The sequence below is a fragment of the Enterobacter sp. ENT03 genome (assembly GCF_019218745.1).
Lineage (GTDB): Bacteria > Pseudomonadota > Gammaproteobacteria > Enterobacterales > Enterobacteriaceae > Enterobacter_D.
Genome location: NZ_JAHUXA010000022.1, coordinates 1 through 56,322 on the forward strand (window position 1 = coordinate 1; position 56,322 = coordinate 56,322).

The 56,322-nt window shown below is 54.4% G+C and carries 54 protein-coding genes, 1 tRNA gene, 1 pseudogene and 1 riboswitch (1 of these 57 only partly in view); of the genes and pseudogenes, 28 read left to right on the plus strand and 28 right to left on the minus strand.

Annotated features, from left to right (window positions below; all coding sequences use genetic code 11):
- Positions 1–193, plus strand: a 193-nt coding sequence (locus KW828_RS22160; protein WP_218337864.1) for a hypothetical protein, incomplete at its 5' end; no start/stop codon positions are given.
- Positions 194–465: 272 nt separating this feature from the next.
- Here KW828_RS22160 and ygjG read toward each other — a convergent pair.
- Positions 466–1,845, minus strand: coding sequence for a putrescine aminotransferase (gene ygjG, locus KW828_RS19225; RefSeq protein WP_218337865.1), 1,380 nt, complete (start codon positions 1,843–1,845; stop codon positions 466–468).
- Between the two features lie 435 nt (positions 1,846–2,280).
- Between ygjG and KW828_RS19230 the strand changes: the two genes are divergently transcribed.
- Both KW828_RS19230 and KW828_RS19235 read left to right on the plus strand, forming a co-directional pair.
- Entirely contained in the window at positions 2,281–3,801 is a 1,521-nt protein-coding gene (locus tag KW828_RS19230; protein WP_218337866.1) for a PAS domain-containing methyl-accepting chemotaxis protein, read from the plus strand.
- Between the two features lie 311 nt (positions 3,802–4,112).
- The gene (locus KW828_RS19235) at positions 4,113–5,672 is read left to right on the plus strand and encodes a methyl-accepting chemotaxis protein (RefSeq protein ID WP_218337867.1); all 1,560 of its coding nucleotides are present in this window, start codon (positions 4,113–4,115) and stop codon (positions 5,670–5,672) included.
- Here the strand turns inward: KW828_RS19235 and KW828_RS19240 are convergent.
- The gene (locus tag KW828_RS19240) at positions 5,669–6,187 is read right to left on the minus strand and encodes a PadR family transcriptional regulator (RefSeq protein ID WP_218337868.1); all 519 of its coding nucleotides are present in this window, start codon (positions 6,185–6,187) and stop codon (positions 5,669–5,671) included. The genes KW828_RS19235 and KW828_RS19240 overlap by 4 nt on opposite strands.
- 118 nt (positions 6,188–6,305) lie before the next feature.
- Here KW828_RS19240 and KW828_RS19245 point away from each other — a divergent pair, with 118 nt between their 5' ends.
- Positions 6,306–7,076 carry a siderophore-interacting protein gene (locus KW828_RS19245; protein WP_218337869.1) on the plus strand — a complete coding sequence of 257 codons (771 nt, stop codon included), beginning with the start codon at positions 6,306–6,308 and terminating at the stop codon, positions 7,074–7,076.
- Here the strand turns inward: KW828_RS19245 and KW828_RS19250 are convergent, their stop codons facing one another.
- The 3 genes from KW828_RS19250 to KW828_RS19260 form a co-directional block, all read right to left on the minus strand.
- Positions 7,077–8,246, minus strand: coding sequence for a DNA repair protein (locus tag KW828_RS19250; protein ID WP_218337870.1), 1,170 nt, complete (start codon positions 8,244–8,246; stop codon positions 7,077–7,079).
- A gap of 188 nt (positions 8,247–8,434) precedes the next feature.
- On the minus strand, positions 8,435–8,878 hold the full coding sequence (lysM, locus tag KW828_RS19255; RefSeq protein WP_218337871.1) for a peptidoglycan-binding protein LysM: 444 nt from the start codon (positions 8,876–8,878) through the stop codon (positions 8,435–8,437).
- 220 nt (positions 8,879–9,098) lie between these two features.
- Positions 9,099–9,278: a YlcI/YnfO family protein gene (locus KW828_RS19260; protein WP_218337872.1), complete on the minus strand. Its 180-nt coding sequence runs from the start codon at positions 9,276–9,278 to the stop codon at positions 9,099–9,101.
- A gap of 288 nt (positions 9,279–9,566) precedes the next feature.
- Between KW828_RS19260 and KW828_RS19265 the strand changes: the two genes are divergently transcribed.
- The 4 genes and pseudogenes from KW828_RS19265 to KW828_RS19285 all read left to right on the plus strand — a co-directional run bounded on the left by KW828_RS19265 (position 9,567) and on the right by KW828_RS19285 (position 12,183).
- The gene (locus tag KW828_RS19265; protein WP_218337873.1) at positions 9,567–10,025 is read left to right on the plus strand and encodes a hypothetical protein; all 459 of its coding nucleotides are present in this window, start codon (positions 9,567–9,569) and stop codon (positions 10,023–10,025) included.
- The gene (locus KW828_RS19270; protein WP_218337874.1) at positions 10,013–10,246 is read left to right on the plus strand and encodes a hypothetical protein; all 234 of its coding nucleotides are present in this window, start codon (positions 10,013–10,015) and stop codon (positions 10,244–10,246) included. The genes KW828_RS19265 and KW828_RS19270 overlap by 13 nt, the downstream gene beginning before the upstream one ends.
- 422 nt (positions 10,247–10,668) lie before the next feature.
- Positions 10,669–11,917: pseudogene (locus KW828_RS19280) on the plus strand (terminase TerL endonuclease subunit); the annotation flags it as partial.
- 62 nt (positions 11,918–11,979) lie between these two features.
- A complete protein-coding gene (locus tag KW828_RS19285; protein WP_218337875.1) occupies positions 11,980–12,183 on the plus strand; it encodes a hypothetical protein in 204 nt (67 codons plus the stop codon).
- 111 nt (positions 12,184–12,294) lie between these two features.
- Here KW828_RS19285 and KW828_RS19290 read toward each other — a convergent pair whose 3' ends face one another.
- The 3 genes from KW828_RS19290 to KW828_RS19300 all read right to left on the minus strand — a co-directional run bounded on the left by KW828_RS19290 (position 12,295) and on the right by KW828_RS19300 (position 13,577).
- A complete protein-coding gene (locus tag KW828_RS19290) occupies positions 12,295–13,083 on the minus strand; it encodes a hypothetical protein (protein ID WP_218337876.1) in 789 nt (262 codons plus the stop codon).
- An 82-nt stretch (positions 13,084–13,165) separates the two neighbouring features.
- Entirely contained in the window at positions 13,166–13,312 is a 147-nt protein-coding gene (locus tag KW828_RS19295) for a hypothetical protein (protein ID WP_000381860.1), read from the minus strand.
- Between the two features lie 189 nt (positions 13,313–13,501).
- Positions 13,502–13,577, minus strand: a tRNA-Ile gene (locus tag KW828_RS19300).
- Positions 13,578–13,702: 125 nt separating this feature from the next.
- Here KW828_RS19300 and mug point away from each other — a divergent pair.
- Positions 13,703–14,209, plus strand: a complete 507-nt coding sequence (gene mug, locus KW828_RS19305) for a G/U mismatch-specific DNA glycosylase (RefSeq protein WP_218337877.1) — start codon at positions 13,703–13,705, stop codon at positions 14,207–14,209.
- Between the two features lie 54 nt (positions 14,210–14,263).
- Here mug and rpoD read toward each other — a convergent pair whose 3' ends face one another.
- From rpoD to rpsU, 3 genes are all read right to left on the minus strand, one after another.
- Positions 14,264–16,105, minus strand: coding sequence for an RNA polymerase sigma factor RpoD (rpoD, locus tag KW828_RS19310; RefSeq protein WP_218337878.1), 1,842 nt, complete (start codon positions 16,103–16,105; stop codon positions 14,264–14,266).
- A gap of 158 nt (positions 16,106–16,263) precedes the next feature.
- Positions 16,264–18,009 carry a DNA primase gene (dnaG, locus tag KW828_RS19315; RefSeq protein ID WP_218337879.1) on the minus strand — a complete coding sequence of 582 codons (1,746 nt, stop codon included), beginning with the start codon at positions 18,007–18,009 and terminating at the stop codon, positions 16,264–16,266.
- A 135-nt stretch (positions 18,010–18,144) separates the two neighbouring features.
- Positions 18,145–18,360: a 30S ribosomal protein S21 gene (gene rpsU / locus KW828_RS19320; protein WP_001144069.1), complete on the minus strand. Its 216-nt coding sequence runs from the start codon at positions 18,358–18,360 to the stop codon at positions 18,145–18,147.
- A gap of 238 nt (positions 18,361–18,598) precedes the next feature.
- On the opposite strand from rpsU, the gene tsaD reads away from it, so the two are divergent.
- Entirely contained in the window at positions 18,599–19,612 is a 1,014-nt protein-coding gene (gene tsaD, locus KW828_RS19325) for a tRNA (adenosine(37)-N6)-threonylcarbamoyltransferase complex transferase subunit TsaD (protein ID WP_218337880.1), read from the plus strand.
- Between the two features lie 35 nt (positions 19,613–19,647).
- Here tsaD and plsY read toward each other — a convergent pair whose 3' ends face one another.
- Positions 19,648–20,271 carry a glycerol-3-phosphate 1-O-acyltransferase PlsY gene (gene plsY, locus KW828_RS19330; RefSeq protein WP_218337881.1) on the minus strand — a complete coding sequence of 208 codons (624 nt, stop codon included), beginning with the start codon at positions 20,269–20,271 and terminating at the stop codon, positions 19,648–19,650.
- Between the two features lie 107 nt (positions 20,272–20,378).
- Here plsY and folB point away from each other — a divergent pair, with 107 nt between their 5' ends.
- Complete coding sequence (folB, locus tag KW828_RS19335; RefSeq protein ID WP_218337882.1) at positions 20,379–20,747, plus strand: bifunctional dihydroneopterin aldolase/7,8-dihydroneopterin epimerase; 369 nt, start codon at positions 20,379–20,381, stop codon at positions 20,745–20,747.
- 106 nt (positions 20,748–20,853) lie between these two features.
- Positions 20,854–21,672: an undecaprenyl-diphosphate phosphatase gene (bacA, locus tag KW828_RS19340; RefSeq protein ID WP_218337883.1), complete on the plus strand. Its 819-nt coding sequence runs from the start codon at positions 20,854–20,856 to the stop codon at positions 21,670–21,672.
- Between the two features lie 11 nt (positions 21,673–21,683).
- Here the strand turns inward: bacA and KW828_RS19345 are convergent, their stop codons facing one another.
- Complete coding sequence (locus KW828_RS19345) at positions 21,684–22,925, minus strand: multifunctional CCA addition/repair protein (protein ID WP_218337884.1); 1,242 nt, start codon at positions 22,923–22,925, stop codon at positions 21,684–21,686.
- Positions 22,926–22,990: 65 nt separating this feature from the next.
- Positions 22,991–23,611 carry a TIGR04211 family SH3 domain-containing protein gene (locus KW828_RS19350; RefSeq protein ID WP_218337885.1) on the minus strand — a complete coding sequence of 207 codons (621 nt, stop codon included), beginning with the start codon at positions 23,609–23,611 and terminating at the stop codon, positions 22,991–22,993.
- 239 nt (positions 23,612–23,850) lie between these two features.
- Between KW828_RS19350 and KW828_RS19355 the strand changes: the two genes are divergently transcribed.
- From KW828_RS19355 to hldE, 3 genes are read left to right on the plus strand one after another with little or no spacing between them, the layout of a single operon-like run.
- Positions 23,851–25,152 carry an inorganic triphosphatase gene (locus tag KW828_RS19355; RefSeq protein ID WP_218337886.1) on the plus strand — a complete coding sequence of 434 codons (1,302 nt, stop codon included), beginning with the start codon at positions 23,851–23,853 and terminating at the stop codon, positions 25,150–25,152.
- Between the two features lie 23 nt (positions 25,153–25,175).
- Positions 25,176–28,010, plus strand: coding sequence for a bifunctional [glutamate--ammonia ligase]-adenylyl-L-tyrosine phosphorylase/[glutamate--ammonia-ligase] adenylyltransferase (gene glnE / locus KW828_RS19360; protein ID WP_218337887.1), 2,835 nt, complete (start codon positions 25,176–25,178; stop codon positions 28,008–28,010).
- A gap of 53 nt (positions 28,011–28,063) precedes the next feature.
- The gene (gene hldE, locus KW828_RS19365) at positions 28,064–29,494 is read left to right on the plus strand and encodes a bifunctional D-glycero-beta-D-manno-heptose-7-phosphate kinase/D-glycero-beta-D-manno-heptose 1-phosphate adenylyltransferase HldE (RefSeq protein WP_218337888.1); all 1,431 of its coding nucleotides are present in this window, start codon (positions 28,064–28,066) and stop codon (positions 29,492–29,494) included.
- 42 nt (positions 29,495–29,536) lie between these two features.
- Here hldE and ubiK read toward each other — a convergent pair whose 3' ends face one another.
- A complete protein-coding gene (ubiK, locus tag KW828_RS19370) occupies positions 29,537–29,854 on the minus strand; it encodes a ubiquinone biosynthesis accessory factor UbiK (protein WP_218337889.1) in 318 nt (105 codons plus the stop codon).
- A gap of 120 nt (positions 29,855–29,974) precedes the next feature.
- A riboswitch (FMN riboswitch) is annotated at positions 29,975–30,135 on the plus strand.
- A gap of 104 nt (positions 30,136–30,239) precedes the next feature.
- On the opposite strand from ubiK, the gene ribB reads away from it, so the two are divergent.
- Positions 30,240–30,893, plus strand: coding sequence for a 3,4-dihydroxy-2-butanone-4-phosphate synthase (gene ribB, locus KW828_RS19375; RefSeq protein ID WP_218337890.1), 654 nt, complete (start codon positions 30,240–30,242; stop codon positions 30,891–30,893).
- A gap of 66 nt (positions 30,894–30,959) precedes the next feature.
- Here the strand turns inward: ribB and zupT are convergent, their stop codons facing one another.
- Positions 30,960–31,736 carry a zinc transporter ZupT gene (gene zupT / locus KW828_RS19380; protein WP_218337891.1) on the minus strand — a complete coding sequence of 259 codons (777 nt, stop codon included), beginning with the start codon at positions 31,734–31,736 and terminating at the stop codon, positions 30,960–30,962.
- Positions 31,737–31,932: 196 nt separating this feature from the next.
- Here zupT and ygiD point away from each other — a divergent pair, with 196 nt between their 5' ends.
- The gene (gene ygiD / locus KW828_RS19385) at positions 31,933–32,721 is read left to right on the plus strand and encodes a 4,5-DOPA dioxygenase extradiol (RefSeq protein ID WP_218337892.1); all 789 of its coding nucleotides are present in this window, start codon (positions 31,933–31,935) and stop codon (positions 32,719–32,721) included.
- A gap of 39 nt (positions 32,722–32,760) precedes the next feature.
- On the opposite strand, the gene KW828_RS19390 is transcribed toward ygiD, so the two are convergent.
- The 3 genes from KW828_RS19390 to tolC all read right to left on the minus strand — a co-directional run bounded on the left by KW828_RS19390 (position 32,761) and on the right by tolC (position 36,230).
- Positions 32,761–33,921 carry a glutathionylspermidine synthase family protein gene (locus tag KW828_RS19390; protein WP_218337893.1) on the minus strand — a complete coding sequence of 387 codons (1,161 nt, stop codon included), beginning with the start codon at positions 33,919–33,921 and terminating at the stop codon, positions 32,761–32,763.
- Positions 33,922–33,926: 5 nt separating this feature from the next.
- Positions 33,927–34,595: a DUF1190 family protein gene (locus tag KW828_RS19395; RefSeq protein WP_088221812.1), complete on the minus strand. Its 669-nt coding sequence runs from the start codon at positions 34,593–34,595 to the stop codon at positions 33,927–33,929.
- Positions 34,596–34,754: 159 nt separating this feature from the next.
- Positions 34,755–36,230 (minus strand): outer membrane channel protein TolC, encoded by a 1,476-nt coding sequence (tolC, locus tag KW828_RS19400; RefSeq protein WP_218337894.1) that lies wholly within the window; start codon positions 36,228–36,230, stop codon positions 34,755–34,757.
- 204 nt (positions 36,231–36,434) lie between these two features.
- Between tolC and nudF the strand changes: the two genes are divergently transcribed.
- The 5 genes from nudF to parE are packed head-to-tail and all read left to right on the plus strand — an operon-like array spanning position 36,435 to position 40,847.
- Positions 36,435–37,067, plus strand: coding sequence for an ADP-ribose diphosphatase (gene nudF, locus KW828_RS19405; RefSeq protein WP_218337895.1), 633 nt, complete (start codon positions 36,435–36,437; stop codon positions 37,065–37,067).
- On the plus strand, positions 37,064–37,486 hold the full coding sequence (locus KW828_RS19410) for a DUF1249 family protein (protein ID WP_072569742.1): 423 nt from the start codon (positions 37,064–37,066) through the stop codon (positions 37,484–37,486). The genes nudF and KW828_RS19410 overlap by 4 nt, the downstream gene beginning before the upstream one ends.
- 24 nt (positions 37,487–37,510) lie before the next feature.
- The gene (gene cpdA, locus KW828_RS19415; RefSeq protein WP_218337896.1) at positions 37,511–38,338 is read left to right on the plus strand and encodes a 3',5'-cyclic-AMP phosphodiesterase; all 828 of its coding nucleotides are present in this window, start codon (positions 37,511–37,513) and stop codon (positions 38,336–38,338) included.
- Positions 38,338–38,913: an esterase YqiA gene (yqiA, locus tag KW828_RS19420; RefSeq protein WP_218337897.1), complete on the plus strand. Its 576-nt coding sequence runs from the start codon at positions 38,338–38,340 to the stop codon at positions 38,911–38,913. The genes cpdA and yqiA overlap by 1 nt, the downstream gene beginning before the upstream one ends.
- A 41-nt stretch (positions 38,914–38,954) precedes the next feature.
- Positions 38,955–40,847 carry a DNA topoisomerase IV subunit B gene (gene parE / locus KW828_RS19425; RefSeq protein WP_218337898.1) on the plus strand — a complete coding sequence of 631 codons (1,893 nt, stop codon included), beginning with the start codon at positions 38,955–38,957 and terminating at the stop codon, positions 40,845–40,847.
- Positions 40,848–40,867: 20 nt separating this feature from the next.
- Here parE and KW828_RS19430 read toward each other — a convergent pair whose 3' ends face one another.
- Complete coding sequence (locus KW828_RS19430) at positions 40,868–41,743, minus strand: AraC family transcriptional regulator (RefSeq protein WP_218337899.1); 876 nt, start codon at positions 41,741–41,743, stop codon at positions 40,868–40,870.
- 166 nt (positions 41,744–41,909) lie between these two features.
- Here KW828_RS19430 and KW828_RS19435 point away from each other — a divergent pair, with 166 nt between their 5' ends.
- The 3 genes from KW828_RS19435 to KW828_RS19445 all read left to right on the plus strand — a co-directional run bounded on the left by KW828_RS19435 (position 41,910) and on the right by KW828_RS19445 (position 46,314).
- Positions 41,910–43,736: a DUF2264 domain-containing protein gene (locus KW828_RS19435; RefSeq protein ID WP_218337900.1), complete on the plus strand. Its 1,827-nt coding sequence runs from the start codon at positions 41,910–41,912 to the stop codon at positions 43,734–43,736.
- Between the two features lie 64 nt (positions 43,737–43,800).
- Positions 43,801–45,069 carry an oligosaccharide MFS transporter gene (locus tag KW828_RS19440; RefSeq protein WP_218337901.1) on the plus strand — a complete coding sequence of 423 codons (1,269 nt, stop codon included), beginning with the start codon at positions 43,801–43,803 and terminating at the stop codon, positions 45,067–45,069.
- 54 nt (positions 45,070–45,123) lie between these two features.
- A complete protein-coding gene (locus KW828_RS19445; protein ID WP_218337902.1) occupies positions 45,124–46,314 on the plus strand; it encodes a glycoside hydrolase family 88 protein in 1,191 nt (396 codons plus the stop codon).
- An 89-nt stretch (positions 46,315–46,403) separates the two neighbouring features.
- Here KW828_RS19445 and KW828_RS19450 read toward each other — a convergent pair whose 3' ends face one another.
- The 8 genes from KW828_RS19450 to KW828_RS19485 all read right to left on the minus strand — a co-directional run bounded on the left by KW828_RS19450 (position 46,404) and on the right by KW828_RS19485 (position 53,668).
- Positions 46,404–46,718, minus strand: a complete 315-nt coding sequence (locus tag KW828_RS19450; protein WP_218337903.1) for a putative quinol monooxygenase — start codon at positions 46,716–46,718, stop codon at positions 46,404–46,406.
- A 31-nt stretch (positions 46,719–46,749) separates the two neighbouring features.
- The gene (locus KW828_RS19455; RefSeq protein ID WP_218337904.1) at positions 46,750–47,331 is read right to left on the minus strand and encodes an NAD(P)H-dependent oxidoreductase; all 582 of its coding nucleotides are present in this window, start codon (positions 47,329–47,331) and stop codon (positions 46,750–46,752) included.
- A gap of 103 nt (positions 47,332–47,434) precedes the next feature.
- Positions 47,435–48,784, minus strand: coding sequence for a quorum sensing histidine kinase QseC (gene qseC / locus KW828_RS19460; protein WP_218337905.1), 1,350 nt, complete (start codon positions 48,782–48,784; stop codon positions 47,435–47,437).
- Entirely contained in the window at positions 48,781–49,440 is a 660-nt protein-coding gene (gene qseB / locus KW828_RS19465; protein WP_218337906.1) for a quorum sensing response regulator transcription factor QseB, read from the minus strand. The genes qseC and qseB overlap by 4 nt, the downstream gene beginning before the upstream one ends.
- Positions 49,441–49,458: 18 nt before the next feature.
- On the minus strand, positions 49,459–50,688 hold the full coding sequence (locus KW828_RS19470) for a NupC/NupG family nucleoside CNT transporter (RefSeq protein ID WP_218337915.1): 1,230 nt from the start codon (positions 50,686–50,688) through the stop codon (positions 49,459–49,461).
- Positions 50,689–50,691: 3 nt separating this feature from the next.
- Positions 50,692–51,654, minus strand: a complete 963-nt coding sequence (locus KW828_RS19475) for a nucleoside hydrolase (RefSeq protein WP_218337907.1) — start codon at positions 51,652–51,654, stop codon at positions 50,692–50,694.
- 14 nt (positions 51,655–51,668) lie between these two features.
- Entirely contained in the window at positions 51,669–52,415 is a 747-nt protein-coding gene (locus KW828_RS19480; RefSeq protein ID WP_218337908.1) for an outer membrane protein OmpK, read from the minus strand.
- 38 nt (positions 52,416–52,453) lie between these two features.
- Entirely contained in the window at positions 52,454–53,668 is a 1,215-nt protein-coding gene (locus KW828_RS19485; protein WP_218337909.1) for a PfkB family carbohydrate kinase, read from the minus strand.
- Between the two features lie 417 nt (positions 53,669–54,085).
- Here KW828_RS19485 and KW828_RS19490 point away from each other — a divergent pair, with 417 nt between their 5' ends.
- From KW828_RS19490 to parC, 3 genes are all read left to right on the plus strand, one after another.
- On the plus strand, positions 54,086–54,283 hold the full coding sequence (locus tag KW828_RS19490; protein WP_218337910.1) for a hypothetical protein: 198 nt from the start codon (positions 54,086–54,088) through the stop codon (positions 54,281–54,283).
- A gap of 72 nt (positions 54,284–54,355) precedes the next feature.
- Entirely contained in the window at positions 54,356–54,751 is a 396-nt protein-coding gene (locus KW828_RS19495; RefSeq protein WP_218337911.1) for a YgiW/YdeI family stress tolerance OB fold protein, read from the plus strand.
- Between the two features lie 189 nt (positions 54,752–54,940).
- Positions 54,941–56,322: the 5' portion of a DNA topoisomerase IV subunit A gene (gene parC / locus KW828_RS19500; RefSeq protein WP_218337912.1), read on the plus strand. It continues 877 nt past the right edge of the window; only the first 1,382 of its 2,259 coding nucleotides appear in the window; its start codon is at positions 54,941–54,943; its stop codon lies beyond the right edge, outside the window.

The window sequence follows — 56,322 nt, forward strand, 5'->3', positions numbered from 1 at the left end:
GCTGAATACGGGGAATATCACGATGAAGGGCTGTATTGCCAAGAGCACGGTCAACACGTTTAATTTTATTTTTGACGTGCGCCCTGCCCGGAAGGGCGCGGCCAAGGCTGGTCAGGGTGAGGCTGGCACCGTGTGTCAGAGCGACAGCCATGGAAACAAGGACATTAACGCGGAAGCTGTGAATGTCCGGTAAAGACGTGGAGAAAAATTTCTGGCAGACTGTTTGTAAAGGCACGATGAGGTCTCTTCTGTATTGTTAGCGCAACCAGTAGATCACACTTCATCGTGCTTTTCATTTTTCTGGGGAACCCTCAGCCCAAAGGGAGAGGGGGAAAACCGGCGGACTCTCTCCTCTCCATGGGCGAGGGGGAAAACCGGCGGACTCTCTCCTCTCCATGGGCGAGGGGGGAAATCAGCGGACTCTTCCCTCTCCCTGGGGAGAGGGCCAGGGTGAGGGGGTAAACCTCACACTTCCTCCACACCTACCCGCAGTGCTGCCAGCGCCGCACCGGCGGCTTTCAGCACCTGCTCACACTGCTCAATGTGCAGCGTCAGCGGCGGTTCAATACGGATGGTTTTCGAATTGTTCAGCGTTCCGGCCACCAGCACATGCTGGCGGAACATTTCGCTGGCAAAGTTATAGCCCGTCTCGTTATCGACAAACTCAATCGCCATCAGCATGCCTTTACCGCGCACATCCTGCACCAGATCCGGGTATTCACGCGCCAGCAGACGGAAGCCGTCCAGCAGCATGTCACCTTTCTGCTCTGCCTGTGCTGGTAAGTTCTCTTCCAGCAGCACGTTAATGGTCGCCAGCGCCGCGGCACAGGCCAGCGGGTTACCGCCGAAGGTGGTGGTGTGCAGGAACGGGTTATCAAACAGCACCGAGAAAACTTCTTCGGTGGCGATGGTGGCACCAATCGGCATCACGCCGCCGCCCAGCGCTTTGGCGAGGCAGAGAATGTCCGGGTGGACGTTTTCATGCTCGCAGGCAAACATTTTGCCGGTACGTCCCATGCCGGTCTGCACTTCGTCGAAGATCAGCAGCGCGCCGAACTCATCACACAGCTTACGCACCGCCGGCAGATAGCCGACCGGCGGCAGGATCACGCCCCCTTCGCCCTGGATCGGCTCAAGGATCACCGCCGCGACGTCATCGCCGGTTTTATGGCATTCCGACAGCAGCGTGCGCATGGCCTCGATGTCACCGAATGGCACGTGGCGGAAGCCCGGCAGCAGTGGCATAAAGGGTTTGCGGAAGGTTGATTTCGCCGTGGCCGACAGTGCGCCCAGCGATTTGCCGTGGAACGCGCCGCTGGTGGCGACAAAGGTAAATTTGCCGCGCGCAGACTGATACGCTTTCGCCAGTTTCAGCGCTGCCTCCACCGATTCGGTGCCGCTGTTACAGAAGAAGCTGTATTTCAGTTTTCCCGGCGCCAGCGCGGCGAGGGTTTTGGCGAGCATCGCCCGCAGTGGATCCAATAATTCCTGACTATGAAGGGGTTGTTTGGCGAGCTGATGCTGTACGGCGGAAACAACGACTGGATTACGGTGCCCCACGTTAAAAATACCAAAGCCACCCAGGCAATCTAAAAACTCCTGTCCCTGGGTGTCGACAAGCGTATTCAGACTTCCCGCTTGCCACTCTACGGCTCCGTAATCCCCGCCTGCGGTGACAGATTTTCGATACTCTAAAAACCCCGGATTAACGTGCTCTTTAAAATATTCAATCACCTCGCGATTCAGATCTTTCATTTCGTCATGAGAAAGCGTGGCCTTCTCGATAATGTTCAGGGCATGTGCGCTGCAGGCAAGAGCCGACGCGCTGGAAGGTAATCTGTTCAAAATAAGCTCCTGGGCGTGGCGTATCACGCGATACACAAAATAATTATTGCAGGGAATACGCCACTTCGGCAGGCGCGCTGAAAATCGGGATAAACACCAGGTGGAAGCGTGGTTGCGCAAAATTTAATCGTCCGGCAGCGCCATTAAGCTCTTTTCATTCGGCATTAAACGGGGAGGTTGGCTGCACTTTCGCCGATGTTGCGCCGTTTTAGTGCGCATATTGCCTCTTTATAGGGCAGCGGAAAAAAGGGGGTATAAGTAGTTTCTGATTGAAAATATTAGAAAATCAAGGACCTGGATGGCCTGAAAATTTCAGGGTTTTATTGCGATTTGCGATCTAAATCAAATTTAACATCTAAAGATAAACTCATTAGCGCCGAAATAACAATTGCCAGAAAAATTAACAGTCAGATAACTCACTGCAAAGGACGCTACATGCCTGCTCAACCCTGGGTCACCCAGCACGAGTACTCACTCGATGATGACACTACCTTAATGTCTACCACCGATCTTAATAGTTACATCACTCATGCGAATGACACTTTTGTGCAGGTCAGCGGCTACGAGTTAGATGAACTGATCGGTCAGCCGCACAACCTTGTTCGTCACCCGGATATGCCGAAAGCCGCGTTTGCGGATATGTGGGCCACCCTGAAACGCGGCGAGCCGTGGAGCGGCATCGTGAAAAACCGCCGCAAAAATGGCGATCACTACTGGGTGCGCGCGAATGCCGTGCCGATGGTGCGCAACGGCAACGTCACCGGCTATATGTCGATCCGCACCCGCGCTACCGCCGAGGAGATCGCCGCCGTCACGCCGTTGTATCAGGCGCTCAACGAAGGCCGCAGCAATAAGCGTGTTGATACCGGCCTGGTGGTACGCAAAGGCTGGCTGGGGCGTTTGCCCGCGATGCCGCTGCGCTGGCGGGTACGCAGCGTAATGACCGGACTGTGGCTGGTTCTGGCGGCGGCGATGGCGTCGCTGCATACCGGCTGGGCGGTGCAGGGGGTCGGTGCGCTGATCATGCTCATCGGCTGCGGTATTTTTGAGGCGCAGATTGTGCGTCCGGTGGAAAACGTTGCGCGACAGGCGCTGAAGGTGGCGACCGGCGAGCGCAATAACGTGCAGCATCTTAACCGCAGCGATGAGCTGGGGCTGATCCTGCGATCTGTCGGTCAGCTCGGGCTGATGTGCCGCTGGCTGATTAACGACGTGGCGCACCAGGCGACCGAAGTACGCGACGGCAGCGAAACCCTGGCGAAAGGCAATGACGATCTTAACGAGCGCACACGCCAGACCGTGGTGAACGTGCAGCAGACCGTCACCACCATGAGCCAGATGGCCGCCTCGGTGCAGAATAATTCCGCCACCGCCGCCGCGGCGGATAAACTCTCCATTGAGGCCAGCAACGCCGCCAGTCACGGCGGGCGGGCGATGGACACGGTGGTGAAAACCATGGATGAGATCGCCGACAGCACGCAGCGCATCGGCTCTATTACCTCGCTGATTAATGACATCGCTTTCCAGACCAATATCCTGGCGCTGAACGCCGCCGTGGAAGCGGCCCGTGCGGGTGAGCAGGGGAAAGGCTTTGCGGTGGTCGCCGGTGAAGTCCGTCATCTTGCCAGCCGCAGCGCCAGCGCCGCCAACGACATTCGCAAACTGATTGATGCCAGCGCCAGCAAGGTGCAGTCCGGTTCGCAACAGGTGCACGCCGCGGGCGCGACCATGGATAATATCGTCGAGCAGGTGCAGAACGTCACGCAGCTGATCGCGCAGATCAGTCACTCGACGTCTGAGCAGGCGGCGGGGCTGTCAGATCTGACGCGCGCTGTGGCCGAGCTGGATACCATCACGCAGAAAAATGCCGGACTGGTGGAAGTCAGCGCCCAGGTATCGGCGATGGTGAAACAGCGCGCCAGCCGTCTGGAAGAGGCGGTCACCGTTCTGCATTAAGTCTTTTCCCTCACCGCTTTTCTCTCCCTGGAAAAGCGGTTTTTCTCCTCTTGCACTCTCCCTCGCTTGTTATCTTTATGTAAATTTATATTTCATTGTTGTTAATTAAATAGTAAAAGCCGAATGCTTTTTGATCGAAATATATAGCGGTTACGGATTTTCATTACGCTATTTTTCGCCTGACAGCAATGCACCCAAGAATATTCTTTTCGTGCGGTGATAAATAAAAAAACGATCAAAGTCATAAAGTTAGCAAAAACGTTACCGATAACGTGTGCTGTGCATGTCCATTTAATAACCAGGGAAAAAATATGTTCTTACATGATGTTAAGATCAGCACAAAATTATTTCTGGCTTTCGGAATTTTTATTGTGTTGATGGTGGTGAGTTCCAGTCTGTCGCTGTTCAGTCTGAATCGGGCCAACAATGGGATGCAGGACATCGTTAATCGTGATTATCCCACGACGGTGAAGGCCAATCAGTTGATTGAGAACTTTCAGGAGTTTGTCAGCACGCAGCAGCTGATGGTGCTGGACACCGACGGGAAGTGGAGTGCCGAATCGCAGAAGCGTCTGACTGCACTCAGCGGCAACATTACCGTGCTGCTCGACGATCTCAGCAGCGCGCTGCGCGATCGCGACTCGCAACGCATCCTCGGTGAGCTGCGGCAGGTGCGCCAGCAGTATCTGGATTCGCGTTTCCGTATTCTTGAAGCGGTAAAGAATAAAGATACCCAGGCGGCGGTTGAAGAGATGATGAATAACACGCTGCCGGTGCAGCGTGCTTACAAAGAGAAAGTGCAGCAGTTGATTGCCGTGCAGGACAACAATATGCGCAGCGCCGGGAAGCTGGTGGAGCATGATTTTAAATCTAACCGCACCATGCTGATCCTGCTGGCGTTGATCAGCATTGGCCTCGGCAGCCTGATGGGCTGGTTGATTGTACGCGCCATTACCCGTCCACTGGTGCAGGCGGTGCAGTTTGCTGAAGCCATTGCTGGCGGCGATCTCACTCAGCACATTGACGTGAAGCACCGGGACGAAACCGGCGTGCTGCTGAGCGCGCTGGTGGCGATGAAAACGCGCCTGTTCGAGATTGTGCAGGAAGTGCAGAACGGCTCGGAGAACATCTCCAGCGCCGCTGCGCAGATTGTCGCGGGCAACCAGGATCTGGCCGCCCGTACCGAAGAGCAGGCCAGCTCAGTGGAGCAGACTGCCGCCTCGATGGAGCAGATCACTGCCACGGTGAAAAACACCAGTGAACACACGACCGAAGCGACGCAGCTCTCTGCCGAAGCGGCAACAGTGGTGAAAAATAACGGTCAGATGATGAAACAGGTGACCGAGAAAATGCGCGTCATCAACGACACCTCTGACCGCATGTCCGACATCATCAACCTGATCGACTCCATCGCTTTCCAGACCAATATTCTGGCGCTTAACGCGGCAGTGGAAGCGGCGCGTGCCGGTGAGCACGGGCGTGGCTTTGCGGTGGTGGCAGGGGAAGTGCGCCAGCTGGCGGGTAAAACGGCCTCTTCTGCCAGCGAGATCCGCCATCTGATCGAAAGCTCTACCGCACAGGCGCGCGATGGCATGGCGTTGGTGGAAAAAGCGGGCGGTCTGATCAACGGTATGGTCAGCAACGTGGAAGAGATGGACACTATTCTGCGCCAGATCGGCCACGCCAGCCGTGAACAGACGGAAGGCATTTCGCAGATCAACAGCGCCATAGGCCTGATTGACTCCACCACCCAGCAGAACGCCAGCCTGGTGGAAGAGTCCGTGGCGGCCGCCGCGTCGCTGAGCGACCAGGCGTCGCACCTGAAAGGCCTGGTCAGCGTGTTCCGCGTACGCCGCGAGGCAATGGCTTAATCCAGCTGTGAAATCTCCAGCGCCGCGCGATCGATCACCGCGATGATCTGCTCCAGCTGCGCGGCGCTGACGTTTTCCTGATTCACTTTCTGATCCAGCACGGCTTTAAAGTTATCCAGCGCGCGTTTCATCTGCGGATCTTTACGCAGCAGATACCCGACGCTGCGGGCTTTAATGCGTGCCTGGATCAGGCCGAGCTGTTCGGCGTTGTCTGCCAGCCACTGCTTACCGGCGGCGGTAATGGCAATTTTTTTGCGCCCGCCATCTTCCTCATCGATCACGATAAACGCCTGCTCCTGCAAAAAATCCAGCGTCGGATAGATCACCCCCGGACTCGGCGTGTAGTGCCCGAGCGTCAGCTGTTCAATCGCCTTGATCAACTCGTAACCGTGGCTGGCGCTGCGGGTCAAAATGTCCAGGATGACCAGACGCAGATCGCCGTGCCCGAAAAAGCGCGGACGGCGGCTGCCGTGCCCGTGGTGATCATGATCCTGCGGATCGTGAGCGTGTCGCATCGCGTAAACCTCGTTATTTAGATATATCTAATTTTGCTTGCCTTCATGGCAATTAGCAATCATTATCATTTAAAACTAAATCAGATATATCGATTTTAACGTGACGAAGGCTAAAAAAATGACCACATCACATCAACGTTACCCCGAGCGCGTACGCAATGAGTTGCGCTTTCGCGAACTTACTGTGTTACGTGTTGAACGTATTGGCGCAGGATTCCAGCGTATTGTGCTGGGCGGCGAGGCGCTGGCGGGCTTCAGTTCGCAAGGGTTTGACGATCACACCAAAGTCTTCTTCCCGCAGCTGGGACAAAAAGTGGTGCCGCCCACGGTTACCGATGACGGCATCGTCTGGCCCGACGGCCCGCGCCCTGCGGCCCGTGACTATACGCCGCTGTATGACCCCGAGCGTCACGAACTGGCGCTGGATTTCTTTATTCATGATGGCGGCGTGGCCAGCAGCTGGGCGCTACAGGCCCGGGAAGGCGACACTCTGACCATTGGCGGGCCGCGCGGTTCGCTGGTGCTGCCCGAGGATTACGCCTGGCAGCTTTACGTCTGCGATGAGTCCGGGATGCCCGCGCTGCGCCGTCGTCTGGAAGCTATCAGCAAAAATCCGCTGCGCCCGGCGGTGACGGCCATCGTGACCATCGGCGATGAGGCGTATAAGGATTATCTGGCGCATCTGGACGGGTTCAACATCGAGTGGATTATCGGACATAACGAGGATGCGCTGGCGCAACGTCTGGCGCAGGTGCGCGTCCCGGCGCAGGATTATTACCTGTGGATCACCGGGGAAGGGAAGGTGGTGAAAAACGTCAGCCAGCCGTTTGAAGGCGGCGAGGTTGATCCGCAGCTGATGCGAGCTGCGGCATACTGGCATGCGAAATAATCAGGCGACCGCGTCGAGCTGCGCGTCGCTCACCTGACGTTCCAGCGCGGCGCGAACCTCGCTAAGGGCTTTCTCCTGCTGGGTAAAATACGCGTCCATATTGCTCAGTGATGACACCAGCAGCCAGGACTCCTCTTTTTCCAGCTCCGCAAGCTCGGCGACCAGGGTGTCGATTTGTTCCCGTACCTGCGCCATCTTTTTGCGGATACGTTCCAGATCGTTTAGCCGATCGCTGGCCATCATCGGCTCAAAGCCCTGATGCAGACGCGCCACCAGCGAACGGATAGCTTTGACGTCGCCGCGATGCTTCGCCTGATTGAGCTGCACCATCATGGCGTTGGCTTCATCTTTCAGTTCATCCGCCACCAGATCCGGATGACAGAGTTTGCTGGCCTGACGCCACAGCCGTTTGAGTTCGGTTTGATCTTCTTCTGACAGCTGACGGCCTTTCCTGAAACGGATCTCCGCATCGTGCTGCTGCTCGCGGTATTTTTCGTACTCGTCACTCGCCTCGTCGCGTGCCTGACGTGCCGGCTCTTCTTCCCGCGTTAAGCCCGTTTCCAGCTCCTGCGCTTCCGCCAGCAGATTGGCGATCAGATCGCTTTGCTGTTGCAGCTGTTTACGCGCGTCGGCTGCCTGTACCGAATCCGCCGGCAGATCGCGCCAGCGGGTGGTGAGCATCGCCAGCACATCCAGCGCCTGCGCCATATATTGCTGGCAGCGGCGATAATCCTCTTCCCGGCGCTGCCGCTCCGCCAGTTTGCGACGCAGATTCAGCTCCGCGAGGTTTTTACGCAGCTGGAGGATTTGGGTCATCAGCGGCCCGAGGCGGTTCAGGTAAAGGTCGTTAAATTCATCTAACTGCTGAACGCGGGCATTACGGCGGTCAATCAGATCGCGCAGACGCTCTTCCAGCGCTTTTAATTCCAGCTTGCTGGCCGCCACCTGCGGATCGCGCCACTGGGTAAGGGCGCGCTGGCTTTGCAACCAGGCGGTGATCGCCGTCATTGCTGCGGTGTAATTCTTTTCCTCAAGCGCCGCGACAATCGCCAGCAGCTCATCATTGAACGCTTCATTTTTTAGCCGCGTAAGCTGGCTGACAATGATGTCGTCATCTTCCAGTTCGATGGCATTTTTGATGATTTCAAGTCGTTTGATGGGTGTGCTCATGATGCCTTTCGCTTTAGCGCTTAAGTATTTGAGTTAAGGTTAGTTGTCAGCAGAGCTACCGGAAATCATACACACGTCTGATGAATGGTGCGAGGGGGATTAGGCGGGTTTGCGGTGGGTTTCGGGCATAACGTGGGATATTTCACGCAGAAAGCAAAAACCCACCGAAGTGGGTTTGCTGACAACCATTACTGCTTAGGAATAATGAGTACCTGACCCGGATAAATTTTGTCCGGATGGCTCAGCATCGGTTTGTTAGCCTCGAAGATTTGATTGTACTTGTTGGGATCGCCGTACACCTGTTTAGCGATGGCGCTCAGGGTGTCGCCGGATTTCACGGTGTAGTAGGTGGCTTCTGCTGCGGAATCGGTGACTGACACGTTGTTCTCAACGGTGCTGATACCCGCCACGTTACCGACGGCCACCTGGATTTTTTCTTTCTGCTCCTGCGTCAGGCCATCGCCCGTGACCACGGCTTTGCCGTTTTCCACTTTGACGCTGACTTTATCTGCCCCGGGAACACCTGTTTTTTTGAGATGCTCCTCAAGTTTGGCTCCCTGATCGCTGTCGTGCCCTTTCAGTGAATCCCATAACTTTTCGCCTGCATCTTTCACAAAATCAAATAAGCCCATGGTTTTTCTCCTGTTCACAAGACCTTTTAATTCTGGCAAAGGAGGGAGAAAGTGCCAGTTTTAGTTAAGGAAAGTAGAGTGGCCGCATGCGTCAATGACTCACGTTCATTGCCTCTCTTCTGCTACTGGGGTTTTCTCGCGATGCTTTGACTAATTTTTAATGGTGCAGGTGCGTGTGCAGACTTCCAGTCAGCGTAGCGCGAAACGTTGGGTAAGAATGCTACAGGCCTTTTTTCTTTGCTTTCCGGTGGCGGCGTTTGATTTCTTCTTTCGCTGCGGTTACCAAAAATCCGGCTGTACTTTCGCCTTCTTGCTTAAGCTGCTCGATCTCCTGCATGACTTCATGCGGGATCCTGACGGTTGTCATTTGTGACTTAGCATTCGTTGATCCGGTTGCCATGGTTGCCTGTTTTTTTGATTGGGTGTATTTCAGTATACGCAACACAAAGAAATATAAAAAGTGTTGTGGTGTATTTCACTTTGGGTGTAGTCTTGTTCTGTAAGGTGACATACACCTACAATGACAACGCCCCGGAGTGCGGGAACACTACCGGGGCGTCTGACCACAGAACGTTATACGAGGTAACGCTATGGCTTACGCTAATAGTACCACATTCGCACGCCCTGAAAATCGTGTGTTTATCTTCCTTACTCTGTCCCACTGCTCGTTTGTTTATAGCGGAGGTATATGATGAATAATCTTCTGAATATGCCAATTCCCGCCACCGCCGATCTGTTTCAAGTTGCAGATTTATGCTCTGAATTTGTCATCAAGCTGGTGGAGTCGGATGACCCTGCTGAAAGCCTGGCACTATGCGGACGTCTGTCACATGCCCTTACTGCGCTACGGCAGCTCTGTGACGAAGATTTACCGCCGCATTTACTGGAGTCTCTCACCGTGGACGAGCCGCCCGCTCCGTGTGTCCCGGATTGCTGGGTTGATTCGAATGTGCTGGTTGAGTATGCACAGGGACTGACGCAGGCGCTGTTAAGCCGTGTTTTGGCTGGCTCCGTTACGGTACCGTTAACCGGATTACTTCACGATCTGGTGATCCTGCTGACCGAATATCTCAGACAACCGCATATCCGACGGGAGTCTGACCATGCTGTCAGCAGTGATACTGGGAGGTGTACATGGAAAGCTTGATTTCCGATGAAGCTACCGCGCGCGCTGCACGGGATAGCCTTCTCCTTGGGCTGGAGGCGACAGGCAACTTGATGTGCTGGGTTGATCCACAGCAGCCCCCGCAGATTGCCGCCGAAAACATGCGCAGGCTGGGCCAGATGATTGAAACGCTGTGTGTGTTGATTTCCGGTCTGGACGTGGTGATAGAAAACCAGCGAAGCACGAAGGCTTCGGTAGCGTGAAGTAAATACGAAAAGAACGTCGCCTGACTTGAATAAGAAGCCCGTGCTATGCGGGCTTTTTTACGTCCCTTATCAGACGCTGCATAACGCGCGCTGTGCTCACCACCTTATACATTACCCCGTCGCTGTATCGTCACTATCTCGTATCGCTAATACATCACTGCATAAGCAAAACAAAGACGTCACTAACGAAATCAGCGTAAGGTTTCAGCGCGTTAAGGGCGGTGCTCAATACGGAGTTTAATGTCCGGCGAGAGGGGGACGGCGGCGCCATTATCCTCATATGCACGAAAATGAAGAATGCAGAGAAGCCACGCCCGGCAGCGTTTGATCTTAGAGAAGCAGAGTTATTCACAGACCGCGACGGTGAAATGATGGCATCGCTAGTGCTGCGTGACACCTCTGCCTATCGAGCTGTAGCCAAGGCAGCAGTGAGTCGAGATCTGGCTCGAATCGTGTTTGATGATGCCCGTCAGATGTGTTTGCTGTCAAAGCCGCTGAAAAAGCGCGGCAATATTCAGGCGCACAAAGTCATTTACCCTAAAAGCAACAGCCTGTTAAAGCCGCTGGCGGCGAAAGCGGCCACTATTGAGGGGACTAACCCCAGTCCGGTAATTGTCGATGAGTACCACTTTCACCCGGATAACGGTGTTTTCTGCGCTTGAGTTGGGTATGGGCGCCCGTCCTGAGGCGATTTTGTTCGCTATTACCACCGCAGGGAGTAACGTTGTGTCTGCCTGTAAGCAGCATTATGACTACTGCTATCAGATTCTAACCGGTGAAGAGAGCAACGATTCGCTGTTTGTCCTGATCTACGAACTGGACGACGAAAGTGAGGTTGAGCAGCCGGAAATGTGGAGCAAGGCTAACCCTAACCTGCATATGCCCGTTGACACGGTGAAACTGGAGTCCACCATCCAGAAAGCGCGGGGCATACCGTCGCAGTGGGTGGCCAAACGTTTCAATATCTGGTGTCAGGATTCCACGCCGTGGATGGGCGCCGGTGCATGGGCTCGACCACACCGAAGACCATCTGACCGGAATTGAGTGCTACGCCGGATTTGACCTGTCCTCTACCAGTGACATTATCAGCGTGAGTTACGCTTTCCCGTTCGACAGGGAGATCCGTCTGCTGACCCGCCATTATCTGCCGGAAGCGCAGCTGCTTAACGTCGCCAACAAAAACCGCGCCATCTACCGCCAGTGGGTGAAAGCGAGATGGATACGCACCACGCCCGGCAACTGTATCGACTATGACCGCATCCATGACGATATTCTGCGCGACGCTGAAACTTTCAATATCAGGCTGGTGGGCTTCGATACGTGGAACGCCACACACCTGCGCACCCAGCTGCAGGGGGCGGGCCTCGATGTGGAGCTATTCCCGCAAACTATCTCAAATTCAGTCAGGTGGCGAAATCCTTTGTGGTTTATGTTAATCGCAGGGTGGTGCGCCACCGGGGCGATCCGGTTATAGCCAGGGCTATTGGTAACGTGGTGATGGAGTCTGACGCCAACATCAAGCCTAACAAAAAGAAATCCTCCAACAAGATAGATCCGGCGGTAGCTGCGTTGATTGCGTTCGGCACATTCCAGGCTGAGCATGAGGATTTTGCTTTCGATATGAGCGACACCCACAAACAACGCCTAGCGACGTTCAACGGGATTTAATGAATCAACTTAAAACAGTGGAGTAGCGATACCGTTATTTTTCTAACGCAAGGATGAACCCATTGGAAGATTTAAAGCAAAAAATGCTTTGCATAGCGGAACGATTTAACCAAGCGTTAACACTTAAAAGTAAAAGGGAGATATCTAAGATTGTTGAAAATTTGCACGTTGAAATGGCTCTAATTTATATGAGTATTACCCCTGAAAATGGTTACGGTAAGGAACTGTGTGATATTTCTATGGAGTTAATGTTAGATATTAGATGAGGGCGTCCAGCTTCTGTTGATAAAAAGTTGAGAAACTTGTGAAATTAAAGCTCAACATTATTTATAAACAATAAGAGCATGGCTCTTACTATAAATGTAAGAGCCGAGTATTTAAAAAACAGTCTTTGTGATTTTTTCAACACCAACTATTAATTCTTGTACATCATCTTTTGTTGGTTCCCTTTCCTTGCTGTGATCACAAAGGTTTCGTAAATCTGTAAGATGTTGAATAAACCGCCATGACGGAGTGTCTATAATATCACTATCTTTAAGAAGTTGATTGTATTCAGCAATTGAAGGATGGGTTTTTCGGCTTTTTAATGAGTGTAATGAACAAATATGTGCCAAATGTTTTTCAAGAATTACGCCAGCAACAGCCCCGCCAGCTCTGATAAATCCTTTTTTATTTAACTCCTTAGCAGTTTCAAGTTCAGTATCGAAAATATCAGCTTGTAGAATATCTTTAATGTCGAAAAGAACGCTTTTGAAGCGCTCTTTAGCTGAAGAAACTATTTTTGATTGTGTTTCCATTTTTGGAATTGCATCAGAACGACTTCTTTTTATTTCGCCATATCCGTTCTTAGTCTGCAATCCAAGTAAATAATCATATATTGAGTAATTTACATATGTTATTTCTTTTCTTTTGGGATCCGTTTTATATAAATTCTCAAACTCAGGCAAGCGCTCTGGAATTATCTGGGAGACAACTCTATACGCTTTTGTATACCATTTTTGATATTCTTCACTTACGCTGACAAAAACCCATCCTGCATCCTCGATATTTTTTATCATCGAAGCATCGATTTGCTCACATTCTTTACACATTGAATAATAGATCTGTATGCCCATTTTGGTGAGTTCGTTTAATTCCGTTTTAAGTTTTTCAAACTGAGTTGCCATATCAATCCTTAGCTCAAATGTGTAGGAGATGCTTAATAAGAGGAGGTGGCCTAACTTTCGTTAGGCCGGGCTTGTTACGCCATCACTTACGTAGCATGAAAACCAGAGCGATGCTTACAGGAATAACAAGATAGGCGTGAAGCCCGACACTTGCCAGAGCCAAGATAAGACCACTCATAGCACAGATACGTTTTGACAGCAGGTCTGAGCCCTTTTCGACAGTATCCATAAAAATACTCCTGAAGGTTGCCTATGAGGGGGCACTCAAACCCGTAGCACTTTCTTAAATTGCAGTTGAACGGCTGCTACGACCCAACTGTGGAACACTGAGGAATACTCGGATATACCTGTCTGCGGTATCCTATAGGTATCCTAGAAAAGCAAGAGGACTCGATTTTTGATGTAAGCCCTTGATATTTGGTGGCCCCTGCTGGACTTGAACCAGCGACCAAGCGATTATGAGTCGCCTGCTCTAACCACTGAGCTAAGGGGCCGTGGCGGGGGATTATAATGTAACTTCCCGCTTCAATCCAGCCATAAGCGTGTACCTGCCGTTTTTATAAACAACCTATAATCAATCCTTTATACTTCATAGATGATCCCATAACTGGAGCTTTAGATGATCAACGATATTCTCGCGCCTGGCCTGCGGGTGGTGTTCTGCGGGATTAATCCCGGTAAATCGTCGGCGCATACGGGGTTTCATTTTGCGCATCCGGGGAACCGCTTCTGGAAAGTGATCCACCAGGCGGGCTTTACCGATGAGCTGCTGAAGCCAGAGGAGGAGATGCGTCTGCTGGATACCCGATGCGGTATCACCATGCTGGTGGAGCGGCCTACGGTGCAGGCCAGCGAGGTTGACCTACACGAGCTGCGTACCGGTGGCCGTGAGCTGATCAAGAAGATAGAGGACTATCAGCCTCATGCGCTGGCGGTGCTGGGCAAAAAAGCCTATGAGCAGGCGTTCAGCCAGCGTGGTGTGCACTGGGGTAAGCAAAAGATCGCTATTGGCGCAACGCAGGTCTGGGTGTTGCCGAATCCGAGCGGCCTGAACCGGGCGACGCTGGATAAACTGGTAGAAGCGTACCGGGAATTAGATGAAGCGCTGATTGTGCGCGGTTTATAACGTCCATAAAAAAACCCTCCGAAGAGGGCTTTTTACGGGTGGCTTACGGGCCGATTAATCGTCCAGGAAGCTACGCAGCACTTCAGAACGGCTCGGATGGCGCAGTTTACGCAGCGCCTTCGCTTCGATCTGACGGATACGCTCGCGGGTTACGTCGAACTGTTTACCCACTTCTTCCAGCGTGTGGTCGGTGTTCATATCGATACCGAAACGCATACGCAGAACTTTCGCTTCACGGGCGGTCAGGCCAGCCAGTACGTCATGGGTGGCGGCACGCAGGCTCTCGGTGGTGGCAGAATCCAGCGGCAGCTCGAGGGTGGTATCCTCGATGAAATCACCCAGATGTGAATCTTCATCGTCGCCGATTGGCGTTTCCATGGAGATGGGCTCTTTGGCGATTTTCAGCACTTTACGGATTTTGTCTTCCGGCATCAGCATGCGCTCGGCCAGCTCTTCCGGCGTCGGTTCACGACCCATTTCTTGCAGCATCTGGCGGGAGATACGGTTGAGCTTGTTGATAGTCTCAATCATATGCACCGGAATACGGATGGTGCGCGCCTGATCCGCGATGGAGCGGGTGATCGCCTGACGGATCCACCAGGTTGCGTAGGTGGAGAACTTATAACCACGACGGTATTCAAACTTATCAACCGCTTTCATCAGGCCGATGTTGCCTTCCTGAATCAGATCGAGGAACTGCAGACCGCGGTTGGTGTATTTCTTGGCGATAGAAATAACCAGACGTAAGTTCGCTTCCACCATCTCTTTCTTCGCACGACGCGCTTTCGCTTCGCCGATGGACATACGACGGTTAATGTCTTTTACCTGCTCAATGGTCAGGCCGGTCTCTTCTTCAATCTGCTGCAGCTTTTGCAGGCCACGATGCACGTCGTCTGCCACGTCGTGCAGTTTTTCAGACCATGGTTTGTTCATCGCGATAGCCGCGTTGAACCAGGTTTCGCTGGTTTCATTGCCGGTGAAAAGGGTGATAAAGTTTTTCTTCGGCATTTTGCACTGTTCAACGCACAGCTTCATGATCAGGCGTTCCTGGGTACGCACGCGATCCATCATGACGCGCATGCTGTTAACCAGGTAGTCGAACTGTTTTGGCACCAGGCGGAACTGCTTGAACACTTCCGACAGCTTCAGGATCTCTTCCTGAGCGCTGGCGTGGCTGCGGCCTTTCGCTTTGATGGTGTCACGGGCAACCATGTACTGCGTGCGCAGTTCGGCAAACTTCTCGCGAGCCAGTTCAGGGTCGATGCTGTTGTCGTCGTCGCTGTCGTCGTCTTCTTCGTCGTCTTCTTCTTCGTCGGTCGCCAGCTCTTCGGTGGACAGTTCAGAACCGACATGCGTCGCGGTCGGCGCCAGATCTTCTTCTGCGTTAGGATCAACAAAGCCGGTGATCAGGTCAGACAGGCGCGCTTGCTCCGCTTCCACACGATCGTACTGCTCCAGCAGATAGGTGATCGCTTCCGGATATTCGGCAACGGAGCACTGAACCTGGTTGATCCCGTCTTCGATACGTTTGGCGATGTCGATTTCGCCTTCGCGGGTCAACAGCTCAACGGTACCCATTTCACGCATGTACATGCGCACGGGGTCGGTGGTACGTCCGATTTCAGACTCAACGCTGGACAGCACCTGTGCGGCAGCCTCTTCCGCATCTTCATCGGTGTTGTTTGAGTTTTCAGCAAGCAGCAGATCATCGGCGTCCGGTGCTTCTTCCATCACCTGGATGCCCATGTCGTTGATCATTTGGATGATGTCTTCGATCTGATCGGAGTCGACGATATCTTCCGGCAGATGGTCATTGACCTCGGCATAGGTCAGATAGCCTTGCTCCTTACCACGTTGGACAAGAAGTTTCAGCTGTGACTGCGGGTTTTGCTCCATAAGACGGTATCCACACTTAATTCATGAGGGTTGGTGTTGGTCGGCGAAACAAAGCCGCCAACATAAGCTAATGAGGGCTTACTTATATTTTTGCCGCTGCCCTTCAGTGCGGCTGCCGGGATCTTCCCGAACGATATTCGGCACTTAAGCCGTTAAATTCATTTGCGGGCGCGCGCTTCTGTAATGACGCGCACCTCTTCGCGCTCCGCTGGCGTCAACCCGTGGGTGCGCGAGCGAGCGATCAATTCTGAGAGCCGAAGCTCAAGTACCGAGTCGAACATGTGGTTCAGCGAGTCGGTGAACGTTTTTTCTGCAATGTCCCTATCAGCTATATCGTCCCACATGGACAGCTTTTCAAGGGTGGCGGCTTCATTTGTGCCACGATATTGCTCTAACAGCTGACCGGTGGTCAGGCCCGGCTGTGACAAACAAGTGTTGACCAGTTCAGCAAATAAGCCAAGTCCGGGCAGCTTTTCCTGATTCAGACCCTCCAGTGGCGGCACAAGCGGTGCCAGCTCCGGGTTCTGAACCAGTAATCCTATCAGTATACGCATGGTTGTGCGTTTTAGCTGAGGCACGGGCCGGACGGTGCCATTTTCGGACTGTTTGGGCATTAAACGTTCAAGCTGGTTATCGTCAAGAATGCCCAGTTTGTTACCTAATTCTTGCCGTAAATAGATACGAAGTGTTTCACCCGGTACCTGAGTAATCAGCGGCAGCGCCAGTGTGCTGAGCTGCGCACGTCCGTCCGGGGTGCTCAAATCGACCTGCGGCATCAGACTGTTAAACAAAAACGTGGAGAGCGGCTGAGCCTGCTCCATCCGCGCTTCGAACGCGTCTTTGCCTTCTTTACGCACCAGCGTATCGGGATCTTCGCCATCCGGCAGAAACATAAAGCGTAACTGTCGGCCGTCGGTCATAAACGGCAGGGCGGTCTCCAGCGCGCGCCACGCGGCGTCTCTGCCTGCCCGATCGCCGTCGTAACAGCAAATCACGCTGTTGGTGACGCGAAACAGCAGCTGAATATGTTCAGCGGTGGTGGACGTACCCAGCGAGGCGACCGCATAGTTAATGCCGTACTGCGCAAGGGCGACCACATCCATGTAACCTTCGACCACCAGCAGGCGGGGCGGTTCCGCATTGTCCTGCTGGGCTTCATACAGGCCGTACAACTGGCGACCTTTATGGAAAATATCGGTTTCCGGGGAGTTCAGATATTTTGGCGTGTCATCACCAAGTACCCGTCCACCAAAACCGATAACCCGTCCGCGCTTATCGCGGATAGGGAACATCACGCGGTCGCGAAAACGGTCGTAGCTGCGTCCTTTATCGTTGGTGACCAGCATGCCAGCATCGGTCAGCGACTGACGATTATCCTGGTTGCCGCCAAAACGCTTTAATACGTTGTCCCAGCCGGGAGGGGCAAAACCAATGGCAAATCGCGTGATGACATCGTTGCTTAATCCGCGCGTAGCCAGATACTGGCGGGCACGCTCTGCGACCGGCTGCGACAGGGATTGTTGATAAAACGTGTTCAGGCCTTCCATTAATTGATAGAGACTTTGCCGCTGATGGCGTTCTATCTGGGTCAGCCCGCTGCCTGCTTCAAAAGGCACTTCGAGATTGTGCATGGCCGCCAGCTCTTCTACGCTTTCTACGAACTCGAGCTTGTCGTAGTTCATTAAAAAGTCGATAGCGTTACCGTGCGCACCACAGCCAAAGCAGTGATAAAACTGTTTCTCACCGTTTACGGTGAAAGAGGGGGTTTTTTCGTTATGGAACGGACAACACGCGTGATAATTCTTGCCCTGCTTTTTTAGCTTTACCCGTGCATCGATCAGATCGATGATGTCGGTGCGTGCCAGCAGGTCATTGATAAATACTCGTGGGATTCGTCCAGCCATGTGCCCCATTACCCTCAGCGCATCGCGTTCAGGTATGTCAGATCATAAACGAAAATAAGCCGCGCATTCCTTTCGGAAGCACGGCCTTACAACTACAACTCAGTCTGTAAATTAAGAGCTTAAGCCCTCAATCCATTAGTACAGACGAGTACGGCGTGCGTTTTCGCGAGCCAGTTTCTTCGCGTGACGTTTCACTGCAGAAGCTTTAGCGCGTTTACGTTCGGTAGTCGGTTTTTCATAGAACTCACGACGACGAACTTCCGCCAGAACACCTGCTTTCTCACAGGAACGCTTGAAGCGACGCAGAGCTACGTCGAACGGCTCGTTTTCACGTACTTTAATTACCGGCATGTGCCTCTCACCTTTGATTAAATCGGTTTGCCGCTGGCATCAACGCCAGCTTATTTCAAAATGGTGCGGAATTTTACTGCAAATGCTGCTGCTTTGTAAAGCACCGCTACCCTTCTTTGCAAGGGACTTTTGTAAGGGGGACGAGTATACACGAACTGGCAAGCCGGGGTGAGCAAAGTTTTACAAGCATGGGCATTCGCCCTACACTGCGCGGTATTGAAAAGAGGTAGAAACCACCATGCGTGTACTGGGTATCGAAACATCCTGTGATGAAACCGGCATCGCCATTTATGACGATGAAAAAGGGCTTTTAGCCAACCAATTGTATAGTCAGGTGAAATTACACGCTGACTATGGCGGCGTGGTGCCGGAGCTGGCCTCCCGCGACCATGTGCGCAAAACCGTACCGCTGATCCAGGCGGCGCTCAAGGAAGCCAATCTGAGCGCGCAAGAGATAGATGCGGTGGCCTATACCGCAGGCCCGGGCCTGGTGGGGGCGTTACTGGTAGGAGCGACCGTTGGTCGTTCGCTGGCGTTTGCCTGGGATGTGCCGGCCGTCGCCGTGCATCATATGGAAGGCCACCTGTTAGCGCCGATGTTAGAAGACAATCCGCCGGAATTTCCGTTTGTGGCGCTGCTGGTATCCGGCGGTCATACCCAGCTCATCAGCGTGACGGGGATCGGGCATTATGAACTGCTCGGCGAGTCCATCGATGATGCGGCCGGTGAAGCCTTCGATAAAACCGCGAAGCTGCTGGGGCTGGATTATCCCGGCGGGCCAATGCTATCCAAAATGGCGGCGGCAGGAACGGCAGGGCGTTTTACTTTCCCGCGTCCAATGACCGATCGTCCGGGGCTGGATTTTAGCTTCTCGGGCCTGAAAACTTTCGCGGCAAATACCATCCGCAGTAACGGCAACGACGATCAAACCCGTGCAGACATCGCCCGTGCTTTTGAAGACGCGGTGGTGGATACGCTGATGATCAAATGCAAACGCGCGCTGGATCAGACCGGCTTTACGCGTCTTGTTATGGCGGGTGGCGTAAGCGCGAACCGCACGCTGCGCGCGAAGCTGGCCGAGATGATGCAAAAGCGCCGTGGCGAGGTGTTCTATGCACGCCCGGAATTTTGCACCGATAATGGCGCGATGATCGCCTATGCGGGTATGGTCAGGCTGAAAGTGGGCACGACGGCGGATCTGAGCGTGACGGTTCGTCCTCGCTGGCCACTGGCAGAACTGCCTGCGGCATAAATACAAAGGCCGGATAACGCTTATCCGGCCTTAAACTATTCTTCGGTGTTATCCCTTTCGCGTTTTTTTCTGAGCTTCGCCCAAATCTTGGTTTCCTGCCTGCGCCACAATCGCTGAATATTATCGTGATGCCGTAACAGGATCAGGCAAGAGAGCATCGCCACCGGGAAGGTGAACTGCGGTTTAAACCACCAGACGTAAAACGGCGCAATAAGCGCGCTGACAATCGCTCCCAGCGATGAGTACCCGCTAAGCAGCACCGTCAGCAGCCAGGTGCCCGCCATCACACCCGTTAAATCCCAGCCAATGGGAGCAATTGCCCCGAATGCGGTGGCAACGCCTTTACCGCCCTGGAAATGAAAGAACACCGGCCAGATATGACCAAGACAGGCGGCGATAGCGATAAGCCCCAGCCAGAACGGCGTAATGCCCAATGCATACGCGCCCCAGACAGGCAGCATGCCTTTGAGGACATCGAATATCAGTACTGTTACGGCTGCACCCTTGCCGCCAATTCGCAGGACATTGGTCGCTCCGGGATTCCCGGATCCACTTTCGCGGGGGTCAGGCAGACCCGCGATGCGGCAGACCAGAATGGCGCTGGAGATTGAGCCGCAAAGGTACGCGAGGAGGATCATTCCAGGCGCGATTGCACTCATAACGCTGTTCCGTTTTGAAAATGTCGTTTTATTCTCTGCATCTGTGGATAATACGCATAATTTATTGAAAGTGGTATCCAGGTAAGCCAAAAACCAGGCGGGGCGTGATGGACATTGTATTTATAGAGCAACTTTCGGTAATCACCACCATTGGTGTTTACGACTGGGAACAAACGATCGAGCAGAAGTTAATGTTCGATATCGAAATGGCGTGGGACAACCAGGCTGCCGCCAAAAGCGATGATGTGAATGACTGTCTGAGCTATGCCGATATTGCCGACACGGTGATCGGGCACGTAGAAGGCCAGCGTTTTGCGCTGGTGGAACGGGTGGCGGAAGAGGTGGCGGAATTACTGCTGAGTCGTTTTGCCTCGCCGTGGGTACGCATTAAAGTCAGCAAACCGGGGGCGGTTGCCCGTGCGGTAAATGTCGGCGTTATCATTGAACGTGGGCTTAATCCGAAACAAAACAATTAACTTCATAATTACTAAACCAAATGCCAGTATACCGGTCTGATTTGCGGGCCTGCCGCAGCGTTGTCGGTGAGTCGACCATTTTGTTTACTTTTTAGGGGTTTATTTGATGAGCGATATGCACTCCCTGCTGATTGCAGCGATTTTGGGTGTTGTCGAAGGACTGACTGAATTTCTGCCGGTCTCCAGCACCGGTCACATGATCATCGTCGGGCATCTGCTTGGATTTGAGGGCGACACCGCAAAAACGTTTGAGGTGGTGATCCAGCTCGGCTCGATTCTCGCTGTGGTGGTGATGTTCTGGCGGCGTCTGTTTGGTCTGATTGGGATCCACTTTGGGCATCCGCCGCACGAAGGTGAGGGCAAAGGGCGCTTAACGTTGATTCATATCCTGCTCGGTATGATCCCGGCAGTGGTATTAGGACTGATTTTCCACGATACGATCAAATCGTTGTTCAATCCCATTAACGTCATGTATGCGCTGGTTGTCGGCGGTGTGCTGCTGATTGCTGCTGAATGCCTGAAGCCGAAAGTCCCGCGTGCGGTGGGTCTGGACGATATGACCTACCGGCAGGCTTTTATGATCGGCTGCTTCCAGTGTCTGGCGCTGTGGCCGGGGTTTTCCCGTTCCGGGGCGACGATCTCAGGCGGTATGCTGATGGGGGTGAGCCGCTACGCCGCCTCTGAGTTTTCCTTCCTGCTGGCGGTACCGATGATGATGGGCGCCACCGTGCTGGATCTCTATAAGAGTTATCACTTCCTGACGATGGCGGATTTCCCGATGTTTGCCGTCGGCTTTATCACGGCATTTATTGTCGCGCTGGTGGCGATAAAAACATTCCTGCAAATTATTAAACGTATCTCGTTTATTCCGTTCGCGATTTATCGTTTTATTGTTGCAGGTGCAGTGTACGTCGTATTTTTCTAAGCTGGCTGCCCTCACGCTTTTGGCTGAGGGCACCGCTGTTCTTTCCAGTGTTCCACCGCCATAATTCGCCGGCGGGTCAACTCTTCACGAATGGCCGGACCGCTAAATCCCGCATCAATCACTTCTTTATTCGTCACCTGTTGCGCCGCGTGCCAGGCCTCGCGCAGCAGGCGGCCCTGATAATAATCCGTGGCTTCAAACGTCGTTCTGCCCCGCACATCAGCTTCGCTGGTCAGCGCAACCTGTTCCACGCGCTGCGGCTTGCGCCAGGCGTCGATAGCATCAAACAGCTTAACGATAGTCTGTGGCTTAAGGATGGGCAGGGTGTGGATCAGATCGTGATATTCGGCCACCAGCTTTGCCAGATCGCGCAGCTCGTTAGGGACTTTCAAGCGCGCGCAGAGATTCTCCACCAGCTTCACGCCCGCCGGACCGTGGCCGTGATGGCGCGGCCAAAGATGTTTCGGGGTTAATCCTTTGCCCAGATCGTGGCAAAGGGTGGCAAAACGCACATCAAGATCCGGGCTGAGCATCGCCGCCATAGATAAGGTCATCAGTACGTGGATGCCGGTGTCGATTTCCGGATGCCACTTCGCCGGGGCGGGTACGCCAAAGAGAATATCGAGCTCCGGGAACAGCACCTTCAGCGCACCGCACTCGCGCAGCACCATAAAATAGACCTGCGGATTTCGGCTGGCGAGGGCGTTTTCCGTTTCCTTCCACACGCGCTCCGGCGTCAGGTGCTCCAGTTCGCCTGCGGCGGTCATGTCGCGCATTAGCGCCAGGGTTTCATCGGCGATACGGAAACTCAGGTGCGCATAGCGGGCCGCAAAACGGGCCACGCGCAGCACGCGCAGGGGATCTTCATTAAATGCGGGGGAAACGTGGCGCAGCAGGCGCATTTTCAGATCGGCAAGGCCGTTGTAAGGATCGATAATCGTGCCGTCATCATCCTGCGCCATCGCGTTAATCGTCAGATCGCGGCGCAGCAGATCCTGCTCCAGCGTCACGTCCGGCGCGGCATAGCAGCTAAAGCCGGTATAGCCAAAGCCGGATTTTCGCTCGGTGCGTGCCAGCGCATATTCTTCGTGAGATTTTGGATGCAGAAATACCGGAAAATCACGGCCTACCTGCTGGTAGCCCGCGTCCAGCATCTCCTGCGGGGTGGCACCAACCACCACCCAGTCTTTATCTTTAACCGGTAGCTTTAACAACGCATCCCGAACTGCACCACCGACCAGATAACTCTTCACACCGCTTCCCCATCGTTACATTCCCGTTAATGATACGTAACTCCGGGGAAGATGGCGAATCGGCGTCAGCTCATCCAGCGGTCTTTGCGTTTACGGCTTGGGATCATGTGCGGCAATATCAGTCCAAGCAGTAAACCCGCGCCGAGCACGCCGCCGCCATACATAAACCACTGCATGATAATCGAGCGCTGTTTGTCATCGATTTGCAGGTTGGCGGCATCCACTTTCTTTTGCGCCACAATCAGCTCGTTTTTAAGCTTCTGGTTTTCCTGCTTCAGACCGTTGATCACGCCATCGCTCTGCGCCACTTTCTGCTGCATTTCAGCCGTGCGCTGATTCCAGGTGTTATCGATATTGGTCAGTTTATCGGTCAGAGTTTTGACCTGGTTTTCCAGATCCGGTACGCGGGTGCGCAGACTCGGTGTACTGTTCAGTTCTTTTTGCGGGATCCACGCGGTGCGGCCGCTGCTGTCACGCACCTGCGCATAATTGGTGTTGTTGTCAGTTTGTAGCAGGACAACTTCTTCGCCGGCGTTCAGTGTACCCAGCAGGCGGTAATTATCGCCCGGGCCGCTACGTACCCAGGTGTTCAGTTCATCAGAAACGTAACGCTTTTCTTCGGCGTGAGCCACAGTAGTAACGCTAAGTGCGATTAAGGTCAGTCCAATCAGGCGTAATTTTGGCATCAGGCAGTCGTTATTGTCATAAAAAGTGGAACGATAGTAGTGGCATCAGTCTGACGAGGCAAAGTATTCAGCATCAATAAGAATCATCCAGGTCGAACTCGCCACTTCTGCGAATTTTCAGGCAGCCAACTGTCTCACAGAATGGCAATTTGGCGCAAAATACTATCTACTGACAAACATCAGGGGCGTAAGTTCGCCGAAAATTTTCACTGTTGTGACTTAACCATAAGTACAAGACCATGGCTCAAGAAATCGAATTAAAATTTATCGTCAATCCCCAAAATGTCGACGCGCTGCGCAATCACCTGCACACGCTGACCACGGAACACGTCGCACCCGAAAAACTGCTCAATGTTTACTATGAAACGCCGGATAACTGGCTGCGTGGACATGACATGGGCCTGCGCATTCGCGGCGTTGGCGAACGCTACGAAATGACGATGAAAATCGCCGGTCGTGTCGTGGGCGGTCTGCATCAGCGGCCGGAATATAACATCGATCTTGAACGCCCGGAGCTTGATCTGGCGCGCTTCCCGGCGGAAGTCTGGCCGGAAGGCGGCTTGCCTGAGGATTTAGCCGCTCGCGTCAGCCCGCTGTTCAGCACTGATTTTGAGCGGGAAAAGTGGCTGGTGAATGTGGGCAGTAGCCGCATTGAGATCGCGCTCGATCGGGGCGAGGTGAAAGCCGGTGAGTTTCAGGAGCCGATCTGCGAGCTGGAGCTTGAACTGCTGAGCGGCGAGCGTGACGATGTGCTGAAGCTGGCGCACCAGCTGGTCACCCAGTCCGGCCTGCGTCAGGGCAGCCTGAGCAAAGCGGCGCGCGGGTATCATCTCGCGGCAGGCAACGCCCCACGCAAGATCAAACCAACCGGTATTCTGCCGGTGGTACCGAAAGCTACCATCGAACAGGGGCTTGAAGCCTCCCTCGAGCTGGCGCTGTCACAGTGGCAGTATCATGAAGAGCTGTGGGTGCGCGGCGAGGCGGCAGCCAAGGAGGAAGTGATGAAGGCCATTGCGCTGGTGCGCCATGCGCTGACGCTGTTCGGCGGTATTGTGCCACGTAAAGCGAGCGCTCACTTACGTGATCTGCTGACCCGTACGGAAGCCACCATTACCTCTGCCGTTTCTGCTGAAACCGCGGTGTACAGCACCGAAACGGCGATGGCGAAACTGGCCCTCACCGAATGGCTGCTGACACGCGGCTGGCGTCCGTTCCTCGATGTGAAAGGCGAAGCGAAAATCGGCGAGTCGTTTAAACGTTTTGCCGATACGCACCTTTCCCGCCACGCCGCTGAACTGAGAACCACCTTCGCGCATCCGCTGGGCGATCGTTATCGCGACCAGTTGCCACGCCTGTCTCGTGACATCGACAGCGTGCTGCTGATGTCCGGTTTTTATAACCAGGCGCAGGCTAAGGCGTGGATTGAAAACTGGCAGGGTCTGCTGCACGCCATCAAAACCGGCCAGCATATTGAAATTGAACATTTCCGTAACGAAGCCAACATGCAGGAACCGTACTGGCTGCACAGCGGAAAACGCTAATTAAGGCAAAGGATCACCTCACGATGATGCCACTCTCCTCCTCCTTACAACAGCACTGGCAGACGGTGATTGAACGCCTGCCTGAACTTACGCTAAGCCCGCAGGCGCAGTCGGTGCTTACGTTCAGTGATTTTGTGTGCGACAGCCTCATTGCACACCCCGACTGGCTGACCGCCCTTGAACGGGAACCGGTCAGGGCGGATGAGTGGCAGAATTATGCCGGTTTGTTGCAGGCGACGCTGGCCGGGGAGCAGGATGAAGCAGGCCTGATGCGCGAGCTGCGTCTGTTTCGCCGCCGCATCATGGTGCGCATCGCCTGGGCGCAGGCGCTGTCGCAGATTTCCGATGAGGAGACGTTAACGCAACTGAGCGTGCTGGCGGAAACGCTGATCGTCGCCGCGCGCGACTGGTTGTATGACGCCTGTTGCCGGGAATGGGGCACGCCGTGCAGTCAGGAAGGCCAACCCCAGCCGATGCTGATCCTTGGCATGGGTAAACTCGGCGGCGGTGAGCTGAACTTCTCTTCAGACATTGATCTGATTTTTGCCTGGCCAGAAAATGGCGTGACCCGCGGTGGACGACGTGAGCTGGATAACGCGCAGTTCTTCACCCGGCTGGGGCAGCGGTTGATCAAAGTGCTCGACCAGCCGACGCAGGACGGCTTTGTTTATCGTGTGGATATGCGTCTGCGACCCTTTGGCGACAGCGGGCCGCTGGTGCTGAGCTTTGCCGCGCTGGAAGATTATTACCAGGAGCAGGGGCGCGACTGGGAGCGTTACGCCATGGTGAAAGCCCGGATCATGGGCGATAACAACGGAACCTATACCAACGAGCTGCGCGCCATGCTGCGGCCGTTTGTCTTCCGCCGTTATATCGACTTCAGCGTGATCCAGTCGCTGCGTAACATGAAGGGCATGATCGCGCGCGAAGTCCGCCGCCGTGGCCTGAAGGACAACATCAAACTGGGCGCGGGCGGTATTCGCGAAATCGAATTTATCGTGCAGGTATTCCAGCTGATCCGCGGCGGGCGCGAGCCGTCGTTGCAATCCCGTGCGCTGCTGCCGACGCTGACGGCTATCGATCAACTGAACCTGCTGCCGCACGGCGATGCTGACGCTCTGCGCGCCGCCTATCTTTATCTGCGCCGTCTGGAAAACCTGCTGCAAAGCATCAACGATGAACAGACCCAGACCCTGCCGGGTGACGATCTTAACCGTGCGCGGCTGGCATGGGGGATGAATGCACCGGACTGGGATGCGCTGATGCAAACCCTGGCAACGCACATGGCGGCAGTGCGCCGCGTGTTTAACGAACTGATTGGCGACGATGAATCGGCGTCTCCTGATGAACAGCTGTCTGAGCAGTGGCGCGAGTTGTGGCAGGATGCGTTGCAGGAAGAAGACACCACGCCGGGGCTGGCGCATCTCGCCGATGAGGATCGTCGGCGCGTGGTGGCGCTGATCGCCGATTTTCGTAAAGAACTCGATAAACGCACCATTGGCCCGCGCGGGCGTCAGGTACTCGATCACCTGATGCCGCACCTGCTGAGCGAAGTCTGCTCCCGGGATGATGCGCCGGTGCCGTTATCACGCCTCACGCCGTTGCTGACCGGTATCGTGACACGCACCACCTATCTGGAGCTGCTGAGCGAGTTTCCCGGTGCGCTCAAACATCTGATTTCCCTGTGCGCCGCCTCACCGATGGTGGCGAGCAAGCTGGCGCGTTATCCGTTGCTGCTGGATGAGCTGCTTGATACCAGTACGCTGTATCAGCCGACGGCGACCGATGCCTATCGCGACGAGCTGCGCCAGTATTTGCTGCGCGTGCCGGAAGAGGATGAAGAGCAACAGCTGGAGGCGTTACGCCAGTTTAAGCAGGCGCAAATGCTGCGCGTTGCTGCCGGTGACATCGCTGGCACGCTGCCGGTGATGAAAGTGAGCGATCACTTAACCTGGCTGGCGGAAGCGATCATTGATGCCGTCGTGCAGCAGGCGTGGACGCAAATGGTGGCGCGTTACGGGCAACCCACCCATCTTCACGATCGTGAAGGGCGCGGTTTTGCGGTGGTAGGTTATGGCAAACTCGGCGGCTGGGAGCTGGGCTACAGTTCCGATCTCGATCTGGTGTTTTTGCATGACTGCCCGGCAGAAGTGATGACCGACGGCGAGCGGGAAATCGATGGACGTCAGTTCTATCTGCGCCTCGCTCAGCGCATTATGCACCTGTTCAGCACCCGCACTTCGTCGGGCATTCTGTATGAAGTGGACGCGCGTCTGCGCCCGTCCGGCGCGGCGGGCATGCTGGTGACCACCGCAGACGCGTTTGCGGATTATCAGCAGCATGAAGCCTGGACGTGGGAGCATCAGGCGCTGGTGCGTGCGCGCGTGGTGTATGGCGATCCCTTGCTCAAAACCGCGTTCGACACCATTCGCCGCGATGTACTGATGAAGCCACGGGCAGGGGAAACCCTGCAAAAAGAGGTGCGCGAGATGCGCGAGAAAATGCGGGCGCATTTAGGTAACAAGCACAAGGATCGATTTGATCTGAAAGCCGATGAGGGCGGCATTACCGATATTGAGTTTATCACCCAGTATCTGGTGCTGCGCCACGCGTGCGACAAGCCAAAGCTGACGCGCTGGTCCGATAACGTGCGCATCCTTGAACTGCTGGCGCAAAACGACATCATGGATGACAACGAAGCGCAGGCGCTGACGCAGGCCTATACCACGCTGCGCGATGAGCTGCATCATCTGGCGTTGCAGGAACAACCCGGTCATGTGCCGCTGTCGTGCTTTACGGAGGCCCGCCAGCAGGTGAGCGCCAGCTGGCAGAAGTGGCTGGTGGAACCGTGCGCTTAACTGCCAGTGTGGTATTATCGCGCGCAAAATTTTGAAATTGCCTGGAGTCTGGAATGAAAGTAACGCTGCCAGAGTTTGAACGTGCAGGTGTCATGGTAGTCGGTGACGTCATGTTGGATCGCTACTGGTACGGCCCAACCAGCCGTATTTCGCCGGAAGCGCCGGTGCCGGTCGTGAAAGTGGATACCATCGAAGAACGTCCAGGCGGCGCGGCGAACGTGGCGATGAACATCGCTTCACTGGGCGCAAACTCGCGTCTGGTAGGCCTGACCGGTATCGACGATGCCGCGCGTGCGCTCAGCAAAACGCTGGCCGGCGTTAACGTCAAATGCGATTTCGTTTCCGTTCCCACGCATCCGACCATCACCAAGCTGCGCGTGCTGTCGCGCAACCAACAGCTGATCCGCCTCGACTTTGAAGAAGGCTTTGAAGGTGTTGATCCTGAACCGCTGCATGAGCGTATCAGCCAGGCGCTGAACAACATTGGCGCGCTGGTGCTATCTGATTACGCCAAAGGCGCGCTGGCGACGGTACAGCAGATGATCACCCTGGCGCGTGATGCGGGCGTGCCGGTGCTTATCGATCCGAAAGGCACTGATTTTGAGCGCTATCGCGGTGCTACGCTGTTGACGCCGAACCTCTCCGAATTTGAAGCGGTGGCGGGCAAGTGCAAAAGCGAAGAAGAGATCGTGGAGCGCGGCATGAAAATCATCGCCGACTTTGATTTTTCGGCGTTGCTGGTAACACGCTCCGAGCAGGGCATGACGTTGCTGCAACCGGGTAAAGCGCCGCTGCATATGCCGACCCAGGCGCAGGAAGTGTATGACGTTACCGGTGCCGGTGATACGGTGATCGGCGTGCTGGCGGCGACGCTGGCGGCAGGCAACACGCTGGAAGAGGCCTGCTATTTTGCCAACGCGGCGGCCGGTGTGGTGGTCGGTAAACTCGGTACCTCAACGGTATCGCCTATCGAGCTGGAAAATGCGGTACGCGGACGTTCAGAAACCGGCTTCGGCGTGATGACTGAAGAGGCTCTGAAAGAGGCCGTGGCGGCCGCGCGTAAACGTGGCGAGAAAGTGGTGATGACCAACGGCGTGTTCGACATTCTGCACGCGGGTCATGTCTCTTATCTGGCCAATGCCCGTAAGCTGGGGGATCGCCTGATTGTGGCGGTTAACAGCGATGCGTCCACGAAACGCCTGAAAGGGGAAACGCGTCCGGTGAACCCGCTCGAACAGCGCATGATCGTGCTCGGCGCGCTGGAAGCCGTGGACTGGGTGGTGCCGTTTGAAGAGGATACGCCGCAGCGCCTGATCGCAGGCATTCTGCCGGATCTGCTGGTGAAAGGCGGGGATTACAAGCCTGAACAAATCGCCGGTAGTGAAGAAGTGTGGGCGAATGGTGGCGAAGTGATGGTGCTTAATTTTGAAGATGGGTGTTCAACCACCAACATCATCAAGAAGATCCAGAAAGACAGCCAGTAAGCAGGGGTGCCCGGCAGCGCGATGCTGTCCGGGCAAAAACTTTTATTTCTGTACGTCCGTATCGATATCTACCGCATCAACCGGCGGAATGGCCGGCGCCGGCTTCACTTCTTCTGCGCTGTGACGCGTTTCCAGATCGCTGATGCGTTGCTCCAGCAGCGCCAGCTTCTCGCGGGTGCGCAGCAGCACCTGCGTCTGCACATCGAATTCTTCACGGCTGACCAGATCGAGACGCGTCAGTTGCGATTGCAGCGTCTGACGAATTTTTTTCTCGACGTCTTCGCCAAATTCGCGAATGCCCTTCGGCATGGATTCGTGAACCTGACGGGCAATCTGTTCAATTTTCTTCGGGTCAATCATAGTCGTTCCCTGTTCGTGTGGGTAATAGCATACATTGTAGCGTGTTAAGCGCAGGGTTAAACCAGATTTGTTTACCACGCGGGCATTGCCGCCAATAATCAATGGCGTTATAGTTATTGCGCTTATTCTCAGGGCGGGGCGAAATTCCCCACCGGCGGTAAATCGGCAGGTGAAAACCTTATGCTGAAAGCCCGCGAGCGCTTCAGGTGCAAATCTGAAGGTCAGCAGATCCGGTGTAATTCCGGGGCCGACGGTTAGAGTCCGGATGGGAGAGAGTAACGATCCAGACGGGCGTGGCCCGTTCACGTTATTTTTTTGCCGCTATGCGGTACTCCTAAGACTGCCCTGATTCTGGTAACCATAATGTTAATGAGGTTTTTTTACCATGAATCAGACGCTGCTTTCTTCTTTTGGCACTCCTTTTGAACGCATTGAACGTGCGTTAGCCGCACTGCGCGAAGGCCGTGGTGTAATGGTGCTTGACGACGAAGACCGTGAAAACGAAGGCGATATGATTTTCGCCGCCGAAACCATGACTGTTGAACAAATGGCACTGACGATCCGTCACGGCAGCGGTATCGTCTGCCTGTGCCTGACCGACGAACGCCGTAAACAGCTCGACCTGCCGATGATGGTGGAAAACAACACCAGCGCATTCGGCACCGGTTTTACCGTGACCATCGAAGCCGCGCATGGCGTGACGACCGGCGTATCGGCCGCTGACCGTATCACCACTGTTCGCGCTGCGATTGCTGATGGCGCGAAGCCGTCCGATCTGCATCGTCCGGGTCACGTGTTCCCGCTGCGCGCACAGCCGGGCGGCGTACTGACCCGTGGCGGCCACACCGAAGCGACCATCGATCTGGTCACGCTGGCCGGTTTCAAACCTGCTGGCGTACTGTGTGAACTGACCAATGATGATGGCACCATGGCGCGCGCGCCGGAGTGCATTGCTTTTGCGGAGCAACATAATATGGCGGTGGTCACCATTGAAGATCTGGTGGCCTATCGTCGTGAGCATGAGCGCAAAGCCAGCTAAGCTGTCATGGTATGCCGTACGCTCGTGCGGCATACATCATCTTCCCCGTTTCACTCCCAGAATGATTTAGCCAATACCCAGAAACTGTAACAGTACCAGGCTCAGTCCCATCACCGACATACCGCACAACACGCCGTAGCTGGGGTTGTTGTTAGGATCGATCTCTTTTGCCAGCGGCATCAGTTCGTCCACCGACAGGGCAACCATAATCCCCGCCACAGCCGCCATGATCGCCGCCATCAGCAGTGGTGATAGCAGACTGCCAAGGATCAGCCACGCCAGCACACCGCCCAGTATTTCCGCCAGACCCGAGATACCCGCCCAAAAAATCGCGGTGCGTTTAGAGCCGGTGGCGGCATAGACCGGCCCGGCAACCGCCAGACCTTCAGGAATATTGTGCAGCGCCACGGCGAGGGCAATGCCAAAGCCGAGTTCAAGGTTGTTACTCGCCGTCACATAGGTGGCAATGCCTTCCGGAAAGTTGTGCAGACTGATGCCAAGCGTCAGGAGGATCGCGGTGCGCCGGAGGTTACGCGGCAACGGCTGGCTTTCACTGGCGGGCAGCAAATCCTGCGGGTGGGCATGAGGCAGCAGGCGATCGAGCGCAAAGTAGCCGAGCAGGCCGACGATAAACATGCCGTAGCCGAGAACCGGTGGCATATCCGGCGTGGCTAACGCCGCAGGCAGCATCTCCATCAAAGAAATTAACAGCATGATGCCCGCCGCAAAACCGAGCGAAAATGCCAGCACGCGATTGGAGGGTTTTTGGCCTATCACGCCGAGAATAGCGCCGATAAAGGTGGCCGCCCCAGCCAGTAAGGTCAGGATCAAGGGAACTGACATTAACAACTCCTTGTGATAATCATTCTCATTTATGTTAATGAGGATTAATGGCGAACGCGAGCGGGTCATTCATCCTTTACGCATTTCTTACATTCAAAATTCCTGATGATCTTCATCACGGTTATCTGCGTTTATCCGCGTCAGAAAAAGCGTAAGGTAACCACATATTATTTAGCCGCTTTGTAAGGATATGACCATGTCAGTACCGCGTATGCCAGCACTATTTTTAGGCCACGGCAGCCCGATGAATGTTCTTGAAGATAACATTTACACCCGCGCCTGGCAGCAGCTTGGCGAGACGTTGCCGCGTCCGAAAGCCATTGTAGTGATCTCCGCCCACTGGTTTACCCGCGGCACCGGGGTCACTGCTATGGCGGAGCCAAAAACTATTCATGATTTCGGTGGTTTTCCGCAGGCGCTGTATGACACGCATTATCCGGCGCCTGGTTCACCTGAACTGGCGCAGCAGCTGGTCGATCTCCTGGCGCCGGTACCGGTGACACTGGATCAGGAAGCCTGGGGTTTTGACCACGGCTCCTGGGGCGTACTGATCAAGATGTACCCGAATGCGGATATTCCCATGGTGCAGCTCAGCCTCGACAGCACTAAGTCTGCGGCCTGGCATTACGAGTTGGGGCGCAAGCTTGCCACGCTGCGCGACCAGGGCATCATGCTTATCGCCAGCGGCAACGTGGTGCACAACCTGCGCACGGCGCGCTGGCACGGTGATAGCACGCCTTACCTGTGGGCCGTCTCATTTAACGATTATGTGAAGGATAACCTGACCTGGAAGGGGCCGACGGAGCAACATCCGCTGGTGAATTACCTCGATCACGAAGGCGGTTCGCTGTCGAATCCGACGCCGGATCACTTCCTGCCACTGCTCTACGTGCTGGGTGCGTGGGACGGACAGGAGCCGGTAACCATTCCGGTGGAAGGTCTGGAGATGGGGTCGTTGAGTATGCTGTCGGTTCAGATTGGGTAAACAAAAAACCCGGTAAACAGAACGTTACCGGGTTTTATTTTATTCCACGAAGATATGTGGATAGAAGCGCGACAGATCCTGGGTGATCAGCGCCCGATCTTCACGAATGCCGATCCCGGCGGGTTGATCGTTGATAAGCCAGCTGCCGATAAGCACGTAGCTGTCGCCGAATTTCGGCAGCGGGCAGAACTCCTGCACAATCATGCCTTCTTCGCCGTACGGGCCTTCGGCCTGCTCAATGGTTTTGCCGTTTTCAATGATCGACACGTTAGCGCCTTCGCGCGAGAAAATCGGCTTCACCACGTACTTTTCAGGCGTGGGGTGATCGTCTTCGGCAAACCAGGCAGGCAGCAGGTTCGGATGATCCGGGAACATCTCCCACAGCATCGGTAATAGCGCCTTATTGGAAATAATGCTTTTCCACGCCGGCTCCAGCCAGCGCACGCCCGCGTCTTCCAGCTTGGTGGAGAACATCTCGCGCAGCATATATTCCCACGGATAGAGCTTGAACAGATTGCTGATCACCTGATCCTGCAAATCGCTGAACTGGCCCTTTTCGCCGAGACCAATATCTTCGATAAACAGGAATTCAGTGGCGATGCCGGCTTCGGCGGCGCAATCCTGTAAATATTGCACGGTACCGCGATCTTCAACGGTATCGCGGCAGCAGGCCATGTGCAGCAGGTTAAAACCGAACTGTTCACGCAGCTCGCCAAAGCGATCGATGAGCTTTTCCTGCAGGCTGTTGAACTGGTCACTACCAGCGGGCAGATTGCCGGCATTAAGCTGATCTTCAAGCCACAGCCACTGGAAAAACGCGGCTTCATACAGCGAGGTCGGCGTATCGGCGTTGTTCTCCAGCAGCTTCGGTTCACCCACACCATCCCACGCCAGGTCGAGGCGGGAATAGAGCGACGGCTGTTGCGTCTGCCAGGACTGACGCACAAAGCCCCAGGTATGTTTAGGAATGCGGAATTTGGTCATCAGCGCATCGCTGGCGATCACCTTTTCCACCACCTTCAGGCACATCTGATGCAGCTCTGCCGTTACGTCTTCCAGTTTTTCAACCTGCGCCAGGGTGAGCTTGTAGTAGGCGTCTTCACACCAGTACGGCTCGCCATACATGGTGTGAAAATTAAAGCCGTATTCCGTGGCTTTTTCGCGCCAGTCCGGGCGCTCAACAATACTGATTCTTTCCATGCGTATCAGCCGCCCATTGAGCGTGAAGAGGTGCCAGCAGCGCTACGTTGCATGGTGGATTGTTTCGCGACCGATTCCCCGAAGCCGCCACGGGTCACCGTGGAGGTGGTGGCTGGTTTAGGTGCCAGCGCGGTTTTCGGGACGGTGGCAGTACGGCCTGGCTGTGCGGCGCCATAGCCTTTGCCTGAGGCATCGGTGTACTGGCCATAAGCCGGGCTGGCCGGGTTACGGGAGGTGAACAGCGGTTGCTGAGCAAAGCCTGCGCCGCCGCCCATCATACGGCCCATCATATAACCCGCCATCAGCGGCATCCAGAAGCTACCGCTTTGTTGTGTTTGCGCCTGGTTTTCCGGTGCTAAACCGGCCTGAGCAGGGGCCTGCTGGCACTGGCCTTCGCCAAATTCAGCCACACAGTCTTCGCGCGTGGCGTATTTCGGCGCAGTACGTTCAGCTTCTTTCTTGGCGTTATTAAAGGCCGTGGTACATTCCGCGCTTTTGCCAGGATTGGCGCTGGTGCAGTCGTCCGCGTTTTGATACATGGATACCGTTTCGTCGCTTTGTTCGCAGCCTGCCAGCATAAACACAGCAGTGACAGCAAAGGCGACCGGCGTCAGGTGGCGTGCGCTCCAGCTTTTGCGGAACGTCGCATGATTAATCGTTTTTGTCCGTTTCATAGATGTCTTCCAGAGCCCAGAGTTACAGCAAGGTGAATAGTGCTCAGGATAGAGGATGAGTGGTCGAAAATGAAGCGCGAACAGGTCAGAAGGGGAGTGGAGGGGTGATCTTTACGTTGTCTTACGTTGAAATGGGGGCTGACGCCCCCATTGCAGAGATTAACGGCTAAATGGATTCGCGCCGTTACGGGAATTGCTGGTGGCGGCAGGGGCTTCAGCTGTCGTCGCAGATTGCGTATCAGCGGCGATGTTCTGCACACGGGCATCCTGCTGCGGGTTTTCCGGAGCCACGGCTTCAGGCGTGGTGGAGGTCGGTTTACCCAGCGTGCTGTTCAGCGCCAGCAGATCCTGCTCGTTCAGCGTACCGAGCGCAGATTTGATGTTCAGCTGGTTAATCAGGTAGTTATAACGCGCGCTGGAAAGCTGCTGCTTGGCGTTATAGAGCGCCGTGGTGGCATCCAGCACATCCACGATGGTACGTGTACCTACCGAGTAACCCGCTTCACTCGCATCCAGAGAACTTTGCGCAGAAACCACGGCCTGCTCATAGGCCTTGATGCTGCTGATGGACGCGTTGATATTGTTAAACGAAGAACGGACGTTCTGTACTACGCTGCGGTGTGCGGTTTCGAGCTGCTCGCTGGCACCGACAAAGTTGTACTGCGCCTGTTTCACCTGCGAGTTCACCATTCCGCCCTGATACAGCGGCAGGGAGAAGCTTAAGCCCACTTTGTTCTGGCCGGCATTGCTGTCGTCAAACTGCGCGTTATTGGTTTTCGAACCGCTGTAAGAGGTGTCAGACACACCGGTAGAAGCGGTCAAATCCAGCGTCGGCAAATGGCCGTCCTGCGCCTGGCGGATTTGCTCCCGCGCCAGGTCCTGATTCAGACGTGCCTGCAACAGCGCCAGGTTGCGGCTTTCCGCTTCTTTCAGCAGCGCGTTTACCGGCTGCGGCTTGTTGGTTTTGAAGCTATCAACGTTCAGCGATGCCAGTTCCGGGTAGTAGTTACCGGTGACCTGACGCAGCTGCTCAACGGCGTTATCCAGATTATTACGCGCGGTAACTTCGTTCGCCAGCACGGTGTCGTACTGTGAACGGGCGTTCTGCACGTCGGTAATGGCAACCAGGCCGACGTTAAAGCGCTGCGTGGTTTGATCGAGCTGGCGATAGATCGCCTGTTTCTGCGCTTCGGTATAAGAGAGCGAGTCAATCGCACTCAACACGTTGAAGTAGGCGGTGGCGGTATTCAGGATCAGCGTCTGCTGGTCAGTCTGGAAGGTCACATCCTGGATACCCGCGGCTTTTTCTTGCAGGGTCAGTGCACGCCACTTTGACATATCAAACAGGGTTTGTGTAAGTTGCAAAGAGGCGCTGGTGGCATTGGAATTCACACCGTTGGTGTCGCGGAAGCCATTGCTGTAGGTGTAATCCGCACCCAAACCCAGCTGTGGCAGTAACGGGCTGCGTGCTTCGTTAATTTTCTCGAATGCAGCATCACGGTCTGCCGCAGACCTGCGCAGTTCCGGGTTGCTTAAACGCGCCTGCTTATAAACCTGCAACAGGTTTTCTGCCTGGCTCATGGCGCTGAAACCTGCAAGGCTCAGGCCGATTAGGATGGGGAGCAATTTCTTCATTTGCATTCCTTGTTGTGAAGCATGATATAGCGCTGATCAAAGAGTAAAAATAATTGCCGATTCTAGCAGAGACTACCATGGCAAAAGGTTGGCGTTACGTGCCATCCGGCGTTAATTTGCACCAATCTATCACAAGGTACAGTAAACGGCAGGCATACTGCCTTGAAATCCACAATTTCATCATTATTCAGGGCGGGATGAATCATGAATAAAGACAAACCAGTTGCCACGACTTTCACCAAAAATGATGTAGAAATTATTGCACGGGAAAAACTGTACAGTGGTTTTTTTTCGCTCGATTTATACCGTTTTCGTCATCGCCTTTTCAACGGCGAAATGAGCAACGAAGTGCGCCGTGAAATTTTTGAACGCGGTCACGCTGCGGTATTGCTACCCTATGACCCAGTGCGCGATGAAATCGTGCTGATCGAACAAATCCGTATCGCCGCGTATGACACTAGCGAAACGCCCTGGCTGCTGGAGCTGGTGGCCGGTATGATCGAAGAAGGTGAAACCGTCGAGGACGTGGCGCGGCGAGAAGCGGTAGAAGAAGCGGGCCTTGAGGTTGGCCGCACGAAGAAATTTATGAGCTACCTGGCAAGTCCAGGGGGCACCAGCGAGCGGTTATCGCTGCTGGTTGGTGAAGTGGATGCCACGCAGGCCAAAGGCATACATGGTCTGGTGGACGAAAACGAAGATATTCGTGTTCATGTGGTGAGCCGGGAACAGGCTTATCAGTGGGTTGAAGAGGGGAAAATCGACAACGCAGCATCTGTCATCGCCTTGCAATGGCTGCAGCTGCATTATGAAGCATTGAGAAAAGAGTGGATAAAATGAAGCGTTACACACCTGACTTTCCTGAGATGATGCGCCTGTGCGAAACCAACTTCGCGCAGTTGCGACGCCTGTTGCCACGTACTGACGCACCCGGCGAAACAGTGAGCTATCAGGTGGCAAATGCGCAATACCGGTTAACGATCACCGAGTCCACCCGCTACACTACGCTGGTGGAAATCGAACAAACGGTTCCGGCGATTAGCTACTGGAGCCTGCCGTCACTGACGGTACGTCTTTATCATGATGCGATGGTCGCTGAAGTGTGTTCAAGCCAGCAGATTTTTCGCTTCAAAGCACGTTATGATTATCCAAACAAAAAGTTGCATCAACGCGACGAAAAGCATCAAATTAATCAGTTTTTAGCCGACTGGCTGCGGTACTGTTTAGCACATGGAGCAATGGCGATTCCGGTTTGTTAGCGTCGTGAAACCTAAGGACACCATTTGGAAAGCCTGTTAAATCTGGGGCTGGCTGGTGAGGCCAACATCAGGATCTTACAAATAACCGATACTCACCTGTTTGCTGAGAAGCATGAAACGCTATTGGGCGTGAATACCTGGGAGAGCTATCGTGCGGTGTTGGACGCTATTCATGCCCAACAGCGCGAATGCGATCTTATCGTCGCCACTGGCGATCTGTCGCAGGATCACACCGCTGCGGCCTATCAGCACTTTGCTGATGGCATCGCAAGCTTTGATGCGCCCTGCGTATGGTTGCCGGGAAATCACGATTTTCAGCCCGCCATGTACAGCACTCTTCAGGATGCGGGTATTTCCCCGTCTAAGCGTGTTTTTGCCGGCGATCGCTGGCAAATCTTGCTGCTCGACAGCCAGGTGTTTGGCGTGCCGCACGGCGAGCTGAGCGAATTTCAGCTCGACTGGCTGGAGCGCAAGCTGGCGGACGCGCCTGACCGTCATACGCTGCTGTTGCTGCACCATCATCCGCTACCGGCGGGATGTGGCTGGCTGGATCAGCACAGCCTGCGTAACGCGCAGGAGCTGGACAACGTGCTGGTGCGCTACCCTCAGGTTAAGTATCTGTTATGCGGTCATATCCATCAGGAACAAAATCTGGACTGGAACGGTCGCCGTCTGCTCGCCACACCGTCAACCTGCGTACAGTTTAAGCCGCACTGTTCCAACTTCACGCTGGATACCGCCGCGCCCGGTTGGCGCTGGCTGGAGCTGCGTGCTGACGGGACGCTGCACACGGAAGTCTGCCGCCTGCAAAGTACGCAGTTCCGTCCTGATACCGGTTCAGAAGGCTACTGATGTCTACGCTCCTTTATTTGCATGGCTTTAACAGCTCACCGCGTTCGGCGAAAGCCACCCAGTTTCAGCAGTGGCTGGCCCGGCATCATCCGCAGATCAACATGGTGATCCCGCAACTGCCCCCCTACCCTGGCGACGCCGCAGAACTTCTGGAAACGCTGGTGCTCAGACACGGCGGTGAACCGCTTGGTATTGTCGGCTCGTCGTTAGGCGGCTATTACGCCACCTGGCTGTCGCAATGCTTTATGCTGCCTGCCGTGGTAGTGAACCCGGCGGTGCGGCCCTTTGAATTACTGCGGGATTTTTTAGGGCAGAACGAGAACCCCTACACCGGTCAGCAATATGTGCTAGAGTCTCGCCATATTTACGATCTTAAAGTCATGCAGATTGACCCGCTGGAAGCGCCGGATTTACTCTGGCTGTTGCAGCAAACGGGCGATGAAGTGCTGGATTACCGCCAGGCCGTCGCGTATTACGCGTCATGCCGCCAGACAGTTATCGATGGCGGAAACCATGCCTTTGTGGGCTTTGACGATCATTTCACACAGATTATCGATTTCCTCGGACTGCATTAAGTCTGTCGGGAAACGATGCGATCACAATCTACGAACAAACCATGACGCAATCCTATAACGCTGATGCCATTGAGGTACTGACCGGGCTTGAGCCGGTTCGCCGCCGTCCGGGGATGTATACCGACACCACCCGCCCTAACCATCTGGGCCAGGAAGTTATTGATAACAGCGTGGATGAAGCGCTGGCAGGTCACGCGAAGCGCGTGGATGTCATTCTGCATGCCGATCAGTCGCTGGAAGTTATCGATGATGGCCGCGGCATGCCGGTGGATATTCACCCGGAAGAGGGCGTTCCGGCAGTGGAACTGATCCTCTGCCGTCTGCACGCGGGCGGTAAATTCTCCAACAAAAACTATCAGTTCTCCGGCGGCCTGCACGGCGTAGGGATCTCCGTCGTCAACGCCCTTTCCCGGCGCGTGGAAGTGAACGTGCGCCGCGACGGCAAAATTTACAACATCGCTTTTGAAAACGGCGAGAAGGTCAAAGAACTGGACGTGACCGGCACCTGCGCGAAGCGCAACACCGGCACCAGCGTCCACTTCTGGCCGGATGAAAGCTTCTTCGACAGCCCGCGTTTCTCGGTATCACGTTTGACGCACGTGCTGAAAGCCAAGGCGGTGCTCTGCCCTGGCGTGGAAATCACGTTCAAAGATGAAGTGAATGGCAGCGAGCAGCGCTGGTGCTATGCCGACGGACTTACCGACTACCTGGGCGAAGCGGTAAATGGCCTGCCCACACTGCCGGAAACGCCTTTTGTCGGTAGCTTTGCCGGTGATGTGGAAGCGGTGGACTGGGCGCTGCTGTGGCTGCCGGAAGGCGGCGAGCTGCTGACTGAAAGCTACGTCAACCTGATCCCCACCATGCAGGGCGGCACACACGTTAACGGCCTGCGTCAGGGTCTGCTGGATGCGATGCGTGAATTCTGCGAATACCGCAATATTCTGCCGCGCGGCGTGAAGCTGTCGGCGGAAGACATCTGGGATCGCTGCGCTTACGTGCTGTCGGTCAAAATGCAGGATCCGCAGTTCGCCGGGCAGACCAAAGAGCGCCTCTCTTCACGTCAGTGCGCGGCCTTCGTGTCCGGCGTGGTGAAAGATGCCTTTACTCTGTGGCTGAACCAGAACGTCCAGTCGGCAGAAATGCTGGCGGAAATGGCGATTTCCAGCGCCCAGCGCCGTATGCGCGCCGCCAAGAAAGTGGTACGTAAAAAGCTCACCAGCGGCCCGGCACTGCCTGGCAAACTGGCGGACTGTACCGCGCAGGATCTGAACCGTACCGAACTGTTCCTCGTGGAAGGGGACTCGGCGGGCGGCTCAGCCAAACAGGCGCGCGATCGTGAATTCCAGGCGATCATGCCGCTGAAAGGTAAGATCCTTAACACCTGGGAAGTCTCGTCGGATGAAGTGCTGGCCTCTCAGGAAGTGCACGACATTTCGGTGGCGATCGGTATCGATCCGGACAGCGAAGATTTAACCCAGCTGCGCTACGGCAAGATCTGCATCCTCGCGGATGCGGATTCTGACGGCCTGCACATCGCCACGCTGCTGTGCGCGCTGTTTGTGAAGCACTTCCGCACCCTGGTCAAGCACGGGCACGTCTATGTGGCGCTGCCGCCGCTGTACCGTATCGATCTCGGTAAAGAGGTGTACTACGCGCTGACCGAAGAGGAAAAAGCGGGTGTGCTGGAACAGCTCAAGCGCAAAAAGGGCAAACCGAACGTCCAGCGCTTTAAAGGCCTTGGCGAGATGAACCCGATGCAGCTGCGCGAAACCACGCTCGATCCCAATACGCGCCGCCTGGTACAGCTGACCATCAGCGACGAAGACGATCAGCGTACTAACGCGATGATGGATATGCTTCTGGCGAAAAAACGCTCCGAAGATCGCCGCAACTGGTTGCAGGAAAAAGGCGACCTCGCCGAACTCGACGGCTAACCCTGTCCCTGAAGCCGCTTTCACGCAGAACGTGGAAGCGGCTTTTCTGTTTTATGCGTCTTCCGGTACTGCAATGGCGTTTCGCCAATTCCTTTCTTAAACGCGCTGATAAAATAGGTCACATCGGAAAAACCGACCACCGCCGCCACCTCGCTGACGCTCAGCGGGCTATGCAGTAGCGCCTCACAGGCTTTGCGCAGGCGAATAGTATTCAGGTACTGGTGCAGATGCTCCCCGGTTTCCAGATGAAAACGGCGCGACAGATAGCTGCGCGATTTCCCCAGCTCCTGCGCCAGCGTGTCGAGACTGAATTTTTGCTTATAGTTCTCCTCCAGCCAGAACATCACCTGCGTCGCCAGGCTCTGACGATGATCCGACGGCGCCGCGTTATCGTCCGGCAGCATACTGAACAGGGACAGCAACAGGCAGGCGACCTGCTCCGCATTCAGCGGCGCGCTGGCGGCGAGACGAGCGTACAGGCTGAACAGATTATCGAGATGGGCGTGCTGGGCGGAAGCGTCCACCACCAGCGCCGGGCCGCCGCGCGTCGACAGCTTGTGCAGACGCTGCTGATTTTGCGGGAAATCGCGCAAAATTTTCAGCACCGCATGGTGATCGACATGAATAATGGTGCGGCGATAACAGTCCTGCGCCTGCTCATCGACCATCACCTTGTGCAGCGTAAAGGGCGGGAAAATAAACAGCCGCCCTGGCCGCATGGTGTACTGCCGGTTATCGACAATGGCGATGCCGTAGCCTTCCTCGACATACAGCACTTCAAGACATTGATGCCAGTGATGGTAACGCACCGTGTTCGCGAACAAACGGCTGAATGACACGATGGCATCGTTAAGCGTGATTAACTCCAGCCGGTCCGACGGCAACATTTCTGTCATGGTGCAATATTTCTCAACTTTTTCCGCGCTAAATCCATTTATAAACCCTTTTTTTAAATTTTCTTAACAGCCAGTTCAAAAGAGTTTTGCAGGTGTGACAGAGCTAACATTTCTGGCTGTCACCCATTCACTATGCTTGTGCCACTTGATTGTGAGAGGCAGATCCATGCTGACGGCGACTACTGAAACCTCAAATACATTGTCTTCCCGCACCGAGGTGGTTGATGCTTTAATGACCATGCTCGGCGCGCTGGACCGGCAGTTTCCCGCCGGTTGCTCAGGCTTTTCATTAGGCGACACCTGCGCCCATTACGGCGCAGATATAGCCATGATGGAAGGATTATCACGGGCACTGTGGGGCGTATTTCCGCTGATGGCGGGCGGCGAGTCTGTGCCGTACAGTGATAAATACCTCACCGCCATCAAACAGGGCACCGATCCGCAGAGCGCCGGATACTGGGGCGATACCGGGCCTTACGACCAGCGACTGGTGGAGATGGCGGCCTACGGGCTGGGGCTGGCATTGTTGCAGGATCACTTGCTGGAAAGTTTCTCTGCCCGCGAGCGCGACAATCTGCACCGCTGGCTGAACCAGATCACCGACGCGCAAATGCCGGACAGCAACTGGAACTACTTTGCCATTATGGTGCAACTGGGGTTCAAACGCGCCGGACTGCCCTGGGATCGCGCCGCCATTGAGCAGCGCTTTACGCTGATGGAAGCCTATTATCTCGGCGACGGCTGGTATTCCGACGGCCCCGGTCGTCCGAAAGATTATTACATCTCGATGGCGTTCCACTTTTACGGCCTGATTTACGCCACGCTCAACGGCGAAGACGATCCCGCCCGCGCGCAGATCCTGCGCGATCGTGCCGCGCAATTCGCGCAGGATTTTATTTATATGTCGGCGGCCGGGGGCGAATCGGTGCCTTTTGGCCGCAGCCTGACCTACCGTTTCGCGATGGTGGCATTCTGGAGCGGCGTGGCTTTTGCCGGGCTGGACGTGTTCACACCGGGCGTGGTGAAGGGCATTATCCTGCGTCATTTACGCTGGTGGCTGAAACAGCCGATTTTTGACCGCGACGGCATTCTCACCCTGGGTTTCGCCTATCCCAACCTGGCCTTTTGCGAGGACTATAACTCGCCGGGATCGCCATACTGGGCGCTGAAAGTCTTCCTCATCCTGGCGCTGCCTGCGGAGCATCCGTTCTGGCAGGCGGAGGAGCTGCCGTTACCTGCGCTTAGCGATAAGCGAGCTATTCCCCACGCGCAGCAGATCCTTGTGCACAGCGAGCATTCACAGCATGTGTACCTGCTCACCTCCGGGCAACTGGAGCTGAACAACTATGTGAATACCGAAGCCAAATACACCAAGTTTGCCTACTCCAGCCGTTTTGGTTTCACCATCGAACGCGGACGCTACGGCATTAAGCACGCCGCCTGTGATTCCATGCTGTTGCTGTCGGAAGGGGATAACTACTGGCGTGGCCGCCGTGAGTGTGACGAGGTGGTGGTGCATGACGATCATATTTTTTCCCGCTGGTCGCCATGGCATGACGTGCACATCGCCAGCTGGCTTATTCCCTGCGGCGACTGGCACGTACGCCTCCATCACATCAACACCGCCCGCCATTTAAACAGCACCGAAGGCGGATTTGCGGTGATGAAAGCGGAGCCGCAGCTGCGGCCTGACGGCTGCCTGGTGCAGGCCCGCAACGGCGACAGCGCGATCCTCTCTTTACCCCTCGGTATAACCCGTGAGGCGGACTGCGTTATTACGCCGCCGAACAGCAGCGTGATGTTCGCGGAATGCGCCGCCATTCCGGTGCTGACCGGCGAGCTGGCACCGGGTGAGCACTGGCTGTGTTGCGCAGTACGCGCAGGCGCGCATCAGGAGGGATTTACTGACGCCGTCCCGCAAGTACAGCGTGAAAATAATACCTTTGTCGTGCGCCATCCGGCGTCGCAACACTGCATCACCCTGGCGTTATAAATACCGGGCATCAGCCCGGAATAACAATCAACCTCTGTATTTGCATGCTTTCGTCGAGGATAGTATGGCTAAAACATTAACCACCAACCGGTCTGAATATTACAAGATCAGTAGCTTTATCTTTCTTTATTTCTTTACCTGGTCAGCCAGTATTGGCTTGCTGGCGATCTGGCTCGGACAAAAAGCAAATTTAAGCGGCACGGTTATTGGGACCGTCTTTGCCATTAACGGCATATTTTCGGTGATCTTAAAACCGATTTATGGCTACATCCTCGATAAAATTGGTATGAGTAAATACCTGCTCTATTTTGTCGTGGCAATGTCGGCGTTAATGGCACCGTTCTTTATTTATGTCTATCAGCCACTGTTAATGTCTAATACTATGCTGGGTATTATTGTCGGGGCGATCTATTTAAGCTTTGCCTGGTACGCGGGCGTGGCGGCCTGCGAATCCTATACCGATCGCTACAGCCGCCTGAACGGCATGGAATTCGGCCAGATCCGCATGTGGGGATCGCTCGGCTGGGCGGTGGCGTCATCGTTCTCTGGCCTGCTGTTTAACCTCTCGCCCGCCTATAACTTTTTGCTCGGTAGCGTCGCGTCCATCGTGATGCTGGTCGTGCTGTTCAGTCTGAAAGTGGATACCCGCACCGCGCACGCCAGCGAAGTCCTGACCAAAGAAAAAATCGCCCCGGCAGACGTTTATGCGCTGCTGAAAAGCGGTAAATTCTGGGCCTTCTGCCTGTATGTCGCAGGCGTAGCATGGATGATGTTTATCGCCGAACAGCAGTTCTCGCGCTATTTCGTCACCTTCTTTGATGATGTGCACCAGGGCAACGCCATCTTTGGCTATCTCGGAACGGTACAGTCCGGCATGGAATTCATCATGTACATGGTGATCCCGCTGTTCGTGAATTATATCGGCGCGAAGAAAGGATTATTAATTGTCGGGTTACTGGTAGGTGCGCGGCTGATTATTTCCGGCGTCTGCGACTCCCATCTGCTTATTTCCGTGCTCAAGCCGCTGTATGGTCTTGAAATTTGTCTGCTGCTGGTGTCGGTATTTAAATATATCGCCGAACATTTCGATAAACGTGTTAACGCCACCATGTATTTACTGGGGTATCAGGCGATGCTGTATGTCGGTAATGTCGTGGTTTCTTCACCAGCCGGCCTGATGTATGACCGTATCGGCTTCGAGCAGACCTATATCATCATGGGATCGATTGCCCTGTTCTTTACGCTTGTTTCTGCTTTTACGCTCTCCGCCTGTCAGAGCAAAATGCGCCCCAGTGCGCCGCTGGACGTGGCCGGAAATAACGCATCACGCTAATCCCTGAAGCGGGATGACGTTATCCCGCCGTAGTCAGTCAAAAGGAACCGAAATATGTTAAATAATATCGTTGAAGAACCGTTACGTGAATTCCCGGATGCCACGCTGGATCGCCATGCGTTTAGCGATGAGATGGCCTCGGCACGTAACCATGTTCTGACGCTGATCCGCCGTCATTTAACCGAGTTCGGTGATAAATTTCCCGCAGAAGCAGCGGTGAACGGGCGCTATCCGCTGACGGAAAACGTTGAGTGGACCACCAGCTTCTGGACGGGGCAGCTGTGGCTGGCATGGGAGATGAGCGGCGATAATACTTTCCGCGAGATGGCGGAAAAGCACGTTCGTTCGTTTGGCGCACGTATTGCCGGCCGCCACGACACCAACACCCATGATCTCGGCTTTCTCTACACGCTCTCCTGCGTGGCGGCATGGCGTCTGACCGGTAATCGTGATGCGCGTGGCTTCTCGTTGCTGGCGGCCGAAGCGCTGCTGGAGCGTTTTCACACGCGGGCGAAAATCATTCAGGCGTGGGGCGATTTAAGCGATCCGACGCAGGCCGGACGCATGATCATCGATTGCACCATGAACCTGCCGCTGCTCTACTGGGCGACGGAGCAGACCGGCGATCCACGCTTCGCTGACGCCGCAAAAGCACACGTTCAGCAGTCGGCGACCTATTTAATCCGCCCCGATGCCTCTACCTATCACACCTACTATATGGACGTGGAAACCGGCGCGCCGCGCTACGGTAACACCCAGCAGGGCTATGCCGACGACTCATGCTGGTCGCGGGGGCAGGCGTGGGGGATTTACGGTTTTCTGCTCAGCTATATCTATACCGGCGACCGCGAGATGGTCGCGCTCTCTAAACGGCTGGCGAACTATTTCCTTAACCGTCTGCCGGAAGACTATGTCTGTCACTGGGATCTGGCGCTGCTCGGCACTGATGCACTACGGGATTCGTCGTCGGCGGCGATTGCCGTATGCGGATTACTGGAACTGGTGAAGCACCTGCCGGTGACCGATCCGGATCGCGCGCGCTATCAGCAGTGGGCGGAAGGGATCATGTCATCGCTGACGAAGCACTATCTGGCGGGCAGCGACGAGGCGTGTAACGGTCTGCTAAAACACTCGGTTTACCATCTGGCCAGTAATAAAGGCGTGGATGAGTGCAGCAGCTGGGGAGATTATTTCTACGTGGAAGCGTTAATGCGCGTGACGCAAAGCTGGAAGTTGTACTGGTAATTTCCCCTCACCCTAACCCTCTCCCAATGGGAGAGGGATCAGACCCTTTTCACCCTCTTCCCGGGAAGAGGGCCAGGGGGAGGGGATAATTACACGCCCTGCTCAAGAATACGAATATGGGTTTCCAGCACGTCGCCTTTCACCGCCTCGCTCCACGCTTTCATGTGCGCGGTTTGCAGATGCGCCTCAAGATGCGCGACGGTTTCCCACTGTTCCACCATCATAATGGAATCCGGGTTGGTGCTCTGGAAGCTCACGCCAGCCGCGTGATCCACCATCGGCGCATAGCCGTGGCAGCCTTCTTCTTTCAGTACGGTCGGGATAATCTTCGCGAATTCGTCGAGCACCGCCTGGCGATGATGTTGGCCCGGACGGGTACGAATTTCAGCAATCACTGTTAACATGGTTTAACTCCTTCTAAATTCCATCCCACAGTTAAGCAAAAATTTCCGCAAGATGCTTGCGATATTCTGCGATATAACGCGGCACGTCCGGCATTTTGATCACATCGTTGGTGATAAAGGTCGGCAGCGGCTCAAGGCCAAGGAACTGATTCGCTTTATGGAACGGCAGATAAACGCCGTCGACGCCAACGCCATGGAAGAACTGCTCTTTATCCGTGAAAGCTTCCAGCGGCGCGTTCCAGGTCAGCGACAGCATATAGGTTTTGCCCTGCAGCAGACCGCCGGAACCGTATTTTTTCGCGCCGTCAGAGCGGGTGCGACCATCGCTGGCGTACAGCGAACCGTGGCCTTCGGTGAACACATCATCGATGTATTTTTTCACCGTCCAGGGGGCACCCATCCACCAGCCCGGCATCTGCCAGATGATGGTGTCAGCCCACAGGAAATTCTGCACTTCGGCCTGGATGTCGTAATCGCTGTCGGCACGCACGACGCGAACATCATGTCCGGCGTCACGCAGAAAACCCTGCGCGACCTCGGTCAGGGTGTCATTCAGCTGGCCTTTAGAGTGGGCGAAGGCTTTCGCGCCGTTAACAATCAGAATGTTGCTCATTATTTATCCTCGAATTATTGCGTTTGACGGCAATTTTACCCGTAACGACGGGGCGGTAAAATGAGCAAAATGTGCAAAGTCTTTTGCGCGTGGCGCAATAATCTTACCAGCTGACCTCGGCGGCGAAACCGGTGGGCGTCACCTGGCGGAATTGCACCGTCATCTGATGCAGCGCCGCGATGCGCCGCACGATGGACAATCCCAGTCCACTACCGGTTTTTTCCTGGCCCGGTGGACGGTAAAAACGCTCACCAATACGCGCCAGTGCTTCCGCGCTCACGCCGGGGCCGTTATCCCGTACGCTAAAACCACGCGCGTGCAGCACCACATCCACCTGCGAACCCGACGGACAATAACGGATGGCGTTTTCCAGCAGATTGCGCACCAGCAGTTGCAGCAACAGCTGATGCCCACAAAAAGTGACGTTTTTCGCTTGTGTCTCGAGCCGCAAATCGATGCCCGCCCGCTGCGCGCCAGACCACGCTTCCATGATGGCGCTTTGCAGCAGATCCGCCATCGGGATCGGCGCAGGCTCCTCCAGCCCATTCAGCGAGTCCAGACGTGAGAGCGTCAGCAGTTGTTCAACCAGCCGGGACGCGCGGTCGATCCCCTCACGCAGATTTATCAGCGCGTGATTCAGCGCCGCCGGATCGTCCTGGGAAAGCTGCGCCACCTCAGTTTGCACTTTCAGGGCTGCCAGTGGACTGCGTAATTCGTGAGCGGCATCAGAGGTGAAGCGGCGTTCGCGGGACATAAACGCATGAATACGTGTAAACAACTGGTTCAGCTCATCCACCATCGGGCGGACTTCCTGCGGCGTGCCTTCCACCAGCAGCGGCGTCGTGGCGTCAGGTTTGCGCTGATGCAACAAACGGGCAATGTGTCGCAGCGGCGACAGCTCCCGGCTCACCAGCCAGATCAGAAACAGCATCATCACCGGCAAGGCTAGCAGCCAGGGCGTCAGTTGTGACATGACGATCTCCAGGGCCAGCTCGTCGCGATACTCTTCTTCCTGACCAACCGCGATCCGACGTTCACCGTCTTTGGTAGTTAGCCACACCACGCGCCACTCGTCGCCATCTAAATGGGTATCTTCAAACCCATCCTGTCGATAGTCATAAAGGAGTTCAGTGCCGTTATCGCCGTCGTCCAGAAGCCGCTTGCCATCATGAGAGAAAATCGCAAATGCCAGCGCATCGTCATCCAGTTTGCCGTGATGATGGCGCACCAGCTTTTTACTTTCCGGCAGCGTTTGCGGTGTACGCATCTCGCCGGGATCAAGCACGCTCAGGCGCTTCGCCAGCAGCATTTGCTGGGTATCAAACAGCTTATCCAGCGAATGCCGGGTTTCATACCAGGCGGCCACGCTCGCGCTGCCCCAGGCGATGATTGCCAGTAAAATAAACCCACTGATAAGCCTTGAGCGCAGGCTTTGCGTCAGTAATGCGATCATGCGTCTCCCAGCGAATAGCCAATGCCGTGAACGGTACGGATGAAACGGCTGCCCAGCTTGCGTCGTAGGTGGTGAATATGGACATTCAGCGCGTTGCGGGAGACGTCATCGTCCCAGTTATAGAGTTTTTCTTCGATCAATGAATGCGGAAGTACGCGGCCAGGATTGCGCATAAACAGCGTCAGCAGCGCAAACTCTTTTGGCGGTAGCACCAGCGGTTCCCCGGCCAGCGTGGCGGTGAGGTTGACCGGATCGAGCGTCACCTCGCCGTGGGATAAGGTGGCCTGTACGCTGCCATGATGACGGCGGGTTAAGGCTTCCAGACGGGCAGCCACTTCGATCAACGCGAAAGGTTTACAGAGATAGTCGTCAGCCCCCAACCGCAGTCCTTCCACCCGTTGCTCCAGCGCGTCACGGGCGGTGAGGATCAGTACCGGATGTTGATGCCCGGCGCAGCGCCAGGCTTTCAAAATCTCGAGTCCATCCATGCCCGGCAGGCTGAGATCGAGCACCACAGCGTCGTAAGGTGCCTGGGTCAGTGCCTGCATGCCCTGGTTGCCATCCGTAAACCAGTCGGGCGTCATCCCCAGTTTGCTCAGGCCCGCTTTCAGGCCGTCACCGATCAGCCTGTCATCCTCAATCAGCAGTATGCGCATCTCTCATCCTCCATGGCATTAGTGAGCAATAAGATAAAATAAGCCCGTGAGCGCTGCACTCAATAAGTTAGATAACATACCGGCGAGGATCACCTTACCACCCATTTTGGCGATAAAGCTTTTTTTGTCGGGCACGATATTACCCAGCACGCCAATTAATGCTGCCGGGGCTGACAGATTAGCAAATCCGGCCAGCGCCATCGTGGCGATAATCTGTGAATATTCAGACAGCGCAGGTTTTAAAGGGATAAAGCTGGTGTAAGCCACAAATTCGTTAAGCACCAGTTTCTGTCCCAGCAAATTACCTATCTGGAGCATTTCACCGGCAGGCACACCCAACAGCCAGGCGATGGGGGCGAAAATATAACTAAAGATGAATTGCAGCGTTATATCCTGCTGGCCAAATAAGCCAAACAGCCAGCCCAGTAATCCATTTACCATGGCAATTAGCGCTATCAGTGCCAGCAGCATAGCACCGACGTTCACGGCCAACATTAAACCCGTGCTGGCACCGTTGGTGGCGGCTTCAACAATATTGATAGGCCGTTCCTCACTGCCCATTAAATTGCCAGAGACATCGGCCACCTTATCCGGCTCGGTTTCCGGGAACAGCATCTTCGCCATCAGCAGCCCACCGGGGGCAGACATAAAAGATGCCGCCACCAGATATTTGATGTCGATCCCCATACTCGCATAGCCCACCAGCACGGAACCGGCGATCGAGGCCACGCCGCCAGACATCAATGCGAATAACTCTGAACGTGTCATTTTCGGCGCGTAGGGCCGCATCAGGACGAAGACATCCGTATTACCAGCGAAGATATTAGCCGTCGCCGCGATGGATTCAGCCGGGCTGGTCTTCAGCAATTTGTGGATCGCATTACCAATAATGCGAATGACCCATTGCATGATCCCAAGGTAATAGAGCACTGAAAAAAGTGCCGACATAAAAATAATGATCGGCAATACATGGAAGGCAAACACAAAACCCATTTTGAAACGGCCTAAATCACCGAACAGAAAATTAATCCCTTCTGATGAGTAATTCAGCATGCCTGACAGGCTGTTGGAAATGGAGAGCAGCATCCGCTCCCCGGCCGGAACATAAAGCACCAGTGCTGCGATCCCTGCCTGGAGGCAAAATGCCCCTAGCGTCGCGCGCAGGCTAATAGCGTTGCGGTTTTCTGAGAATATCCTCGCAATGGCAAGCAGAGCGATAATCCCGAGACAGACAATGATGATTTGCATCATTTACTCCTTGTCGGCATCAATGATCTTGCGGAAAAGATCTTTAAACAGGTGATCCCGCTCAATGAACTTAACCACCTCGATCACATGGCGGCGATTATCAAAACTCCAGTTCAGATTGTCGTTAATCAGCAGTGCCGGGACAAACTGGCAGGTGAACCACTCGGGGTTAAGTAATAAGCCTACGGTCGTGATGTCCCAGATAACCTTGCGAGAAGCAAAGCCGATCCACGGGCAGCGCGGGGCCAGTTCGGCAAAGTAATTACCCAGGCGGCTGGTATTCGCGAAATAGTGCTGCATTTCGGGTACCGACGTTGCCATGCAATTCGCCACACCAAAGCAGGGGATGAGGGTTAATGCCGCGCCGCTGTCAAATAGTGTCCGGCTGGCGGCAATATCCTGCATCAGATTAAATTCCTGATTATCTTTCCAGTCAAAGCTGTTGCCTCCCAGCCAGATAATATGAATTTTCTCAATAATATCCGGAGCCAATTGCAATGCGCAGGCCACGTTAGTCGGTGCGCCAATGGCTAAGACATAGAGTGTTTCAGCGCTGTTTCTTGCTCGTTCAATGAGATCGTTTACCGCCGGAGAACGCTCTGGCGTATCGCTATTCGTTAAATAACGGGTAGCCCCATGAAAAACAGCAGGGAGATTATCGCGTGGAGAAAGCTTTTCAAAGACGCGTAAAATTTCATCATAGCTAAGCTGCATCCCGATAGCCGGGTCGTCAACGTAAGTATGTGAAGCACCTTCGCCAAAAAAATGATTGGTGAACGGGGCGGCATAAATAGCTTGCAAATCTATACGTTCCGGGTGGAGAAGGGCCCAGGCGATAGCAATTTGATCATCAATTTCGTTATAAGTATCGCTGTCAATCACCACTGATAATTTTCCATCAGCAGGGATATGCATCAACGCCATGCGCTGAGCAAGGTTCAGCTTAACCTGAGTTGTTGTTTTCATTTTTACTCCTGGCTTTAAAAGTCGTAGGCAAGTCTGTAAATCAAAATATCGCCATAACCATCAGCGCCGAGTTTGTTATAGAAATAGCGATACATAACGGTAGTGGAAATATGATCGGTGATTTTCCATGTCAGGTTAAGGCCGCCATTTAAACCTTCTTCACCGCCGCTATTATTAGCGGCATAATCCTCGTTGCGCTCAAGTTCAATTTCATTCCAGTTTGATAACAGGAAGTTTTGGCTGAGAAAGGTAAAAGCATAACCCGCATTCCAGCCGATACTGAAGCCATTATAACCGTTGATGTCATAGGCTGGACCAAAGTTGCTATGCGCATTAATATACTGGCGTGCGATCCAGGGTTTAAACCACCAACCATCACCTTTCAATGCGGTATAACCGATACCAATGAATTGATTGGTTTCTTTGAAATTGGGGCTTTGTGAATTATAGACTTTGCCAAAAAGACTGGCCCCGGTATCCCAAAGATAATAATGGGTTTCACCATTCATGGTTTGACCGTGTTCTTTTTCATTGCGCAGAATATTTTCATAATCGTAAAATCCGTACATTTCTCCCCAGTCGAATCCTGCGCCACCTTCGATACCAACCAGAGCCTGTTCATACTCCAGGTCTTTAACGCCGGAATCCCAACTTTGGTAATCAAAATGAATATTGCCCCAGCCATATTTTTGTTCGGCAAATGCATCTCCAGTTATCGTAGATAAAAAAAGGGTAGAGGTCAGGCACAGTAATTTTTTCATACTCTATTTCCATATATATTTGTAGGGTAAGAGAGGGGTTATTGTTCGGATAATATTTTGCTTAATGTCGCGTCATGCTCCGGCATATTAGAAGCGCCCTCACGCTCAACGGCCAGGGCCGCAAACGCGCTGGCATAAATAATGGCTGATTCGAGGCTTTCTCCTTCCGCCAGACGCGCCGCCAGTGCACCGTTAAAGGCATCTCCCGCCCCAGAGGTATCGACGTTTACCGCCGGGAAGGCGCTAAATTGACGATGTTTATTGCCGTCATATAACCAGCATCCCTCTTTGCCGAGGGTGATCAGAACAAAGCGCGCGCCCAGCTCATGAATGTCTTCGGCGGCCTGTTGAATGTCGTCACGGGTAAGCAGTGTATGACCAACAATTGCGCCTGCTTCGGTCAGATTGGGCGTAATGATGGTCGTCCATGGGATCAGTTCATTGACCTCTGCGCGCCACGGAGCAGGGTTCAGAATGGTGGTTAAACCGCAGGTGTGGGCAAACTTAATCGCCAGCGCGGTGGCATCGGGATTGTTTTCCATCTGAGTAAGGAAAACATGACTGTTACTGATGTCGTCATAGCAGGAGATAATTTCATCTACGGTGAATGTCTGGTTCGCGCCGGGATTGATAATGATCGCATTATCTCCCGCCGATTCGGACACCATCACCACCGCGCTGCCCGTCGGGCACGCCTTTTTCTCAAAACAGGTTAATTGTTCCAGCATCAGGCCGCGCAAAAAAAGCTGTGCTTTTTGTGCAAATTCATCATCACCGAGTTTCACCGTGAAATGTGTTTTGCCGCCCGCCATCGTACAGGCGATAGCCTGATTACTGCCTTTACCGCCAGGCAAACAACAGCTGTTTATTGCCCGAATGCTTTCACCGGATAATGGGAAATCGTCAACCCGATAAACAAGATCGGTATTAAATGAACCGATAATAAACACACTGCCGCTTTTTTCAGTATTACGTCTTCGTTCAAGGTGGCTTAATTGATTATTAATATTCATGTTTTGATAAAGGTAATTTTGACTGTCGTCATAAAGGTTATGCTCAGGATTAGCCACCAGCGTCGCACCGCCATAACAGGGTTTTATTCGCCCGGTAATGGCCAGTTCTTGTATATCTCGCCGAATGGTTCGGGTGGCAACTTTTAATGATTTCGCTAATAAAACTACGCTTACTCGCCCTGACTTCTGAATTTCAGACAGAATGTAACGATGGCGCTGGTTTTTATAGTGGTAAATCATATTTTCTGCCGTGTTATGGGTGCGGTAATAATATTTACTCTGCGTAGGTGAATAGTGCTGTGCCCATCTTCACATATTATCAGGCGAAACGGACATGATGTCCGTTTGCTGCAATTCTTGTGTTTGTTATTTGTCAGGTGAATGTGTTTCTGTCGTTTCAGTTTTTTTAATTCCTGTTCATGCAGGTTTAGTGAGCGCTAAGAATTAACATTATTGGGATTTACAGTTTGTTCGGATAAAGGGACATCATGTCCGCTATGGAACAACGAAGAGTAATGGAAGAGGAGTAATGAAATTATAGCCATAATTTTTTTATGAGAATAATCCATAGGCAAAAAATTGCATCTGTTAAGAATTTAATAAGATCTGTGGTGTTTACTGACAGTGAAGGTTATCCCTGCACAAGGAAAATACGTGATGAAAAAGAACGCAGCATTGTTAACTGTCCTGATGTTTGCTTCTGCCCCCGCACTGGCGATGCACTCCGGCATGACTGAACATGAATCGGGTGAAGCCCGCCACACGGGTAAAGGACACACCGCAAACAGCCACGATGGACACGCTCATCCGGGCGAGCACACCACGACGATTAAAGCACAGACTAAAACCCGCTAGTTTTCAGCCAGGCCTGTCTGTGCAGGCCTGTTATAGTTACTTATTGTTAGCCACCCTCAAGGGAGAATCATCATGAAAAATATCGCTATGCTTTTTACCGTACTGACCCTGGCTGCTACACCGGCACTGGCCGCCACCCAGGGCGGTTTTCAGGCGTCTGACAGCGCAGCACCGGCACAAAACGGCGGCTTTGCTGGCCCGTCGGGCACTAAAACCACGGCTGAAAAAGCGAAGTCTTTATCCGATGATGCCTGGGTCACGCTGACGGGCAAAATTGAACAGCGTACCGGCGGCGACAACTATTTGTTCCGCGATGAGTCCGGCACCATTGATGTTGAAATTGATGATAAACGCTGGAATGGCCAGACCGTGACCCCGCAGGATACCGTTGAAATTCAGGGTAAAGTCGATAAAGACTGGAATTCGGCTGAAATTGAAGTGAAGAAAATCACCAAAATGAATAAGTAACAGGCATCGGGCCGGGAAACCGGCCTCCTTTTTTATCCCCCTCATCGCCTTCCGATCTCCCCCGACAAAAACCGCCCGGTGCGCTAAAGTTATCGCGCAGCACAATGACTCATTGCCTTATATAAGGTAGTATCTGCGGCATTATCGCCGCCGTACAGGCGGGCGCACACGTTTGAGGAACATCGATTAATGAGCGATATGGCAGAGCGCCTTGCGCTGCATGAATTCACGGAAAACGCCTACTTAAACTATTCCATGTACGTCATCATGGATCGGGCGCTGCCGTTTATTGGTGATGGCCTGAAACCCGTTCAGCGCCGCATCGTGTATGCGATGTCAGAGCTCGGCCTTAACAACAGCGCCAAATTCAAAAAATCGGCCCGTACCGTAGGTGACGTGCTGGGTAAATATCACCCGCACGGCGACAGCGCCTGCTACGAAGCCATGGTATTGATGGCGCAGCCGTTCTCTTACCGCTATCCGCTGGTGGACGGCCAGGGCAACTGGGGCGCGCCGGACGATCCGAAGTCCTTCGCCGCCATGCGTTATACCGAATCCCGTCTCTCTAAATATGCCGAGCTGCTGCTGGGCGAACTGGGGCAGGGCACGGTGGAGTGGCAGCCGAACTTTGACGGCACCATGCAGGAGCCGAAAATGCTGCCTGCCCGTCTGCCAAATATTCTGCTGAACGGCACCACCGGCATCGCGGTCGGTATGGCGACGGACATTCCGCCGCATAACCTGCGCGAAGTGGCGAAAGCGGCGATCACGCTGATCGAACAGCCGAAAACCACGCTCGATGAGCTGCTGGATATTGTGCAGGGCCCGGATTACCCGACCGAAGCGGAAATCATCACGTCGCGGGCGGAAATCCGCAAAATCTACCAGAACGGGCGCGGCTCGGTGCGTATGCGCGCGGTGTGGAAAAAAGAAGACGGTGCCGTGGTGATCACCGCGCTGCCGCATCAGGTTTCCGGCGCGCGCGTGCTGGAGCAAATCGCCGCTCAGATGCGCAATAAAAAGCTGCCGATGGTCGATGATCTGCGCGATGAATCCGATCACGAAAACCCGACGCGTCTGGTGGTTGTGCCGCGTTCGAACCGGGTGGATATGGATCAGGTCATGAACCACCTGTTCGCCACCACCGATCTGGAAAAAAGCTATCGCATTAACCTGAACATGATCGGGCTGGACGGTCGCCCGTCGGTGAAAAACCTGCTGGAGATCCTCTCCGAGTGGCTGGTCTTCCGCCGCGATACCGTGCGTCGCCGCCTGAGTCACCGTCTGGAAAAAGTGCTCAAACGCCTGCATATCCTCGAAGGTTTGCTGGTGGCGTTCCTCAACATTGATGAAGTGATTGAGATCATCCGCACCGAGGATGAGCCGAAGCCGGCGTTGATGTCGAAGTTTGGCATCAGCGAAACCCAGGCCGAAGCGATCCTTGAACTGAAATTACGTCACCTCGCGAAGCTTGAAGAAGTGAAAATTCGCGGCGAGCAGGCTGAGCTTGAGAAAGAGCGCGACCAGCTGCAGGGCATTCTCGCCTCCGAGCGCAAAATGAGTAACCTGCT

What these genes read in the sequence shown, in the direction of transcription:
- KW828_RS19470 (WP_218337915.1), bottom strand. Translation starts at nt 50,688, where the DNA reads ATGCAAATCATCATTGTCTGTCTCGGGATTATCGCTCTGCTTGCCATT.
- KW828_RS19495 (WP_218337911.1), top strand. Translation starts at nt 54,356, where the DNA reads ATGAAAAATATCGCTATGCTTTTTACCGTACTGACCCTGGCTGCTACA.
- KW828_RS19440 (WP_218337901.1), top strand. Translation starts at nt 43,801, where the DNA reads ATGGCTAAAACATTAACCACCAACCGGTCTGAATATTACAAGATCAGT.
- zupT (WP_218337891.1), bottom strand. Translation starts at nt 31,736, where the DNA reads ATGTCAGTTCCCTTGATCCTGACCTTACTGGCTGGGGCGGCCACCTTT.
- mug (WP_218337877.1), top strand. Translation starts at nt 13,703, where the DNA reads ATGATCAACGATATTCTCGCGCCTGGCCTGCGGGTGGTGTTCTGCGGG.
- tolC (WP_218337894.1), bottom strand. Translation starts at nt 36,230, where the DNA reads ATGAAGAAATTGCTCCCCATCCTAATCGGCCTGAGCCTTGCAGGTTTC.
- KW828_RS19350 (WP_218337885.1), bottom strand. Translation starts at nt 23,611, where the DNA reads ATGCCAAAATTACGCCTGATTGGACTGACCTTAATCGCACTTAGCGTT.
- ygiD (WP_218337892.1), top strand. Translation starts at nt 31,933, where the DNA reads ATGTCAGTACCGCGTATGCCAGCACTATTTTTAGGCCACGGCAGCCCG.
- KW828_RS19445 (WP_218337902.1), top strand. Translation starts at nt 45,124, where the DNA reads ATGTTAAATAATATCGTTGAAGAACCGTTACGTGAATTCCCGGATGCC.
- KW828_RS19245 (WP_218337869.1), top strand. Translation starts at nt 6,306, where the DNA reads ATGACCACATCACATCAACGTTACCCCGAGCGCGTACGCAATGAGTTG.
- dnaG (WP_218337879.1), bottom strand. Translation starts at nt 18,009, where the DNA reads ATGGCTGGACGAATCCCACGAGTATTTATCAATGACCTGCTGGCACGC.
- KW828_RS19235 (WP_218337867.1), top strand. Translation starts at nt 4,113, where the DNA reads ATGTTCTTACATGATGTTAAGATCAGCACAAAATTATTTCTGGCTTTC.
- plsY (WP_218337881.1), bottom strand. Translation starts at nt 20,271, where the DNA reads ATGAGTGCAATCGCGCCTGGAATGATCCTCCTCGCGTACCTTTGCGGC.
- nudF (WP_218337895.1), top strand. Translation starts at nt 36,435, where the DNA reads ATGAATAAAGACAAACCAGTTGCCACGACTTTCACCAAAAATGATGTA.
- KW828_RS19395 (WP_088221812.1), bottom strand. Translation starts at nt 34,595, where the DNA reads ATGAAACGGACAAAAACGATTAATCATGCGACGTTCCGCAAAAGCTGG.
- KW828_RS19485 (WP_218337909.1), bottom strand. Translation starts at nt 53,668, where the DNA reads ATGATTTACCACTATAAAAACCAGCGCCATCGTTACATTCTGTCTGAA.
- tsaD (WP_218337880.1), top strand. Translation starts at nt 18,599, where the DNA reads ATGCGTGTACTGGGTATCGAAACATCCTGTGATGAAACCGGCATCGCC.
- KW828_RS19240 (WP_218337868.1), bottom strand. Translation starts at nt 6,187, where the DNA reads ATGCGACACGCTCACGATCCGCAGGATCATGATCACCACGGGCACGGC.
- qseB (WP_218337906.1), bottom strand. Translation starts at nt 49,440, where the DNA reads ATGCGCATACTGCTGATTGAGGATGACAGGCTGATCGGTGACGGCCTG.
- rpoD (WP_218337878.1), bottom strand. Translation starts at nt 16,105, where the DNA reads ATGGAGCAAAACCCGCAGTCACAGCTGAAACTTCTTGTCCAACGTGGT.
- yqiA (WP_218337897.1), top strand. Translation starts at nt 38,338, where the DNA reads ATGTCTACGCTCCTTTATTTGCATGGCTTTAACAGCTCACCGCGTTCG.
- KW828_RS19480 (WP_218337908.1), bottom strand. Translation starts at nt 52,415, where the DNA reads ATGAAAAAATTACTGTGCCTGACCTCTACCCTTTTTTTATCTACGATA.
- KW828_RS19450 (WP_218337903.1), bottom strand. Translation starts at nt 46,718, where the DNA reads ATGTTAACAGTGATTGCTGAAATTCGTACCCGTCCGGGCCAACATCAT.
- KW828_RS19390 (WP_218337893.1), bottom strand. Translation starts at nt 33,921, where the DNA reads ATGGAAAGAATCAGTATTGTTGAGCGCCCGGACTGGCGCGAAAAAGCC.
- KW828_RS19475 (WP_218337907.1), bottom strand. Translation starts at nt 51,654, where the DNA reads ATGAAAACAACAACTCAGGTTAAGCTGAACCTTGCTCAGCGCATGGCG.
- KW828_RS19435 (WP_218337900.1), top strand. Translation starts at nt 41,910, where the DNA reads ATGCTGACGGCGACTACTGAAACCTCAAATACATTGTCTTCCCGCACC.
- parE (WP_218337898.1), top strand. Translation starts at nt 38,955, where the DNA reads ATGACGCAATCCTATAACGCTGATGCCATTGAGGTACTGACCGGGCTT.
- KW828_RS19490 (WP_218337910.1), top strand. Translation starts at nt 54,086, where the DNA reads ATGAAAAAGAACGCAGCATTGTTAACTGTCCTGATGTTTGCTTCTGCC.
- KW828_RS19410 (WP_072569742.1), top strand. Translation starts at nt 37,064, where the DNA reads ATGAAGCGTTACACACCTGACTTTCCTGAGATGATGCGCCTGTGCGAA.
- KW828_RS19295 (WP_000381860.1), bottom strand. Translation starts at nt 13,312, where the DNA reads ATGGATACTGTCGAAAAGGGCTCAGACCTGCTGTCAAAACGTATCTGT.
- KW828_RS19290 (WP_218337876.1), bottom strand. Translation starts at nt 13,083, where the DNA reads ATGGCAACTCAGTTTGAAAAACTTAAAACGGAATTAAACGAACTCACC.
- KW828_RS19250 (WP_218337870.1), bottom strand. Translation starts at nt 8,246, where the DNA reads ATGAGCACACCCATCAAACGACTTGAAATCATCAAAAATGCCATCGAA.
- hldE (WP_218337888.1), top strand. Translation starts at nt 28,064, where the DNA reads ATGAAAGTAACGCTGCCAGAGTTTGAACGTGCAGGTGTCATGGTAGTC.
- KW828_RS19355 (WP_218337886.1), top strand. Translation starts at nt 23,851, where the DNA reads ATGGCTCAAGAAATCGAATTAAAATTTATCGTCAATCCCCAAAATGTC.
- KW828_RS19270 (WP_218337874.1), top strand. Translation starts at nt 10,013, where the DNA reads ATGGAAAGCTTGATTTCCGATGAAGCTACCGCGCGCGCTGCACGGGAT.
- bacA (WP_218337883.1), top strand. Translation starts at nt 20,854, where the DNA reads ATGAGCGATATGCACTCCCTGCTGATTGCAGCGATTTTGGGTGTTGTC.
- glnE (WP_218337887.1), top strand. Translation starts at nt 25,176, where the DNA reads ATGATGCCACTCTCCTCCTCCTTACAACAGCACTGGCAGACGGTGATT.
- rpsU (WP_001144069.1), bottom strand. Translation starts at nt 18,360, where the DNA reads ATGCCGGTAATTAAAGTACGTGAAAACGAGCCGTTCGACGTAGCTCTG.
- ubiK (WP_218337889.1), bottom strand. Translation starts at nt 29,854, where the DNA reads ATGATTGACCCGAAGAAAATTGAACAGATTGCCCGTCAGGTTCACGAA.
- KW828_RS19455 (WP_218337904.1), bottom strand. Translation starts at nt 47,331, where the DNA reads ATGAGCAACATTCTGATTGTTAACGGCGCGAAAGCCTTCGCCCACTCT.
- ribB (WP_218337890.1), top strand. Translation starts at nt 30,240, where the DNA reads ATGAATCAGACGCTGCTTTCTTCTTTTGGCACTCCTTTTGAACGCATT.
- KW828_RS19230 (WP_218337866.1), top strand. Translation starts at nt 2,281, where the DNA reads ATGCCTGCTCAACCCTGGGTCACCCAGCACGAGTACTCACTCGATGAT.
- folB (WP_218337882.1), top strand. Translation starts at nt 20,379, where the DNA reads ATGGACATTGTATTTATAGAGCAACTTTCGGTAATCACCACCATTGGT.
- KW828_RS19430 (WP_218337899.1), bottom strand. Translation starts at nt 41,743, where the DNA reads ATGACAGAAATGTTGCCGTCGGACCGGCTGGAGTTAATCACGCTTAAC.
- KW828_RS19260 (WP_218337872.1), bottom strand. Translation starts at nt 9,278, where the DNA reads ATGGCAACCGGATCAACGAATGCTAAGTCACAAATGACAACCGTCAGG.
- KW828_RS19265 (WP_218337873.1), top strand. Translation starts at nt 9,567, where the DNA reads ATGATGAATAATCTTCTGAATATGCCAATTCCCGCCACCGCCGATCTG.
- lysM (WP_218337871.1), bottom strand. Translation starts at nt 8,878, where the DNA reads ATGGGCTTATTTGATTTTGTGAAAGATGCAGGCGAAAAGTTATGGGAT.
- qseC (WP_218337905.1), bottom strand. Translation starts at nt 48,784, where the DNA reads ATGATCGCATTACTGACGCAAAGCCTGCGCTCAAGGCTTATCAGTGGG.